The 53,049-nt window shown below is 63.8% G+C and carries 72 protein-coding genes and 2 other RNA genes (2 of these 74 only partly in view); 64 read left to right on the top strand and 10 right to left on the bottom strand.

Going from position 1 to position 53,049, the window contains the following annotated elements:
* Positions 1–287, top strand: the end of a protein-coding gene (locus L6D89_RS12955) for an MATE family efflux transporter (RefSeq protein ID WP_236175408.1). The gene continues 1,117 nt to the left of window position 1, outside the view; the window shows 287 of its 1,404 coding nt (coding positions 1,118–1,404); the start codon falls outside the window, past its left edge; the stop codon is at positions 285–287.
* Positions 288–470: 183 nt separating this feature from the next.
* Here the strand turns inward: L6D89_RS12955 and rhtA are convergent, their stop codons facing one another.
* Entirely contained in the window at positions 471–1,346 is an 876-nt protein-coding gene (gene rhtA, locus L6D89_RS12950) for a threonine/homoserine exporter RhtA (RefSeq protein ID WP_236199962.1), read from the bottom strand.
* Positions 1,347–1,398: 52 nt separating this feature from the next.
* On the opposite strand from rhtA, the gene L6D89_RS12945 reads away from it, so the two are divergent.
* The gene (locus L6D89_RS12945; RefSeq protein WP_236199961.1) at positions 1,399–2,001 is read left to right on the top strand and encodes a helix-turn-helix domain-containing protein; all 603 of its coding nucleotides are present in this window, start codon (positions 1,399–1,401) and stop codon (positions 1,999–2,001) included.
* A gap of 362 nt (positions 2,002–2,363) precedes the next feature.
* Here the strand turns inward: L6D89_RS12945 and L6D89_RS12940 are convergent, their stop codons facing one another.
* The gene (locus tag L6D89_RS12940; protein ID WP_236199960.1) at positions 2,364–2,588 is read right to left on the bottom strand and encodes a hypothetical protein; all 225 of its coding nucleotides are present in this window, start codon (positions 2,586–2,588) and stop codon (positions 2,364–2,366) included.
* Positions 2,589–2,599: 11 nt separating this feature from the next.
* The gene (locus L6D89_RS12935) at positions 2,600–3,412 is read right to left on the bottom strand and encodes an XRE family transcriptional regulator (RefSeq protein WP_236199959.1); all 813 of its coding nucleotides are present in this window, start codon (positions 3,410–3,412) and stop codon (positions 2,600–2,602) included.
* Positions 3,413–3,496: 84 nt separating this feature from the next.
* Between L6D89_RS12935 and L6D89_RS12930 the strand changes: the two genes are divergently transcribed.
* The 15 genes from L6D89_RS12930 to L6D89_RS12860 all read left to right on the top strand — a co-directional run bounded on the left by L6D89_RS12930 (position 3,497) and on the right by L6D89_RS12860 (position 11,042).
* A complete protein-coding gene (locus L6D89_RS12930; RefSeq protein ID WP_236199958.1) occupies positions 3,497–3,835 on the top strand; it encodes a helix-turn-helix domain-containing protein in 339 nt (112 codons plus the stop codon).
* A 2-nt stretch (positions 3,836–3,837) separates the two neighbouring features.
* A complete protein-coding gene (locus L6D89_RS12925) occupies positions 3,838–4,281 on the top strand; it encodes a hypothetical protein (RefSeq protein WP_236199957.1) in 444 nt (147 codons plus the stop codon).
* Positions 4,278–6,338, top strand: coding sequence for a Mu transposase C-terminal domain-containing protein (locus tag L6D89_RS12920; protein ID WP_236199956.1), 2,061 nt, complete (start codon positions 4,278–4,280; stop codon positions 6,336–6,338). The genes L6D89_RS12925 and L6D89_RS12920 overlap by 4 nt, the downstream gene beginning before the upstream one ends.
* A gap of 17 nt (positions 6,339–6,355) precedes the next feature.
* Positions 6,356–7,075, top strand: coding sequence for an AAA family ATPase (locus L6D89_RS12915; protein ID WP_236199955.1), 720 nt, complete (start codon positions 6,356–6,358; stop codon positions 7,073–7,075).
* A 174-nt stretch (positions 7,076–7,249) separates the two neighbouring features.
* Entirely contained in the window at positions 7,250–7,999 is a 750-nt protein-coding gene (locus L6D89_RS12910; RefSeq protein WP_236199954.1) for a MarR family transcriptional regulator, read from the top strand.
* Entirely contained in the window at positions 7,996–8,382 is a 387-nt protein-coding gene (locus tag L6D89_RS12905; protein ID WP_236199953.1) for a helix-turn-helix domain-containing protein, read from the top strand. The genes L6D89_RS12910 and L6D89_RS12905 overlap by 4 nt, the downstream gene beginning before the upstream one ends.
* The gene (locus tag L6D89_RS12900) at positions 8,366–8,692 is read left to right on the top strand and encodes a hypothetical protein (protein WP_236199952.1); all 327 of its coding nucleotides are present in this window, start codon (positions 8,366–8,368) and stop codon (positions 8,690–8,692) included. Before L6D89_RS12905 ends, L6D89_RS12900 begins: the two co-directional genes overlap by 17 nt.
* A gap of 17 nt (positions 8,693–8,709) precedes the next feature.
* Entirely contained in the window at positions 8,710–9,327 is a 618-nt protein-coding gene (locus L6D89_RS12895) for a DUF3164 family protein (protein WP_054906990.1), read from the top strand.
* A gap of 2 nt (positions 9,328–9,329) precedes the next feature.
* Positions 9,330–9,635, top strand: a complete 306-nt coding sequence (locus L6D89_RS12890; RefSeq protein WP_236199951.1) for a hypothetical protein — start codon at positions 9,330–9,332, stop codon at positions 9,633–9,635.
* 2 nt (positions 9,636–9,637) lie between these two features.
* Positions 9,638–9,910: a hypothetical protein gene (locus L6D89_RS12885; RefSeq protein ID WP_236199950.1), complete on the top strand. Its 273-nt coding sequence runs from the start codon at positions 9,638–9,640 to the stop codon at positions 9,908–9,910.
* A 1-nt stretch (position 9,911) separates the two neighbouring features.
* Entirely contained in the window at positions 9,912–10,130 is a 219-nt protein-coding gene (locus tag L6D89_RS12880) for a hypothetical protein (RefSeq protein ID WP_236199949.1), read from the top strand.
* Entirely contained in the window at positions 10,127–10,345 is a 219-nt protein-coding gene (locus tag L6D89_RS12875) for a hypothetical protein (RefSeq protein ID WP_064979741.1), read from the top strand. Before L6D89_RS12880 ends, L6D89_RS12875 begins: the two co-directional genes overlap by 4 nt.
* Before the next feature lies 1 nt (position 10,346).
* Positions 10,347–10,712 carry a hypothetical protein gene (locus L6D89_RS12870; protein ID WP_236199948.1) on the top strand — a complete coding sequence of 122 codons (366 nt, stop codon included), beginning with the start codon at positions 10,347–10,349 and terminating at the stop codon, positions 10,710–10,712.
* A gap of 8 nt (positions 10,713–10,720) precedes the next feature.
* Entirely contained in the window at positions 10,721–10,972 is a 252-nt protein-coding gene (locus tag L6D89_RS12865) for a hypothetical protein (RefSeq protein WP_236199947.1), read from the top strand.
* An RNA gene (locus L6D89_RS12860) (hammerhead ribozyme type II) lies at positions 10,971–11,042 on the top strand. Before L6D89_RS12865 ends, L6D89_RS12860 begins: the two co-directional genes overlap by 2 nt.
* Positions 11,043–11,150: 108 nt before the next feature.
* Here the strand turns inward: L6D89_RS12860 and L6D89_RS12855 are convergent.
* A complete protein-coding gene (locus L6D89_RS12855; RefSeq protein WP_236199946.1) occupies positions 11,151–11,510 on the bottom strand; it encodes a hypothetical protein in 360 nt (119 codons plus the stop codon).
* Between the two features lie 63 nt (positions 11,511–11,573).
* Here L6D89_RS12855 and L6D89_RS12850 point away from each other — a divergent pair.
* The 38 genes from L6D89_RS12850 (at position 11,574) to L6D89_RS12665 (ending at position 37,722) form a co-directional block, all read left to right on the top strand.
* Positions 11,574–11,645, top strand: an RNA gene (locus L6D89_RS12850) — hammerhead ribozyme type II.
* Between the two features lie 5 nt (positions 11,646–11,650).
* Entirely contained in the window at positions 11,651–11,929 is a 279-nt protein-coding gene (locus tag L6D89_RS12845; protein WP_236199945.1) for a hypothetical protein, read from the top strand.
* A complete protein-coding gene (locus L6D89_RS12840) occupies positions 11,926–12,333 on the top strand; it encodes a gp16 family protein (RefSeq protein ID WP_236199944.1) in 408 nt (135 codons plus the stop codon). Before L6D89_RS12845 ends, L6D89_RS12840 begins: the two co-directional genes overlap by 4 nt.
* Entirely contained in the window at positions 12,330–12,770 is a 441-nt protein-coding gene (locus tag L6D89_RS12835; RefSeq protein ID WP_236199943.1) for a Mor transcription activator family protein, read from the top strand. Before L6D89_RS12840 ends, L6D89_RS12835 begins: the two co-directional genes overlap by 4 nt.
* A complete protein-coding gene (locus L6D89_RS12830; protein WP_236199942.1) occupies positions 12,767–13,138 on the top strand; it encodes a hypothetical protein in 372 nt (123 codons plus the stop codon). The genes L6D89_RS12835 and L6D89_RS12830 overlap by 4 nt, the downstream gene beginning before the upstream one ends.
* A 288-nt stretch (positions 13,139–13,426) precedes the next feature.
* Positions 13,427–13,690, top strand: a complete 264-nt coding sequence (locus tag L6D89_RS12825) for a hypothetical protein (RefSeq protein WP_236199941.1) — start codon at positions 13,427–13,429, stop codon at positions 13,688–13,690.
* Entirely contained in the window at positions 13,680–14,183 is a 504-nt protein-coding gene (locus tag L6D89_RS12820; RefSeq protein WP_236199940.1) for a lysozyme, read from the top strand. Before L6D89_RS12825 ends, L6D89_RS12820 begins: the two co-directional genes overlap by 11 nt.
* A complete protein-coding gene (locus L6D89_RS12815) occupies positions 14,183–14,449 on the top strand; it encodes a hypothetical protein (protein WP_236199939.1) in 267 nt (88 codons plus the stop codon). The genes L6D89_RS12820 and L6D89_RS12815 overlap by 1 nt, the downstream gene beginning before the upstream one ends.
* On the top strand, positions 14,446–15,069 hold the full coding sequence (locus L6D89_RS12810) for a hypothetical protein (protein WP_236199938.1): 624 nt from the start codon (positions 14,446–14,448) through the stop codon (positions 15,067–15,069). The genes L6D89_RS12815 and L6D89_RS12810 overlap by 4 nt, the downstream gene beginning before the upstream one ends.
* Positions 15,069–15,446, top strand: coding sequence for a hypothetical protein (locus tag L6D89_RS12805; protein ID WP_236199937.1), 378 nt, complete (start codon positions 15,069–15,071; stop codon positions 15,444–15,446). The genes L6D89_RS12810 and L6D89_RS12805 overlap by 1 nt, the downstream gene beginning before the upstream one ends.
* Entirely contained in the window at positions 15,443–15,763 is a 321-nt protein-coding gene (locus L6D89_RS12800; RefSeq protein WP_170858554.1) for a hypothetical protein, read from the top strand. Before L6D89_RS12805 ends, L6D89_RS12800 begins: the two co-directional genes overlap by 4 nt.
* A 1-nt stretch (position 15,764) precedes the next feature.
* Complete coding sequence (locus L6D89_RS12795; protein ID WP_236199936.1) at positions 15,765–16,283, top strand: DUF3486 family protein; 519 nt, start codon at positions 15,765–15,767, stop codon at positions 16,281–16,283.
* Positions 16,284–16,285: 2 nt separating this feature from the next.
* Positions 16,286–17,980, top strand: a complete 1,695-nt coding sequence (locus L6D89_RS12790) for a hypothetical protein (RefSeq protein WP_236199935.1) — start codon at positions 16,286–16,288, stop codon at positions 17,978–17,980.
* The gene (locus tag L6D89_RS12785; RefSeq protein ID WP_236199934.1) at positions 17,980–19,536 is read left to right on the top strand and encodes a DUF935 domain-containing protein; all 1,557 of its coding nucleotides are present in this window, start codon (positions 17,980–17,982) and stop codon (positions 19,534–19,536) included. Before L6D89_RS12790 ends, L6D89_RS12785 begins: the two co-directional genes overlap by 1 nt.
* Positions 19,536–19,889 (top strand): hypothetical protein, encoded by a 354-nt coding sequence (locus L6D89_RS12780; RefSeq protein ID WP_236199933.1) that lies wholly within the window; start codon positions 19,536–19,538, stop codon positions 19,887–19,889. The genes L6D89_RS12785 and L6D89_RS12780 overlap by 1 nt, the downstream gene beginning before the upstream one ends.
* Positions 19,889–21,166, top strand: a complete 1,278-nt coding sequence (locus L6D89_RS12775) for a PBECR2 nuclease fold domain-containing protein (RefSeq protein WP_236199932.1) — start codon at positions 19,889–19,891, stop codon at positions 21,164–21,166. The genes L6D89_RS12780 and L6D89_RS12775 overlap by 1 nt, the downstream gene beginning before the upstream one ends.
* A gap of 20 nt (positions 21,167–21,186) precedes the next feature.
* Positions 21,187–21,726, top strand: a complete 540-nt coding sequence (locus L6D89_RS12770; protein WP_236199931.1) for a phage virion morphogenesis protein — start codon at positions 21,187–21,189, stop codon at positions 21,724–21,726.
* 247 nt (positions 21,727–21,973) lie between these two features.
* Positions 21,974–22,954 (top strand): phage protease, encoded by a 981-nt coding sequence (locus L6D89_RS12765; RefSeq protein ID WP_236199930.1) that lies wholly within the window; start codon positions 21,974–21,976, stop codon positions 22,952–22,954.
* Positions 22,955–22,957: 3 nt separating this feature from the next.
* On the top strand, positions 22,958–23,353 hold the full coding sequence (locus L6D89_RS12760; RefSeq protein WP_236199929.1) for a hypothetical protein: 396 nt from the start codon (positions 22,958–22,960) through the stop codon (positions 23,351–23,353).
* A gap of 24 nt (positions 23,354–23,377) precedes the next feature.
* A complete protein-coding gene (locus L6D89_RS12755; protein ID WP_236199928.1) occupies positions 23,378–24,286 on the top strand; it encodes a Mu-like prophage major head subunit gpT family protein in 909 nt (302 codons plus the stop codon).
* An 11-nt stretch (positions 24,287–24,297) separates the two neighbouring features.
* Positions 24,298–24,708: an HI1506-related protein gene (locus tag L6D89_RS12750; RefSeq protein WP_236199927.1), complete on the top strand. Its 411-nt coding sequence runs from the start codon at positions 24,298–24,300 to the stop codon at positions 24,706–24,708.
* 4 nt (positions 24,709–24,712) lie between these two features.
* Positions 24,713–24,874 carry a hypothetical protein gene (locus L6D89_RS12745; protein WP_236199926.1) on the top strand — a complete coding sequence of 54 codons (162 nt, stop codon included), beginning with the start codon at positions 24,713–24,715 and terminating at the stop codon, positions 24,872–24,874.
* Positions 24,871–25,362 (top strand): phage protein Gp36 family protein, encoded by a 492-nt coding sequence (locus tag L6D89_RS12740; protein WP_236199925.1) that lies wholly within the window; start codon positions 24,871–24,873, stop codon positions 25,360–25,362. Before L6D89_RS12745 ends, L6D89_RS12740 begins: the two co-directional genes overlap by 4 nt.
* The gene (locus L6D89_RS12735) at positions 25,362–25,934 is read left to right on the top strand and encodes a phage protein Gp37 (protein WP_236199924.1); all 573 of its coding nucleotides are present in this window, start codon (positions 25,362–25,364) and stop codon (positions 25,932–25,934) included. Before L6D89_RS12740 ends, L6D89_RS12735 begins: the two co-directional genes overlap by 1 nt.
* Positions 25,934–26,185, top strand: a complete 252-nt coding sequence (locus L6D89_RS12730; protein ID WP_236199923.1) for a DUF2635 domain-containing protein — start codon at positions 25,934–25,936, stop codon at positions 26,183–26,185. The genes L6D89_RS12735 and L6D89_RS12730 overlap by 1 nt, the downstream gene beginning before the upstream one ends.
* An 11-nt stretch (positions 26,186–26,196) precedes the next feature.
* Positions 26,197–27,294: a phage tail sheath C-terminal domain-containing protein gene (locus tag L6D89_RS12725; protein ID WP_236199922.1), complete on the top strand. Its 1,098-nt coding sequence runs from the start codon at positions 26,197–26,199 to the stop codon at positions 27,292–27,294.
* A gap of 18 nt (positions 27,295–27,312) precedes the next feature.
* Entirely contained in the window at positions 27,313–27,684 is a 372-nt protein-coding gene (locus L6D89_RS12720) for a phage tail protein (protein WP_236199921.1), read from the top strand.
* 6 nt (positions 27,685–27,690) lie between these two features.
* Positions 27,691–28,092, top strand: coding sequence for a phage tail assembly protein (locus tag L6D89_RS12715; RefSeq protein ID WP_236199920.1), 402 nt, complete (start codon positions 27,691–27,693; stop codon positions 28,090–28,092).
* A gap of 145 nt (positions 28,093–28,237) precedes the next feature.
* On the top strand, positions 28,238–28,594 hold the full coding sequence (locus L6D89_RS12710; protein WP_236199919.1) for a helix-turn-helix domain-containing protein: 357 nt from the start codon (positions 28,238–28,240) through the stop codon (positions 28,592–28,594).
* Positions 28,595–28,683: 89 nt separating this feature from the next.
* Positions 28,684–30,939: a phage tail tape measure protein gene (locus L6D89_RS12705; protein ID WP_236199918.1), complete on the top strand. Its 2,256-nt coding sequence runs from the start codon at positions 28,684–28,686 to the stop codon at positions 30,937–30,939.
* Positions 30,936–32,261, top strand: a complete 1,326-nt coding sequence (locus L6D89_RS12700) for a DNA circularization protein (protein WP_236199917.1) — start codon at positions 30,936–30,938, stop codon at positions 32,259–32,261. The genes L6D89_RS12705 and L6D89_RS12700 overlap by 4 nt, the downstream gene beginning before the upstream one ends.
* Positions 32,245–33,363 (top strand): phage baseplate assembly protein, encoded by a 1,119-nt coding sequence (locus L6D89_RS12695; protein ID WP_031655530.1) that lies wholly within the window; start codon positions 32,245–32,247, stop codon positions 33,361–33,363. Before L6D89_RS12700 ends, L6D89_RS12695 begins: the two co-directional genes overlap by 17 nt.
* Before the next feature lie 17 nt (positions 33,364–33,380).
* The gene (locus L6D89_RS12690; protein WP_003117257.1) at positions 33,381–33,905 is read left to right on the top strand and encodes a phage baseplate assembly protein domain-containing protein; all 525 of its coding nucleotides are present in this window, start codon (positions 33,381–33,383) and stop codon (positions 33,903–33,905) included.
* 66 nt (positions 33,906–33,971) lie between these two features.
* Entirely contained in the window at positions 33,972–34,322 is a 351-nt protein-coding gene (locus L6D89_RS12685) for a phage GP46 family protein (protein ID WP_003117258.1), read from the top strand.
* A 13-nt stretch (positions 34,323–34,335) separates the two neighbouring features.
* The gene (locus L6D89_RS12680; RefSeq protein ID WP_236199916.1) at positions 34,336–35,394 is read left to right on the top strand and encodes a baseplate J/gp47 family protein; all 1,059 of its coding nucleotides are present in this window, start codon (positions 34,336–34,338) and stop codon (positions 35,392–35,394) included.
* A 5-nt stretch (positions 35,395–35,399) separates the two neighbouring features.
* Complete coding sequence (locus L6D89_RS12675) at positions 35,400–35,966, top strand: YmfQ family protein (RefSeq protein WP_232850339.1); 567 nt, start codon at positions 35,400–35,402, stop codon at positions 35,964–35,966.
* On the top strand, positions 35,966–37,177 hold the full coding sequence (locus L6D89_RS12670) for a hypothetical protein (protein ID WP_236199915.1): 1,212 nt from the start codon (positions 35,966–35,968) through the stop codon (positions 37,175–37,177). The genes L6D89_RS12675 and L6D89_RS12670 overlap by 1 nt, the downstream gene beginning before the upstream one ends.
* 8 nt (positions 37,178–37,185) lie before the next feature.
* The gene (locus L6D89_RS12665; RefSeq protein ID WP_003117262.1) at positions 37,186–37,722 is read left to right on the top strand and encodes a tail fiber assembly protein; all 537 of its coding nucleotides are present in this window, start codon (positions 37,186–37,188) and stop codon (positions 37,720–37,722) included.
* Positions 37,723–38,196: 474 nt separating this feature from the next.
* On the opposite strand, the gene phnX is transcribed toward L6D89_RS12665, so the two are convergent.
* Together phnX and L6D89_RS12655 are read right to left on the bottom strand one after the other, a co-directional pair.
* Positions 38,197–39,024, bottom strand: a complete 828-nt coding sequence (gene phnX / locus L6D89_RS12660; RefSeq protein WP_236199914.1) for a phosphonoacetaldehyde hydrolase — start codon at positions 39,022–39,024, stop codon at positions 38,197–38,199.
* Positions 39,025–39,056: 32 nt separating this feature from the next.
* Entirely contained in the window at positions 39,057–40,172 is a 1,116-nt protein-coding gene (locus L6D89_RS12655) for a 2-aminoethylphosphonate--pyruvate transaminase (protein ID WP_236175404.1), read from the bottom strand.
* 148 nt (positions 40,173–40,320) lie between these two features.
* On the opposite strand from L6D89_RS12655, the gene L6D89_RS12650 reads away from it, so the two are divergent.
* Positions 40,321–41,181 (top strand): LysR substrate-binding domain-containing protein, encoded by an 861-nt coding sequence (locus L6D89_RS12650; protein WP_236199913.1) that lies wholly within the window; start codon positions 40,321–40,323, stop codon positions 41,179–41,181.
* Between the two features lie 113 nt (positions 41,182–41,294).
* Here the strand turns inward: L6D89_RS12650 and L6D89_RS12645 are convergent, their stop codons facing one another.
* The gene (locus tag L6D89_RS12645; RefSeq protein WP_236199912.1) at positions 41,295–42,173 is read right to left on the bottom strand and encodes a LysR substrate-binding domain-containing protein; all 879 of its coding nucleotides are present in this window, start codon (positions 42,171–42,173) and stop codon (positions 41,295–41,297) included.
* Between the two features lie 325 nt (positions 42,174–42,498).
* On the opposite strand from L6D89_RS12645, the gene L6D89_RS12640 reads away from it, so the two are divergent.
* The 7 genes from L6D89_RS12640 to L6D89_RS12610 all read left to right on the top strand — a co-directional run bounded on the left by L6D89_RS12640 (position 42,499) and on the right by L6D89_RS12610 (position 49,968).
* On the top strand, positions 42,499–43,857 hold the full coding sequence (locus L6D89_RS12640) for an MFS transporter (protein ID WP_236199911.1): 1,359 nt from the start codon (positions 42,499–42,501) through the stop codon (positions 43,855–43,857).
* A gap of 168 nt (positions 43,858–44,025) precedes the next feature.
* Positions 44,026–44,547 carry an RNA polymerase sigma factor gene (locus L6D89_RS12635; protein ID WP_236175400.1) on the top strand — a complete coding sequence of 174 codons (522 nt, stop codon included), beginning with the start codon at positions 44,026–44,028 and terminating at the stop codon, positions 44,545–44,547.
* Positions 44,548–44,654: 107 nt separating this feature from the next.
* A complete protein-coding gene (locus L6D89_RS12630; RefSeq protein WP_236200008.1) occupies positions 44,655–45,578 on the top strand; it encodes a FecR family protein in 924 nt (307 codons plus the stop codon).
* Between the two features lie 122 nt (positions 45,579–45,700).
* Positions 45,701–48,298 carry a TonB-dependent receptor gene (locus L6D89_RS12625; RefSeq protein ID WP_236199910.1) on the top strand — a complete coding sequence of 866 codons (2,598 nt, stop codon included), beginning with the start codon at positions 45,701–45,703 and terminating at the stop codon, positions 48,296–48,298.
* Positions 48,299–48,511: 213 nt separating this feature from the next.
* Positions 48,512–49,111 carry a biliverdin-producing heme oxygenase gene (locus L6D89_RS12620; RefSeq protein ID WP_236175398.1) on the top strand — a complete coding sequence of 200 codons (600 nt, stop codon included), beginning with the start codon at positions 48,512–48,514 and terminating at the stop codon, positions 49,109–49,111.
* A 4-nt stretch (positions 49,112–49,115) separates the two neighbouring features.
* Positions 49,116–49,541 (top strand): YbaN family protein, encoded by a 426-nt coding sequence (locus L6D89_RS12615; RefSeq protein ID WP_236200007.1) that lies wholly within the window; start codon positions 49,116–49,118, stop codon positions 49,539–49,541.
* Between the two features lie 58 nt (positions 49,542–49,599).
* Complete coding sequence (locus L6D89_RS12610; protein WP_236199909.1) at positions 49,600–49,968, top strand: YajD family HNH nuclease; 369 nt, start codon at positions 49,600–49,602, stop codon at positions 49,966–49,968.
* Positions 49,969–50,195: 227 nt separating this feature from the next.
* Here L6D89_RS12610 and L6D89_RS12605 read toward each other — a convergent pair whose 3' ends face one another.
* From L6D89_RS12605 to L6D89_RS12595, 3 genes are all read right to left on the bottom strand, one after another.
* Positions 50,196–51,191 carry an LLM class flavin-dependent oxidoreductase gene (locus L6D89_RS12605; protein ID WP_236199908.1) on the bottom strand — a complete coding sequence of 332 codons (996 nt, stop codon included), beginning with the start codon at positions 51,189–51,191 and terminating at the stop codon, positions 50,196–50,198.
* A 344-nt stretch (positions 51,192–51,535) separates the two neighbouring features.
* On the bottom strand, positions 51,536–51,949 hold the full coding sequence (locus L6D89_RS12600) for an arsenate reductase ArsC (protein WP_236199907.1): 414 nt from the start codon (positions 51,947–51,949) through the stop codon (positions 51,536–51,538).
* An 80-nt stretch (positions 51,950–52,029) separates the two neighbouring features.
* Positions 52,030–52,521 (bottom strand): DUF1543 domain-containing protein, encoded by a 492-nt coding sequence (locus tag L6D89_RS12595; RefSeq protein WP_236199906.1) that lies wholly within the window; start codon positions 52,519–52,521, stop codon positions 52,030–52,032.
* A 164-nt stretch (positions 52,522–52,685) separates the two neighbouring features.
* Between L6D89_RS12595 and L6D89_RS12590 the strand changes: the two genes are divergently transcribed.
* A protein-coding gene (locus L6D89_RS12590) for a TetR/AcrR family transcriptional regulator (RefSeq protein ID WP_236199905.1) crosses the window boundary here: on the top strand, positions 52,686–53,049 show its 5' portion. It continues 317 nt past the right edge of the window; only the first 364 of its 681 coding nucleotides appear in the window; the start codon lies at positions 52,686–52,688; its stop codon lies beyond the right edge, outside the window.

Here is a 53,049-nt window from a genome sequence, read left to right as displayed (position 1 = left end):
TGTTCCAGTTCTCCGACGCCGTTCAGGTTACCGCCGCCGGGGCACTGCGCGGCTACCAGGACACCCGCGCGACCATGATCATGACCCTGTTCGCCTACTGGGGCATCGGCCTGCCGGTGGGCTACAGCCTCGGCCTGACCCATTGGCTGCAGGAACCCACCGGCCCGCGCGGCCTGTGGGAAGGCCTGATCGTCGGCCTGACCTGCGCGGCGGTGATGCTGTGCATTCGCCTGTCGCGCAGCGCCAGGCGGCAGATCGTGCTGAACGAGAGGCGCGTGGCGGGGTAGCGCCGGAGACGCAAAAAAGCCGCCCTTGGGCGGCTTTTTCGTTTGGGAGTCCTGCAGGAAAAACACTGCGCAGGATGGCGTGGAGCGCAGCGATACCCATCAATCCCGTGCACGGACAGCATGGGTATCGCTGCGCTCCACCCATCCTACCAACAGGCTCGCCGGATACCTTCTGAGGAGCCGTCAGTCAGCGACCAGCGCCGGCTTCGGCCGGCTGCTCAGCGTCGTGCCAACGGAGGCCACGATGATCGCGCCAATGGCGATCCACTGGTGCGAAGTCAGTTGCTCGCCGAGGAATACCAGGCCGGACAACGCACCAAACGCCGGTTCGATGCTCATCAGGGTGCCGAAGGTACGCGCCGGCAGACGGGTCAGCGCGACCATTTCCAGGGTATAGGGCAAGGCACTGGAGAGGATCGCCACGCCCAGCAGCGCTGGGAACAGGCTGACATCGAACAGCGCCATGCCACTGTGCGCGAGGCCGATCGGCGCCACGCAGATCGCCGCAATAGTGATGCCCAGCGCCGCGCCCTGGGCACCCAGGTCATTGCCGGCACGCTGGCCGAAGATGATGTACAGCCCCCAGCAGACCCCCGCTCCCAGCGCCAGCGCGGCGCCCTTGGGGTCGATGCCGTTGCCGAAGTCGGCGATCGGCAGCAGCAGACCGAGGCCGACCACGGCAATGGCGATCCACAGGAAGTCGATGGGTTTGCGCGAGTAGAACAGCGCCACCGCCAGCGGCCCGGTGAACTCCAACGCCACGGCGACGCCCAGCGGGATGGTCTGCAGCGCCATGTAGAACGTCAGGTTCATCAGGCCCAGCGTCACGCCGTAGATGAACAGCGGCTTGAGCGGCTTGCCGCGCAGGGAGGTGCGCCACGGCCGCAGGATCGCCAGCAGGAGAATGGCGGCGAAAACCAGGCGCATGGAAGTCACGCCTTCGGCGCCGAGCACCGGGAACAGGCTCTTGGCGACCGAAGCGCCGGTCTGGATCGAGGCCATGGACACGATCAGGATGAGAATGGGAAAGGCAGTGGAAAGAAAGCGAGAGCGAGGCATGATGCGGACCTGAACAGGCGTTGCAACGGTTGGGATTTCTTGGTTGACTGTTATGCGCAACATAATGCGCAAAAAGGCCAGAATGAGCAATATACTGCCCACTCCTTCCGAACGCCCCAGCGTGCTGGTGCACGTCGCCGATAACGTGAAGACCCACCGCCGCAGCGCCGGTCTCAGCCAGGACGCGCTGGCCAAGGCTTCGGGCGTCAGCCGGCGGATGCTGGTCGGTATCGAGAGCGGCGACACCAACGTCAGCCTCGCCACCCTCGACCGCATAGCCGCCGCCCTGAAAGTCACCTTCGCCGACCTGGTTCGCCCGCCGTCCACCGGCGGCCTGTCCCGCGTCGACGCCGTCGCCTGGGGCGGCCAGCAGGCCGACAGCCGCGGCACCCTCCTCGCCAGCACCCCCGCCACGCGCCAGGCCGAACTCTGGCACTGGGCATTGGCGCCGGGCGACCGCTACAACGCCGAGCCCGATGCCGAAGGCTGGTACGACATGGCCTATGTCATCGAGGGCCGGCTGACCATCGTGCTGGCCGAGGAGACGCTGGAGGTCGAGGCCGGCGGATTCCATGTGTTCAAGAGCAATCAGCCGTTTTCCTATCAGAACCATGGGGATGTGCTGGTACGGTTTGTGCGCAACGTCGTGAATTGAATCCTTTACAGCTGCGCCTCCCAGGGCTCATCGCAGGCATAGGCTGCTCCTGCAGGTCGACTCCAGCGTTTGCGGCGGCGCGTAGGAGCGGACTTTGTCCGCGATAGATTCACCGCCGCGCCCAGCCGAACAGGGAGCTGGGCGTAATCATCGCGGACAGAGTCCGCTCCTACGAAAGCGAGCACCCCGGCACCACGACCGTGTGAGCTAGTGGGAGTATTGGCACTGGGCCGGAGAAAGCCGGAAGAAACCGGAAGAAGCCGGAGAGCCCCGGACGGCGGTGCCCTCAACGAGCGAAGCAGAAAAGTAGTGCCAAAACTGCTGAACGGCCTGGACGGAAAATTTAGCGGGGGTAATTGGCACTACTGCTTGAGCCGCAGAATATGGCCCTGTTTCACCTCGTCAGCCAGGGCCTCAAGCTGATCGGCCTCCGCGTAGACGTTAGCGAGAAGGCCAAGCAGCTTCATCCCTTCAGCGTCTGGCAGGTCCTTCGCTATGAAAGTGATGGTACCTGCGAGCGACTCTAAGCGGCGCGACAGGTCGAGTAGCTCGCGCCGCAAGTTCTGCGTGGGCCGGTTCAGTCCCATGCTTCAGCCCTCTAGATCAGCCAGCCACCTGCCCAGACCGCGCGACCCACGACCTGGAGCTGATCAGCTCCAGACTTCGGAACGGTCATCATCGGATAGGCTTTATTCTCGCTGATGATATGAATTGCCCCGTCGAACTGCCGTTGCAGCCGCTTAGCGAACAAATGGTCATCCAGCAGAATCACATAGACACCTTCACCCTCAAGGCTGTCGCGGCTCAGATCAACCATCACTGTGTCGTCATCATCAATCAGCCCCAGCATCGAGTCGCCATCGTTCCTTAAGCACGCCAGGTTGTCAGGGCTGAGTCCCTTCTTCCGAAGCGAATAGCGCGTGAATGCCAAGTGCGTGAGGACGCGAGCACGCTCATTCCAAGCACCGTGCCCGGAGCTGCAGCGCGCATCGTAGAGCGGGATATAGGCATAGATATCCTCATCGTCAGACTGCGTTGCCAAGCGATGGGGGAGCTTCTCGCCCTCTCCCGTCATGAGCCAAGGCAAGCTAACACCAGTGCACTTCGCCAGGCTTATAAGCACGGGCCGTGTTGGCTCTCCACCTTTTAGATAGCGCTGAAGGCCCCCTTGGGAAATGCCCGCAGCTTTCGCTAAAGCACTCGCACTGCCCGCTATAGAGGCAAGCTCGCGAAGCCTTTCGATGAATGCCTTGTCACTTTCAGGTTCGCCCCCTGAACCTGAAAGCTGCTCAGTCTCTGGACTTTCAAGTTTCAACTTTCGCAACCCTTTGAATTTAAAAGATTTAACTCTATAGAGGCTCAGCCTTGACGCTTTAGAACTTGAAAATGCGCTATAGCGCTTGTCTTTCAACTTCTATAGCGATATGTTTATGCCGTAGGACACGTTAAACATCACCTAAAGACCGCCCCGCTAGGCGGCCTATGGATCTACGACATGAACACAGCGGAAATCCCATCTGACCCAGGTCTGCGCTGGGAGTGGATCAAGTTCCAGCTACGGGCCAAGGGCACGTCGCTGGCAAAGCTCGCACGCGATCTGCACGTCTCCGGCCCTGCCGTGAAGAACGTGAAACGTACTGCCTACCCGCGCATGGAGCGGGCTATCGCCAAGGCACTGAGCCTTGACGTCCAGGACATCTGGCCGGAGCGCTGGGATGCCAACGGCAACCCCAATCGCATGCGCCCCAAACGCTCAGAAGTTATGCCAGAGCGTACTCAAAAGAATAACCCAGCTTATGTCCTTGGGCACCGTAAAACAGGCACGGAGGCATAAACATGCGTCACGGAAAAGACGACCGCACCATAAACATCGACTTCGATGTTCCGCAGCCCCAGCTGGTTAGCGCCTGTGACTTCCGTGTCCAGGTAAGTGAAATCGTCAGCGAAATGCTGAGCGGTGCAAAGGGCACCGGTCTTGAACGCATTGACGTTGCAGCGCAAATGTCTCGCCTGTCAGGCGAAGACATCAGTAAGGCAATGCTGGATGCCTGGTCCTCGACAGCCCGCATCGATCACAACCTGCCTTTCTACCGCGCGGCCCTTCTGGAGCAAGTCTGCGGCAGCCATCAATTGACTGACCTGATCGTCACTGTTCGTGGTGGTCGAGTTAGCTGGGGGCGTGATGCGTTGTTGGCCGAGCTGGGCCGTGTGGAGAGCATTAAAGAAGAGGCAACTCGCCAGGCACGCGAACTGCGCCGTCGCATTGGGGGCGCCCAATGAGTAAGTGGTTTTCCGCACAGGAACTCGCTGGTCTGCCAGGTCTGCCCGGAACAGTCCAGGGCATCAACCATCGCGCCCGACGCGAAGGCTGGGAGGCACAGCTACGGCTTGCTCTCGGCGGCGGCCGTGAGTACTCCTTCGACGTCCTGCCAGTAGAGGCCCAGACGGCGCTGTTAGCCCGCCTGGTTCAAAAGGACGAGCCGGAGGCCGCGCCGCAACCATCCGCCACGCACACGCTGATCACGCCGAAGCGTGACGGTATTTCCACGTCACGCTTGAACGATGATCAGCGCGAAGTGATGACCGCGCGCGTGTCCCTGATCCGTGAAGTCGAACGGATGAGCCAGTTTGTCAGCCAGCAGCGCGCCATCCTCACCCTGGTCGGCCTGGCGCGAGATGGCGAGCTCACCCCCTATCTGGCCGAGCGAGTCGAGCGCGCCAACGACCGCAAGACCGCAGACCGCACGCTGAGCGAGCGCACGCTCAAACGCTGGCTGGCCGATTATCGCAAGCATGGCGAAATCGCCCTGGCTCCGGCTCGCCGCAAGCCCGACATGAGCGTGCCGGTGTGGGCGCCCGTGTTCCTCAAGCATTACCAGAAGCCGCAGAAGCCGAGCGTCGAGGCGGCGTATGAGCGCTTCAAGAGTGAGTACCAGGGTTGCCCGAGCATCCATGCCGTGCGTCGGTTCCTGGCCAAGCTCAGCCCGGAAGCCCGTGAGCACGGACGCATGGGCGCCCACGAAATCAAAACGGTCAAGGCGTTCAACCGCCGCAAAGCAGACATGCTCTGGCCTAACGATGTGTGGGTAGCGGATGGCCACACCTTCGATGCCGAGGTCATGAACCCGCTGACCGGCCAGATTTTCAAGCCGGAAATCACCACGGTCATCGACTGGGGCACCCGCCGCATCGTCGGCTTCTCGGTCAACCTGGCCGAGTCGACCATTGCCACCATCGACACCCTGCGCGACGGTGTGACTCGTGCGGGCATGTTCAAGATTTTCTATGTGGACAACGGCAGCGGCTTCGACAACGACACCGTGCGGGAGGTGGTGGATCGCCTGGGCGGCGAGATGACTCACTCGCTGCCGTACAACTCCCAGGCACGCGGCATCATCGAGCGTCCTCACAAATCCATCCTGGTGGCGCTGGCCAAGACCTACGACAGCTACATCGGCAAGGACATGGACAAAGAAGCCGCTACCCGCGTGCATCGCCTGTCCCGCAAGCAACTCGCCGAGGGCGTCCAGCCCACTCAGATTCCCAGCTTCGACACCTTCTTCCGCGACCTGCAGGACGCCCTGGACGCGTACAACCACAAGCCGCAGCGCGGCCTCCCGAAAATCCGCGACCTGGAAACCGGGCGGATGCGCCACCAGAACCCGATGGAGTCCTGGAAGTCAGCACAGGCCGAGGGCTGGGAGCCGCTGCTGGCCCCTGCGGACGTCGTGGCCAGCTTGACCCGTCCCCAGGTCGTTCGCACCACCAACCGCGCCGAGGTGAGATTTGGCGGTGGCATCTACTTCGCCCGCGAGCTGGAAGCGCTGCACGGTCAGGAAGTACGCGTCGCCTATGACTTCCGCGATGCCAGCCGCGTGTGGGTCCACAACCTAGAGGGCGAGCTGATCTGTGAGGCCCTGGTGGATGGCAACGCCTCGCCAGCCATGCCGCGCTCCCTGCTAGATAAGGCGGGCGACCGCCGAGAGAAAGGCCAGCTCGCCCGCGCCGTCACCAAGGTCAAGACACTCACCGGCCAGGACGTCGAGCTGCGCGTTGTGCCAAAAGCGGCGCCAACCGCAGACCTGTCCGCCGAGCAGATCGGTGAGGCCCGCCGCTACGCCGCAGCGCTGGCCGCGCCCTCTACCACCACCTTTGAAATCCCGGCCGACTCCATGGCGCGTTACCGCCTGTGGAAGCGCGTCGACCGCCGCATCACCGCTGGCGAGCAGATGGAGCCCGAGGCCCATCGCTGGCACGGCGATTACCCCCGCACCGAAGAATTCAAGTCCACCCAGGACATGTACGACTTTGCCGAGGCCGGCATGGCCCGCGCTTGACCACAGGAGTAACAACGATGAATGCCAAGAAAATCGTCCCGCTGACCAACGTCGGTCTTCTCGCCAACGCTATCGACCGCACCATGCGCCGCCCTGTCGGCCTGCCGGGTCTGGTGGTTGCCTACGGCAAGACTGGCTACGGGAAGTCCTTCGCGGCGGCGTTCGCCGCCACCAAGCACCGCGCCTACTACGTAGAGTGCCGTGAAACCTGGACTCGGAAAGCCTTCCTGCAGGCAGTCCTGCGCGACATGGGCATCACTCCGGCCAGCACCTTGTCCGAGATGGTCGACCAGATCGCCGAGCAACTCAGCCGCAGCAATCGCCCGCTGCTGGTCGACGACGCCCAGTACCTGCTGGACAAGTCCGCCGCGAACGTCATCACCGACATTCTCAATGCCAGCCAGGGAACCGTCGTGCTGATTGGGGAAGATCGTGTGCCGACCAGCCTTGCCAAGCTGGAGCGCCTGCACAACCGCGTCCTGGAGTGGGTCCCGGCACAGCCGGCCACCGCCGACGATCTGCGCGACCTGGTAGACGCCACCTACCCCCACCTCACCATCGCTGACGAACTGCTGGACGACCTGTGCGCGAAGACCCAGGGCTGCCTGCGTCGTGTGGCCGTGAACCTGTACCGCGTCCACACCGAGGCCCAGGCCATGGGCAAGGACACGATTGACCTGGCCACCTGGGGGAATCGCGGCTGGTTCACTGGCGAAGCCCCGGCGCGGAGGGCTTGAGCATGGAAAACCGTGAGCCTCTACCGCGTGGCGCCGATGACATGAGCCTGCCCGAAGGGAAAACCTGCGGCGACTGCGTTCACTGCCGCCGCTGCACAACCATGTTCGGCCATATCCCGGCTGACGAGTCGTGCGACTGGTCGCCCTCTCGCTTCCATGAGGTGGAGGTGCGCAATGCGTAAGCCCATCCACCTCACCATGAGTGGTGGCAAGAGCCCACGCCAGCATATGTGGGAAGCCATCCGCTCACTGTCCCGCGACCCGAAGGGCCTGACCACCTACAACGTGTCGCGCCTGTCCAGCCAGGAAGACCAGGCCGTGAGCAGCTACCTGCGCGATCTGCAGAAGGCCGGCATCGTTGAGCGTGTTGAGGTCCTGGTCCAGCGTGATGCCCGCTGGAAGCTGCTGGCGGATGAAGGCGCCGAGGCTCCGCGCGTGAACAAACGCGGCGAGCGCGTGCCGCCGTCTGCAGTCGAGAACATCTGGCGCACCCTGCGCATCCTGGGCGAGATGAGCGCGGCCGAGGCCGCAGAGCACGCCAGCGTCAACGGCGTAACGATGACCGAGCAGGCTGCCCGCACCTACCTGCAGGGGCTGACACTCGCCGGCTACGTCACCCGCACCGATGGCACCCCAGGCAAGCCCGCCCGTTACCACCTGGTGCGCCAGCGCTACACCGGCCCGCAGCACCCGGTCTATCAGCGCAGCACTTTCGAACAGGTCTACGACCCGAACCTGGACCAGGTGGTGTGGAGCAAGGACATGCCGGAAAGCCCTGAGCTGGCTGGGCTGCGCATCGAGAGCCAGCGGATGCGCGCACTCCTGGAAGAGCTGAAAAACGCTCGCCCACTGATGCTGTACGGAGATGCATGGATCACGCGCATCAGCGAGGTCCTCGGCGAATCCCAAGGGGACCAAGCATGAACGCCCGAGTCGATCTGTCCGCTTGGGGCGAGCAGCCCCCGCAGTGGGTCTGCCTGCTGGCCGCCGAGGTCGAGCAGACCAACCGCACACGTGCCGGTGAGCGCATCGGCATGAGCCGCTCTGCCGTCAGCCTGGTGCTCTCCAACCGCTACCCGTCGCCGAGCACCTCGGCCGTGGAACGTCGTGTGGTGGCCGCCCTGGGCGGACTGGACTGTCCCGCCCAGGGCGAGCCCATCAGCCTGATCGAGTGCCAAAGCTACCGCGAAAAGAAGGCTCCGACCCACAACCCGCAGGCCATGCAGCAGTGGAAGGCCTGCCAGCACTGCACCCACAACCCCAACTGCGCGAATGCCCTGGAGGCGAGCCATGCAAGCCAGCACTAACGCTGTCCTGAAAGTCCTGACCCCGCGCCTGGCTGATCGGCTGCGGACCTTCAACAGCGCGGCGCGTGATCTGCAGCGCATGGGTATCCGCCTACACCGCATCGAGCCTGAGGCATACCGCCTTGTCATCAGCCCCGAGGACGGCCGCCGCCTGGTCGGCCTGAAGCTGGTCTGCGGCTACCAGCGCCAGGGCTCGGCAGGCAGCACCCGTTACAGCGCGCAGTTCCAGGGCGTGGAAGTCACCTGGTCCGAGCCGATCAGTTACCGCGACTTCGCCAGCCTGTCCCCCATCGACCTCACTTCCCACTGATCAACAGGAGCCATCCCATGAACCAAATCGCAATCCCCGAAGGCTTCCGCCTGGACGCGCAGAAGCGCCTGGTACACGAAAGCCTGATCAAGCCCATCGACCAAGCACGCGACCAGTTGGTGCTGGAGCTTGTGGAGAAGGCCAAGCAACTGCACAGCCTGATCGCCGAGTTCAAGGTATCGGCGTTCGGTGACGTCGCCGCTTTCGTAGAGCTGTCCGCCGATCAGTACGGCGTCAAGCTGGGCGGCAAGAAAGGCAACGTCAGCCTGGTGTCGTTCGATGGACGCTTCAAGATCACCAAGGCCGTACAGCAGTCCATCCAGTTCGATGAGCGCCTGCAGGCGGCCCGAGCCCTGATTGACCAGTGCTTGCTGGAATGGACCGAGGGCGCCCGCCCGGAGGTCGTCACCCTGGTCAATGACGCTTTCCGCACCGACACCAAAGGCGAGGTACGTACCGCCAACGTCCTTGCGCTTCGCCGCTTGGAAATCACTGACGAGCGCTGGCAACGCGCAATGAAGGCCATCGCTGAGGCCTGCCAGGTCGTCGGGTCCAAGGACTACATCCGCGTCCATGAGCGTGTTGGCGACTCTGACCAGTGGCGGGCGATCCCGCTCGACATCGCGGGGGTGTGACCATGGCCGCACGCAATAGTAAGCAGCAGCTCTGCATCGTCACCTTCAATTACGAGCGCTACCTGCTGCCCCAGGCAGACGCACTCAAGGTCATCGACATCATGAGCCGCGCGGCCAGGGTGGAAATGGACTACTCGGGCGACGACATCAAATACATCGTCGGAGAAAACCCGAATGCCGAGCTGTCAATGGTGCGCCCTGGTCAGTTGGTCATGCCGAGAGCGGCGTCGGAGCCGGCTGCTCCGAGAAGTCGCAGGAGGGCACCCGGCCAGCTCCCGCATCAGACCCTCCTCCTGGAGGGCAACTGATCATGGTCAAGACCTATGCCGTGTGCCGCATAGACGGCCTGATCGAGCTGCACGACGAGCACCCTGGTGACGGCTATTTCGCCCTCGCCGTGGGTGACTCGGTCGAGCTGCGCCGAGTGATTGACCTCAGTGCCGACCCCGTTGCGGGCCTGGCCTGGCGCGTCCCTGGCGTCCGTGCTGGTGCGGAACCGCGCGCCAATCTCGGCGCCATCGCCCGCTACATACGCGATCTGTCCACTCACGATGCGCCCGGTGTCCGGGCGTTGGGGGTGTGACATGGGGCAAGCACCTCTGCTCGATGACATGAACCTGGACAAAAGCGTCCGCCAGATGATCGACGAGGCCGAGCAGCTCGCTGCCGACGCCTTCGACGTCATGCACCTGACGTTGGACAACGGCAACGAGCTGGTAGTGGTTGCCATCACTGGCGAGTACCTGGACCCCGTGGCAAAGGTCCTAGAAGCCCTCCGGGAAATGCGGGAGGCCAAGGCATGAGCAACTCCGTCGAGTTCAACATGCGCCGCGCTGGCGACGGCTACACCGCTACCAGCAAGGGCAAGTCGGCCAGTTGCAGTTGGAGCCGCGAGCAATGCGCCAAACGCCTGGGCCACAAGCTTTTCCCTGATGCCGCCCTGCGAGTCGAGTGCATCGAAGACGTGCGCGAAGGCAGCCGCGACAGCCGCTGGCGGATCACTGCGGAGGGGCACTGACATGCACCAGCGTGCTGCACAGCTGATCTACCGGACGCTCTGCCGCGTCGAGGCACGCCTGGCGCGTCAGGCCCTGGGCATGGACCAGGTGCCGCCAATGCCAGCGCTCCAGGTCGAGGAAGTCGCTGCAGTCGAGCCGGCCGAGCTGGAGGAAGTACTCCCGCCGGAGGTCGCGCCTGTCGACGCCTTCGACGATGAGCCAGCACCGTCGCCCAGCCCGCTCTTGCCGCCGATGGCCGCACGGATCGAGGCGATGGCCAAGCGCGGATGGACGCCGCAGATGGCGGCCCATGACTTGCGCCTTCATCCCAAGCGGGTGCGCCAGATCGCCCGCGACTATCACATCACCTTTCACTGCCTGCGCTAGGGGGATTCATGAGCAAGTTCACCATCACCATCACCGAGGAAAGCGACGGCCTGAGCATCATGCTGGATGGCACGGGCAGAAAGGACGGCCCGGCCGCGATCACCGCGTTGGCTCTTCTGCACGTCGCCAAAGACATCGTGCCGAAGGCCACCAAGAGCGCGGCAGAGAAAGGGACTTGCCAGTGCGACAAGTGCAAGGCCGCCCGTGCGGAGGCTCAGGAGCCGGCGCCATCTACCGAGGGGAAACCCACCATCCACTAAGCGAAACCGCCCCGGCCTGGCCGGAGCGGTCTGCCCAGCGTGGTGGCTGGGTACTGATGAGCAGCCGAGGAACTTATGCAGGTACAGGACATGAACGCACGCACCGAAGACCACAACACAGCCTTCAATACGGCCAAAACCCTGCCTCTTTCACCGTTGAAAGGTATGGCTGCGGTGATTACTGAGGAAGCATCTGCGGGAACGGCCAACGGTGCTCAAGCATATAGCGCAACAACGGGGAGCCAAGAGCAGTCTCGGAAGTACCAGACAGAAAGTCAGCCTCAAAGGTCAGGTGCTTAAACATCGTCAGGAACATGACGTATTGGGTCAGCAGCTCAGAGAGAACGCGCTTTCTCGCCGGAGGCAACTTGATTGCTTCCTTGATCGTCAGGGGAGACTCAGACAAGCGCTCGAACAGCCAGAGTTCCTCTTTTGCTGAGAAGGCTATTCGCTTTAGAGCATCTGTTTCGGGGCCGTATGCCATCTGTAAGAACTTAAAAACTGGCTCCAAAACAGCCTGGGCACTGAGCGATGTCATGCAACAAGTCCTTTTTCATGAGGTGACCGCGAATCCTAGTTGATCAGATATCACCTTTCTACAGAGCGAAACCGCCCCGGCTTCATCGGGGTGGTCTATCCAGCGTGGTAGCTGGGTACTGATGAGCAGCCGGGGGAGAAATGGCCAAGCCACGTACAGACAAGATTCGCAAACAAGACACCATCCGCCAGCGTCGACTGCGCGCCAATCGCAAGGCCCGCAAGGCCGCCCTGGGCGCCGAGAAGATCAAGCTTGAGGCCTACGCAGGCACTCGGGCCGACATCGAGGCGGTTCGCCTGGTGGGTGGCTTCGAAGATGAGGCCGAGGCCATCACCCTGGGGCTGCGCCTCCTGGGCAACATGGCCCGCCGCAGCCCCGCGAAGTTCCGCCACGCCATCGAGCCGAGGAACCTGGTATGAGCAGCAAAGGCCGCCAACTGATCCAGATCGCCCGCCGCCAGCTGGGCATGGAAGACGACACCTACCGCGCGCTCCTGGAGCGCGTGGCCGGTGTGTCCTCGTCGACCAAGCTGACCCCGCGCCAGATCGGCCGCGTGCTGGCCGAGCTGGAGCGCCTGGGGTGGCAGTGCACCGGCAAGCCGGCAGACCGCCCAGCTCCGCAGGTATCCGATGATCGCCAGCGCCTGGTCGACAAGATCGAAGCGTTCCTGGCCGAGGCCAAGCGCCCCTGGAGCTACGCCGAGGCGATGGGCAAACGCATCTGCAAGGTGGATCAGATCGAATGGATGGACTGCAAACAGCTCGGCAAGCTGGTTGCAGCTCTGGCCTATGACGCCAAGCGCCACGGGAGGCCTGTCGAATGAACGACAAACTCTTCGAAGATGACGCCAGCCAACTCGATCCGGACAAGGTACTGGATCACATGGCAGACCCTGCGGTCCTAAAGCGTTGGGAAGGTTCCCTAATGGAAATGGTCGAACTGGCTGAGCACGCTCTCCGTGAAGCCCTTGGGGATCAAGATAACGTGCCGTCATTGGCTCGCCAGGTTGTACTGCGTATCTGTGAAACCATGGGCGGCGAGATGATCTACGTGCCACGCGGAGAGCGGCTGCGTGTGGCCATCCGGGATGCAGCACTCTTCCGAGATTGGCGCGGCGGAAAGACCTCGATCCCCGAGTTGGTGCGTAAGTACCGGCTGGCAACCCCTACGGTTTATGACATCATCGCGCGTCAGCGGGCACTGCATCGTCGCAGCGAGCCCGACCTGTTTGGATTCGGTGAAGAAGGGAGTTCTATATGAAGCATTGGATACTGGCGTTTGTGTTGGCCTCGCTCTGCTCACAAGTGGGCGCAGCTGAGTATTCAATGGATTTCATCGCGCAACATCTCGCCAAGCGCGATCAAGAAAAAGGCCTGCCCAACGACCAGCATCGTGTGGATGAGATTAAATACATGCTGGGCGAAACCGCTGATCAGTGCCAGCGCACTAGCGGTAATGAACCTGCCTATATGGGCATCGCAGATAAAATCATGATGTCGCGCAACTTGTTGGGGGAAAAAGGCATCGAAGTCAGCATGTATGACTTACTTGATGTGCTGAAGAGTACTCTCGGTGACGGGGGGGGAAGGTTGGGACTGTGCAGCTGTGCTGTCTGCCTATGTATCTAGCAGGCAGTCTGACAGCACCATTACTCATCTTGGAGCATACAAAGTCGTTCAGTCATTCCGAGATGCTGGGATACTGCACGCGAAGCAATAGCCAGATACTCCTTTATCAAAAGCCCCGCCTTGAGCGGGGCTTTTTCCTTAGCGCTCCTGAATCCTTCCCCCTAAATCGTTCGGCGATCCTAGCTGCGTACCGCGTAGCTGTAGGGAACTGCCGTGCGACATCCTGTATCCGGTCTACCTCTTACTTCTCCGAGGGCATTCGCCCTCGCTATCGCCTCTGAGTCCTCCGTGGCGCGCCAGCGCCAGTTCTTCGAGGCCTGCCCATTTGAGTGGCGCGCCCAGGTGCGCGAGCACGTCAAGACTGCCCAGGCTCGCATCGAGCAGGTCCGTGCGCACAAGCACCTGGTCGCCGAGGCAGCTCGCAAAGACCCGCTCCCGGCCGCGCCAGACAACAGCTTTCGCATCAGCGACTACAAGAAATCCGCCCCTGAGGTCGGCAAGCGCGAGCTGGCCAAACTCAAGGCCCTGGTAGGAGTCGCCCATGGGCATTAAGGCGCGAGTCCTGGGGGTGGCGCTGCTGATCGCTACGCCCGTAGTCGGCCATTTTGAAGGTCGCGAGCTGATCGCGTACCTGGATGCCGTGGACAAACCGACCATCTGCGACGGCTGGACCCGAGGTGTGAAGCTCGGCGACCGGGCCACTCCGGAGCAGTGCGACGCGCTGACCCGCAAGGGCCTGGAGGAAGCGGCCCAGGTTTTTGAAGCCTGGGTGCCGCAGAGCGTTATCGACCGCCTGCCGGCCAAGACCATCGCGGCCTTCTTGTCCTTCATCTACAACGTCGGTCCTGGCAAGCCTGGAGTGAAGGACGGATTCGTCTGGCTGAAGAATGGCAATCACTCGACCATGCTGCGCGAGCTGCAGGGCGGGCGGATCGCCCAGGCCTGTGCGCAGCTCCCCTACTGGGCCAGCGCTGGTGGCGTGCAACTTCGTGGCCTGGCGCGTCGACGTGCTGCCGAGCTGCAGCTTTGCCGGGAGGAACTGTGATGCTTGGTTACATCCCGGTGCTGCTCGGCTACACCACGGCTCGCGAGGCGAAGTCTCTCGGCTGCACCCACCACGGCAGCTACTACGGCATCCCGATCTGGATGGGTGATGTCGACAGCGAAGCACCGCTGGCTTTCGCCAAGTGGGCGCCCCTGGACCTGCTTATCCCTGTCGCTGCCTGCATTGAAGGCCTGCTGTTCCCCCTGGTGCACGGGGCAGACGCCGAGCCGGCATTCATGTTCAAGCTGAAAGAGCCCATCGAATGAACTGGTTGAACGTCCTGCGCTCCTGCCTGCCCGTCGCCTTCGTTGCGGCGCTGGGCCTCTACATGAACCACCTGGAGAACGCGGCCTATGACGACGGCTATGCCGTCGCCAAGGCCGAGGGCAAAACCGCCCTCGAGCAGCTGCAGCGCGAGTACTCCGAAGCTGACGCGAAACGAGCCCGCCAGGCTGAGGCAGATGCCAAAGCCAGTGCGAAACGTGAGGCCGAACAAGCCACCCGCGCGGACCGTCTTGCCACCGACCTGGCCGAGCAGAAGCGCCAATTCCGCAACACCACCGACCGACTCTTCGGGGAGATAGCCCGTGTCAACGACCTCTATCGGGAGGCGCTCGATGCGCCGCCTAAGCCTGTACCTGCTTGCCTGCTCACTCGTGGCTGGGTGCGAATCTACGACGAAGCAACCGGAGCCCGAGCCCGGCTGCCGGCCGCCGTCGATCCCTCGGGAACTGCTGCGCCGACCGGAGCCAGCGACCCCGCTGACCAGCTCCCCTCAGGCGTCGACCAACGCGCCGTCCTGGCCCACCACGTCCGCTATGCCGAGCAGTGCCAGGGCACGGCCGCTCAGCTGGACGCTTTGATCAACGTGCTGGAGAGCCATTGATGGCATCTGAAGTAATCGGCTGGGCAGTCACGCTGCTGGGCACTTTCGCCGGGATCGTGGTTGCCCTGGTCAAGCTGCTGCTGTGGCAGTTCGAGAAGCGCCTTTCCGAGAAATTTGCCGCCCAGGACGAAGCGCGGCGTGAGGCCAGCAAGCACTGGGAAGAGAACTTCGCCAAGGTCCTGGAGCGCCAGGACCAGGGTGCGCAGGCCCTCCTGCAGCTGGAGCGAGACTTCTTGAACTTCAAGGCTGATCTGCCCCTGGAGTACGTCCGCCGCGAAGACTGGGCGCGTGGTCACTCGATCATCGAAGCCAAGCTGGATGGTTTGGCGCTCAGGTACGAAAACATCCTGCTCACTGCTCAAAGGAGCGCGCAATGATTGATCCCGCCAAAGCACGCCGGGAATCCCTCCGCTGGTTCATCCTGCTGACGCTGAACACGTCTCGGCCCGTGGACCCTCACGAAACCTTGGTGCTGTCGACCATCCAGGGCATCTATCCGGACGCCACTGCGCTGGAGCTGCGCCGCGAGCTGGACTACCTGGCCGACCGTAGCCTGGTCACTCTGGACAAGAAGCCTTCCGGCCACTGGGTTTGCGGCCTGACGCACTACGGCGTGGACATCGCCGAGTACACCATCGAATGCCACCCCGGTATCGCCCGCCCGGCGAAGTACTGGGGCGACGGGAGCGCCTGACATGCCGCCCCGTTCCAAGGTCCTGCAGCTCCCGGCCAATGTGAAGGCATGGCTCGACAAGTACCTGGTGGACACCAACTTCTCTGGCTACGAGGCGCTCTCGGCCGAGTTGGAGGCGCGTGGCTTCAGCATCGGCAAGTCAGCCCTGCACACCTATGGCCAGAACTTCGAAGAGCGCCTGGCGGCTCTCAAGATGGCGCGCGACCAGGCGCAGGCTGTGGTTGCTGCTGCGCCCGATGATGACGGCGCCGTCAACGAAGCCTTGGTGCGCCTGACTCAGGAAAAGCTGTTCAGCCTCCTGCTGTCCTCCGAGGGCAAGCTCGATATCAGCAAGGTCGGCAAGACCGTGGCTGAACTGGTCAAGGCCTCTGTGGTGCAAAAGAAGTACGCAGCGGAAGCGGAGGTACGCCGTGCCGCGCTCCAGGAAGCGGCCGAACGAATCGACACCGCTGCCCAGGCCAGGGGCCTGAACGCCGAGGAAGCCAGCTTCTGGCGTGAGCAAGTACTCAAGGGGATGTGACGATGGCTGTTCCTGCAGCGCTGCCGGATACCGAGCGGCTTGTCGATTGGGACGAGCTTCCCGCGAGCGTTCGTGCGCTCCCTGCTGACTTCGACCCAAGGGCCTTGGGCGTGCTGATGGCACACCAGGCCGAGTGGATCAGCATGCAGGCTGACCTGGATATCGCCGTCTGTGAGAAGGGACGACGGACCGGCATCACCTTTGCTCAGGCCCTGACTGACACAATCACCGCCGCTACTGCCAAGGAAGCTGGCGGCGCCAATATCTGGTACATGGCCGACACCAAGGAAAAAGGCCTTGAGTTCATCGGTTACGTCGGCAAGTTCGCGCAGATCGTGGCGCGCGGTCAGTGCACGATGGTTGAGCAGCATATCTTCGTAGATCAAACGGCCGACGGCAGTACCCGCGAAATTCAGGCATTTCGGGTGCGCTTCGCCAGTGGCTTCCGGGTCACAGCCCTGTCGTCCAGGCCGGAGAACATCCACGGTCTCCAGGGGCTTGTGGACATCGACGAAGCCGCGCTGCACAAGAACGTCGCCCACGTCCTGGAATCGGCCACCGCGCTGCTGATCTGGGGCGGCCGCATCCGTGTCTGGTCATCCCATCGCGGGAAGAAGAACCCATTCAACCAATTGGTCCAGGACGTCAATGCGGGGCGCTACGGCAAGCGCGCCAAGGTCATCCGCATTTCCTTCGACGATGCGGTCGCCAATGGCCTGTATGAGCGCGCCTGCTTCACGCGGGGCGCAAAACCTACCGAAGAAGGCAAACGGGATTGGTATACGGCCATCCGCTCGGCCTATGGCCCGCGCAAGGCCGCCATGCGTGAAGAGCTGGACGTGATCCCCAGGGACGGCGACGGCTCGGCTATTCCGGGCGTCTGGATCGAGAACGCCATGCCCGAGGTCCGGCCGATCCTGCGCATCGTCTTCGACGACGACTTCCCGAAGCGGCCGGAGTCCGAGCGCGAAGTCTGGTGCGCGACCTGGTGCGCGCTAAACCTGATCCCTGCGCTGAAGCAAGCGGCCGAAGGCTTCGACGGGCGCTGGGCCGTAGGCATGGACTTCGCGCGGCACCGGCACTTCTCGGTCATCAAACCCGCCCGGATCACCCAGGACCTGCGCCGCGATCTGCCCTTCGTGATCGAGCTGGCCAACGCGCCCACCCGCCAACAAGAGCAAATCCTCTGGGCAATGCTCGACTGGCTGAAGGACAAACAGAAGGCCTGGACCTTCGCCGGGGATGCCACCGGCCCAGGCCAGACGCTCATGGAATACACCGGGGACCGCTATGGCCGGGCTGTCTACGACGAGAAGCACAGCACCTGGGGCGGCGGGCCTGTTCACGAGGTCACGCTGTCGCGCGCCTGGTATGGCGAGTGGATGCCCAAGTACATCGACTTGTTCCAGGACGGCTATATCACCCTGCCTCGGGACGCCTCCCTGGAAGACGACCACCGGGCTGTCGAGTTCATCGACGGTATCCCGATGGTGCCAAGAATCGAGCGAAAGGACCTGAAGGACGCCGAGCTGGTGCGCCACGGGGACGGCGCCATTGCTGGCGCCCTCATGAACTACGCCGCCCTCAACCACGTCGGTGGGCAGGTCTACGAATATCACCGCGTTCGGCCGGGCGCCCAAGCTGATCGTCAAGTTCAGATCGGCGCCGGCTGGCGGAACAAGAAAGGTATCTGGTAATGGCTCAGTCCCGCATCGTCGACCAGTACGGCCGGCCCATCGAGTACGACAAGCTCAGTGCAGAACTGGCAGCGCCACAACTGACCGGTGTGCGCCAGGTTTGGCACAGCTCCGTCGCGGGAGGCCTCACGCCTCACCGCCTGGCCAACATCCTGCAGGCTGCCGCCGAAGGCAACGCCCACGACTATCTGACTCTGGCGGAAGAGATGGAGGAACGGGACCTGCACTACGCCTCGGTCCTGAGTACCCGCAAGCTTGCCCTGGCCGGGCTCAACATCCGGATCGAGGCCGCCAGCGATGATGCCGAGGACGTTCGCCGCGCGGACATGCTGCGTGAGATTGTGGCCTCGGCTGAGTTCGGCGAACTCCAATCGGACCTTACCGACGCCCTGGGCAAGGGCTATGCCGTTTCCGAGATCATCTGGGACCGCAGCGGCAAGACCTGGATGCCCAATCGCTTTGAGCCACGGGACCAGCGCTTCTTCCAATTCGACCGGGAAACCGGCCGAGAGCTACGCCTGCTGGACACGGACGATTCGTTCAATGGCATCCCACTGGCTCCGTACAAGTTCATTACCCATCTGCCGCGCATTCGTAGCGGCCTGCCGATCCGAGGAGGCCTGGCGCGCCTGGCGGCCGTCGCGGTCATGTGTAAGGCCTGGACCTGGAAGGACTGGATGGGCTTCGCTGACATCTTCGGGATTCCCATGCGTGTGGGGCGCTACAGCCCCGGCGCTTCTGCGGATGACATCGCCGTGCTCATGGCTGCCGTGGCCAACCTAGGCAGCGATGCTGCGGCAGTGATCCCGGAGTCCATGCGCATTGAATTCACCCATGCAGCGAACGTCGCGGGGGCTGGCGACTTCTTCCGTGGCCTGGCCGAGTGGTGGGACAAGCAGGTCAGCAAGGGCGTGATTGGGCAAACCATGAGCACCGACGACGGATCGAGCATGGCTCAGGCCAAGGTGCACGATGAAGTGCGCCTGGACCTGCTGCAGGCCGACGCGAAGTCGGAGTCCAACACCCTTAATCGATTCTTCGTGCGCCCTTACTGCGACCTGAACTTCGCACCAGGTCGTGGTTATCCGCGGCTGATCGTCGAGGTCCCGCAGCCAGAAGACACCAAGCTGTTGGTCGGCGCGCTCAAGGACCTGGTGCCGCTGGGCCTGGAGGTGGAGCAGTCCGTGATCCGCGACAAGCTCAACCTGCCCGAGCCAGCCAAGGGCGCCAAGCTGCTGCGGCCTGCAGCAGAGGCCCCGGTGCAACCTGGTGCAGCCCAAGCGATGAACCGCGAGCAGCCGGCCAGGCCTGTCGACGTGCCCGACATCGTGGACAACCAGGTGAAGACGCTGGAGACCGCAACGGCCGCGCCACTGGATGACATGGTGGACCAACTGCGCGAGCTGCTCGACCAGGTGTCGAGCTTGGAAGAGTTCCGAGACCGCCTGATCGAAGTCTATCCGGACATGAGCGTCAGCCAGCTCGCGGACGCCATGGCAGACGGCATGTCTGCGGCGAACCTGGCCGGACGCTACGACATTCTGAGGGGGCTGTGATGCGCGAGTCAGTTGAGGTTGCGGTGAAGTTGCTGGACTCCGCCCTGGAAGGTTTTAGGGCTCCTGGTGGCGGCTCCTTTGTCGGGATTAGGCAGGCAAGCGAACTGCTGCATGCAGCCTTGGAACGCTCTAAACCAGCCGGGCTAGTACAGCTGGACCAGCGCCAGGGAATTGTGGTCAACCTCCAGGGCATCAGTTCAATGGCGTTCGCCGATTCCAACGGTAACCGTTGCCTGGACATCTATATGAGCAATGGCGAACAGTATCGGGTCCAGCATTGGCCAGGCTTGGATGGTACGGACATCTACCGTCTTCACCGACAAATCACCGACGCGCTGGGAATGATTAGCTGATGGCCGTTTCCCATGGCTCTCTGCCGTTCCAGGAACAGATCGAGTACTTCAAGGGCAAGGTCGACCAGCCGACGCGTTCCTGGGCGGATGTCTATGGCGCCGAGCACAACTGGGCATTCGTCGTGGCTGGGGCCTCGAAGCGGGCCTTGCTCGCTGACATGCGCGGCGCCGTGCAAAAGGTCATCGATTCAGGCGGCACCCTGGAGCAGTTCCGCAAAGACTTCGACAGGGTGGTGACCACGCACGGCTGGCAGTACCAGGGCGAACGCGGCTGGCGCACCAGGACTATCTACGACACCAACTTGCGGCAGAGCTACAACGCTGGCCGCGAAGAGCAGATGGCCGATCCGGAACTGCGCAAGCGCCGGCCCTATGGCGTCTACCGCCACGGCGATAGCGCTCACCCGCGCCCCCAGCACCTGGCCTGGAACGGCATAGCGCTCCCCCTGGATGATCCGTGGTGGGAAAGCCACACGCCGTCAAATGGCTGGGGCTGCAAGTGCAAGAAATACATGGCCAACCAGCGCGACCTGGACCGCATGAAGCTCACGGTCGGGCCAGCGCCCAAGGTCGAGTACGAAGAGCGCGTCATTGGGCAGAACAGCCCCAACGGCCCCCGCACGGTGCGGGTGCCGGTGGGCATCGATCCAGGATTCGAGCATGCACCTGGTCGATCCCGGCAGGCCTCGGCGGTGCCGCAGCAGCGCGCCCATGACCCACTGCCGCAGCCTGGCCCTGGTGCCAAATCCAGCGCAACCGCGCTCGGCCTGCCCAATCGCCGCGCACCTGGTGCACTGCCTGCCCCCCGCTCAACACCTGCAGGGCGCGTGCTGGCCGCTGGCCAGACTGATCAGCAATACCTGTCGCGCTTCCTTAGTGAGTTCGGGGCCTCGGAGACCTCGCCCGCCGTGTTCAAGGATGCGGTCGGCGACGCGGTGGTCGTCGGTCGGGACATGTTCAGCAACACCCCAGGCGGACCGCTGAATATCGTGCGCTCGGGGCTCTCGCGTGAGCTGCTATTGCTGGCCGATACCCTGAAAGCCCCGGATGAGGTGTGGGTACGTCTGGAGTGGCTGGACGAGCAATCGAAGGCCGTAGTGCGCCGCCGCTACCTGCGCCGCTTCCAGGTCGACGGCCAGGCCAGTCCGGCCCTGGCGGTCTTCGAGGTGGGCGAGGATGGCTGGGCGGGGGTCAGCAGCTTCTCCCAGGACGCCAATGATCCGGCCTACCTGGACCAGCTGCGGCTGGGCACCCGACTCTATCGGCGTGGCGAGTGAGGTAGCCGATGGCGGGCGCAATGCTCGAGGTCACCCTCAGTGATAGCCAGATCGGCCAGGCGCTGGCCGAGCTGGAGCAGCGTCTCGGCTCTCTGCGTACCCCGCTGGCCGACATTGGCGAGTATCTGCAGCAGTCCACGGACGAACGATTCCGCAGCCAGGTCGGTCCAGATGGCTCGCCCTGGGCGCCGCTCGCGCCGTCCACGCTGGCGCGCAAGCGCACCAACCGTATCCTGCGTGAGTCGGGAGACCTGCAGGACACCCTGCGTTACCAGGTCAGCGACAACGAGCTGGACTTCGGCACGGATCGCCCCTACGGCGCCATCCATCAGTTTGGCGGTAAGATCGAGCACGCTGCTCGATCCCAGCAGGTACATTTCAGCGGCAAGCGCTTCGCGACCAAAAGTAAGTCCGATGCATCCAAGTGGGTGACCCGTGGCGCCAGCGTGACCTCGATGCCTGCGCGCCCCTACCTGGGGCTGTCCGCCGAGGACGAAACAGAGGTGCTGGCGATCATCGCGGATTACCTACTGGACGGCCTCGAAGGTGATGCGTCCTAAAATCGCGCAGGATGCGCGAAGTGGTATTGAGCGATACCACGGCGCCGGATGATGCCCTAAGGGGCGTTAGAGATGCGTTAGATTCGCTTGGCGGGTGATTCCCGTCACTCGCGCGAGACAGTTCCCCCATTCTCTACGTATAGAATGGGCTTCGCGTGTACCCCCTCTCCCCGTAGTTCCAAGCCGGCGAAAATCCTTAACCGGCCTGAATCACACCTCATGACTTCGACCGCCGAGACTGGCGGTCATGAAGACACTTCTCGCCCTCAATACCGACCTCACCAGCGCGCTGTCTGCCGACGGCAAGGCGCCGGAGTGGGTCGAGTTGATTCCCGCCGGCCCGTTGGTTGTGGGTCGTGATGGCCGCTCCTGGTTGTTCGATGACGCCGCACAGCAGCTGGTGCTGTCCAGCTTCACGGAGCGCGGCATTGACCTGGTGATCGACTGGGAGCATGCCACCCAGCGCCTTGCCGCCGATGGCAAGGAAGCGCCTGCCGCCGCCTGGATCGACACCCTGGACATCCGCGACGGCGCCCTCTGGGGCCACGTCACCTGGACCCCGCGCGGCGCCCAGCAGGTAGAGAACAAGGAATACCGCTTCCTTTCTCCCGTCTTCGACTTCATCCCCGACAACGGACGCATCGTCCTGTTCGTCAGCGCTGGCTTGACCAACAAGCCCAACTTCCACCTGACCGCCCTCAACCAAGAAGCCCCCTCGGAGAACCCGACAGTGAAGATTTCCGCTGCACTGCTGGCGTTGCTCGGCCTGCCCGAGACCGCCACCGAAGAAGAGGCCCTTGCGGCCGCCAATCAACTCAAGACCGCCCAGGCGACCAACAGCGAGCATCAGAACATCGAGCGCTTCGTCCCCCGCGCGGACTACGACACGGCCCTGTCCCGCGCCACCAACGCCGAGCAGCAGCTCCAGACCATCAAGACGGAGCAACACGCGAAAGCTGTGGACGCCGCGATCCAGGAAGCAAGCGAGGCCGGGAAGATCACTCCGGCAACCGCCGAATACCACCGTGCGTCCTGCCATGACCAAGCCGGCTTGGATCGCTTCAAGGCGTTCGTGGCCGCCGCCCCGGTCGTCGGCGATCCGTCCAACCTGGGCGAGCGCAAGCCGAACGGCACCACCACCGCGCTCAACGCCGAGGAACAGTCGGTCTGCCAGCAGTTCGGCATTGACCCGGTGGAGTACGCGAAAACCAAACAGAGCGAGGGCTAAGCCATGCCGCTGACCCAAGACCGCAATACCGAAATGAAGGCGACCGAGGTCCTGGTCGTCCCGGTGGCCGCCGCCAAGCGCATCTTCGCGGGCGCCCTGGTGATGGCCAACGCCACGGGCTTCGCCACGCCGGGCGCCGCCGCCACCGGCCAGAACTACCTGGGCCGCGCGGAAGAGTACGTCGACAACCGCGACGGCGCCGACGGTGCCGCCACCGTCGAGATTCGCCGTGGCAAGGCTTTCAAGTGGGCCAACGACGGCAGCATCACTCAAGCCCATTTCATGAAGACCGCCTATATCGTCGACGACCAGACCGTCGCCGCGACTGATGGCACCAGTACCCGTTCGGCAGCCGGCCGCATCGTCGGCATCGATGCCGACGGCGTCTGGGTCGAGTAACCCCAGCAAAGGAGCGCAGCGCGCATGCTCGTTAATAAAGAGTCGATCCGGGCGGCATTCGTCGCCTTGAAAACCCTGTTCAACAACGCTTTCCAGGCCGCCCCCAGCAGCTGGGAAAAGATCGCCATGAAGGTGCCGTCCAGCACGGGCAGCAATCTCTACGCTTGGCTGTCCGCCTTCCCGCGTATGCGTCGCTGGGTGGGTGAAAAGCACGTCAAGAACCTCAAGGCCTTCACCTACCAGGTCGAGAACGAAGACTGGGAAGCCACCGTCGAGGTTGACCGCAACCACATCAAGGATGACCAGCTCGGCATCTACGCCCCCCAGGCGCAAATGGCCGGCTTCTCCGCCAAGCAGCTGCCGGACGAGATCGTGTACGAGCTGGTCAACGGCGCGTTCGACAACAAGTGCTATGACGGCCAGTACTTCTTCGACACCGATCACCCGGTGGCGGGCGAGAGCGTAAGCAACCGCAGTACCGCGCCGTTGTCCGTCGCCTCCCAGGCCGCCGCTAAGGCCGGCTATGGCGCCGCGCGGACCGCGATGAAGAAGTTCAAGGACGAAGATGGTCGTCCGCTGGGTATCAACCCCAACGTGCTCCTGGTCGGTCCCGGCCTGGAAGACACCGCCAGGGCGCTGCTCACCAACGACCGCCTGGAAGACGGCAAGGCCAACCCCTACAAGGGCACCGCCGAGCTGGTCGTCGATGCTCGCATCGAATCCGACACTGCCTGGCAGTTGCTGGATACCAAGTGGCCGGTCAAGCCCTACATGTACCAGGAACGTGAGGCCCCGAACTTCGTCCAGCAGACCGACCCGGAAGCGGACGACGTGTTCAACCGCAAGAAATTCAAGTTCGGTGCGGAAGCGCGCGCCGCTGGTGGCTACGGCTTCTGGCAGCTGGCGTTCGGCTCCACCGGCACTGGCGCATAAGGAGGTCCGTCATGGGTGTTCGTATCACTGCACGCACCGACGGGTTCCGCCGCTGCGGCGTCGCTCACTTGGCCAAGGGTAAGACCTTCCGCGACGGCTACTTCACCGAGGAACAGCTCGAAGCCCTGCGCTCCGAGCCTCAACTGGTGGTGGTCGACGTGGACGATGAACAGGGCGACGACGATGAAATCAACGGCAAGAACCTGGCCGCTCCCGGCAGCACTGAAGCGCCGACGGGCTCGGAGAAGGCTCCGGCAGTACCTGCGAAGTCTCGTTCTGCGGCCACTCCTGTGAAGAAAGGCCCAGCCAAGGTCCCTGCGAAGGGCAAGGGCAAGCCCGCTACCGATGACAAGAGTGGCAAGGACGAGGCTTCTGCAAGCGACTCCGAAAGCCCGGCGCCTGGCGCCGAGCAACAGGCCTGATGTGATGGAACACGCCATCGCCGCCTTGACCATCGCAGCCGAGAACGCCGCGCACAACGCGCCAATCCACCAGGCCGAGGGCGACGTCGCCCAGGCCGACCTGGAGCGGCAAGTGGCGAAGGATTGCCGCGCGGCCGTTGAACACCTGGAGAACCTGGAGCAATGAACCTCTCGCTTCCGAGCGCTGTTGCGCTCCTGACCCGCTACGGTGCGCAGGAGATCGCGCACCAGGCTGTCGCGGACACCGATGCCCCCATCGATCCGGCGCTGCTGCTGGCTGCTGCCAGTGGCGAGCCGCTGGATGATTGGTCGCCGGATGACGTGGCCACCGCGACCCGAGCCCTCGCGCGGATCGCCGACGCCGCCACCCGCGCGCGCTCGGAAGCGACGTTCTACCTGCGGTTCCGCTCCCCGGATCAGGCGGCCCCGGATTGGGTCGCTGATGATCTGCAGGAGCTGGCCCGCTACCACCTCTATGACGCCTCTGGCGTGAAGGACTCGGCAGTACGGCTGCGCTACCAGGACGTCATCAAGCGCCTGGAAGCGCTGGCCGCAGAGGATCAAGCACGCGGCGCCTCGGAGGCCGGCACGTCCGGGCTACAGGTGCGCAGCCAACCACGTCTGTTCAGCCGCGACACCTTGAGGCGGCTGTGATGCTGGGCGAACTGGAAGACGCCATCCTGGCCAGGCTCGGTGAGCTGCAGGAACAGCCGTCGCTCAAACGCCTACGCCTGGACTCTTACGGCGGCGAGCTGGGTGACCCGGACCTGTTGCCCAGCCTGATCGGCAACGGTCCTTCGATTCTGATCACTACCCCCAAGGTGGTTTTTCGCCCCCGCAGCCATCGCCGTTTTGAGGCAGCCGTGGTGTTCCGCCTGGTCATCAGTTGCCGTAACGCCCGCAACGAACGGGACACTCGACGCGGCGGCTGGATCGGTGAGCCTGGCAGCTACTGGCTATGGGAAGCCTGCCTGCGGCAGCTCACTGGCTGGCAGCACAAGGAAAACGGCGCCCGCGTGAAACCCACGGAGTTCGCCAACCTGGTCAACGGCAAGTTCCAGGGCAACCACCTCTCCGTATTGGGCCAGAGCTTCGCCATAGAGCTGGACTGGGACATTCCGGAAGAGCCGATGCCGGACCTGGAAGGCATCGACATGGCGTACCACGTACCGGCGAGCAACCCGGTGCCGGGCGCCCACGACTCAATCGAACTGAGGGACCTGTAATGCGCGTGATCGCTGCACCTGGTCTGCGGGTGCCCCACGAGGGCAAGGCGCGGACCTTCATTGAAGCGGCACCGGCCAAGTCGGTCGACGTGCCCGATACCACCTATTACCGCCGTCGGGTGGCGGCTGGCGAGCTGCTGCTGGCCGAAGAATCCGACAGCTCGTCGGCGGCCGAGGCGGAGCCCAGCGCCGAGGTAGATGAGAGCACCGCTCAGCCGAGTGCCAAACGTCGCGCGAAAGCGTCCAGCTAAAGGAGTCTTTCATGACCATTTCCTTCGATACCATCCCGGCCTCGATCCGCAAGCCGGGCGCTTACATCGAGTTCAATACCAGCCTGGCGGTGCGCACCCTGCCGACCAACGCGCAGAGCATTTGCTTCATCGTCCCGCTGGGCGATGGCGCAACGGCCACTCCGCTGGTGCCTGCCCAGGTCTACAGCGCTGCAGAAGCCAAGGCCCAATTCGGCACTGTCGCTGAAGAGATGGTGGCTGCTGCAATCGCTGCCTACCGCTACGCCGCCATCTCCTGCGTCGGGGTGACCGTAGAGGGCGATGTCGAGCCGGACATCGCCGCCGCGCTCGATGCCACCGCCCTGGGCGGATTCACCATCCTGGTTCCGGCCTGGTTCAGCAACACGGCTATGACCGCGCTGCGCACCCACATCAACACCTACACCGACTCCATCGAGCAGCAGAGCATCTTGGGCGTCGGTGCCGTGACCACCACCCTTTCAGCAGCAACCACGCTGGCCGACGCGCTGAACTCCGGGGCTATCAGCCTGGCGCTGTTCCCCGGCACTACGTCCAGCGCTCGCCAGGTCGCGGCGGGATATGCGGCGGTGATCGCTTCCGAAGAAGACCCGGCTCGCCCTCTCAACACCCTGGTAATCACTGGCATCAAGGTTCCGCCCATCGCCAGCCGCTTGGGCCGCGTCGAGCAGGAAACCTGTCTGGCCAACGGCGTCACCCCGCTGGAGGTTGGTGCGGGTGATGTGGTGCAGATCGTCCGTGCCATCAGCACCTACACCAAGTCGGCGGCCGGCGCGGATGACGTGTCGCTGCTCGATCTGACCACCATTCGCACCCTGTACTACGTGCGTAAGGCTTGCCGCGACCGCATTCGCCTGCGTTTCCCGCGCGCCAAGCTGTCGTCCAGGACGCCGCCCGCCGTGCGTGGTGAGCTGCTCGACGTGCTGAAGAAGTGCGAAGAGCTGGAGATTCTCGAAGAGGTCGACGCCAACGCCGACGGCCTGGTCGTGGAGCGCTCGCTCCAGGACGTCAATCGACTCAACGCCTCGATCCCCGCCGATGTCGTCAACGGCCTGCACGTCTTTGCCGGTCGCATCGACCTGCTGCTGTAACAACAGGAGAACTTAGCAATGTCGGATAACTACGTCGGGCAGATTGTCCTCTCGATCAACGGGACGGACTACGAAATCAAGAGCCTGGAGCACACCCTCAAGACCGGTCGCAGTGTGGTCAAGACCATGAACCGCCTGGGCCGCCCCTTGGGCACCGCCAAAGGCATCACTGATCACGACCTGCGGATTTCGGTACCCATCCCGAAGAGCGGCGAACCGGACTGGAACGCCATGATGGACGCCAAAATCACCATCGAGCCCCTGGATGGTGGCGGCAAGCGCGAGACCTGGACCGGTGTCGCGCTGATCGAGATGGGCAGCAAGTACCAGCTCGAAGGCGAAGCCACCCGTGACCTGACCGTCTCGGCCCTCAACTACTACCAGGAGTGATGACCAATGGTCGCTGATAGCCCGAACTACTCGATCCCGCCTCGTCGTGAAGGCGATGTCCCGTGCGTCAACAAACGCTGGGAAGGTCTGACTATCACCCGTGAGCTGGCGGTCGGCGTCTACTACGCCGGCACCCGCCACAAGTCTTTCACCCTGCGCGTCCCCATGGCCGGGGATCTGATCGCCGCCCAGGAAGCGCATCCCAACGGCCCTCTGCAACTGGTGACCCTGGAGGTCTACCGCCAGCAGTTGATCGGCCTGGGGGACATCCCGCCCGAAGCGATCACCACCGAGCTGCTGCGCGCCGAGCTGGCCGAGACTGACCTCGCCCTCATCAGTCGGGCGGACGAGGAGCTGGAAAAAAAGCTCACGCCGCCGAGCGCAAGCTCCACGACTGGCGGCGAATAGAGCACGCCCTAGTCCGCCACGGTTACCGGCTGGAGGAAATCCGCCGGATGACCCAGCCGGAGATCGATGCCCGCGTCGACATCCTGGTCGGCCGGAAGAAGAACACCACGCGGTATGTCAGCACTCGCAGGAAGGGGAAGAAGCCGTGAAACCACTTACCGAGACCCAGGCCCTGGTGCTGGATGCCTTGCGCGCACACTGCAAGGCCAATGTGGTGCGCTACCGGGAAAGCTGCCCGCATCTCTACCAGGACAACCTGGAGCGAATCAGCAAGGGCGATAAAGGAAGCGTGTGGGGCCTTGGCAGTCTCACCTGGCAGTTGGGCAAGAAGCATGGGATGGCGGCAGAGAAGGTGCTACGGACATTCAAGACCCTGGAGAGCCGGGGCCTGGTGATCCGCGAGGAACGCGGCACCTATCAGCGCCCCCTGTACTGGTGGCCGGTGGGGCTGGCCGGCGAGCTTGTTGCGGAGTTAACGCCCCAGGCAGGCCATGCCTCCTGAAGTACTGCTGCCACTCCTGCAGTGGCTCGGCATCACATCTGTATTGAGCGCAATCGTGCTCGGCATCTCCGACGGTATCAGGCATCCCGATGAGTTCTGATCTTCGCGTAGCACTTCGAATCCAGGCCGAGGCCGGCAATAGCCGTCGCGAGGTCAATTCCCTGGAGCGGGACCTTCGTCAGGCCGGAAAGCAAGGGGCGAAAGCCCTTGCCGACGAGTCCAACAAGGCAGGCGCAGCACTCAACCGCACCGCCCAGGCCGGGACCGCCAGCTACAAGATCATTCGCCAGGTGATGCGTGAGAGCGCCACCCAGGGCTCAGCAGTCTTCCGCCAGGACCTGCAGCTGATCCAGGCCGAGTTCAAGAAGCTGGGCGAGTCCGGCCGCCAGGCTGCGCGCGACACCAAGTCGGAGCTGTCGAAGACGGACCGCGATGGCGTCCAGGCGTTGACTCGCAGCGTCGACAAGGCCGAAACCAGTTTTCGGCGCCTGGCGCAGAACGGCGGGAGCCGCCTGCGGACCCTCAAGACGCTCGCCGCCGGAGTGCGCTCGGAGTTTGATCGGCTCAAGAACTTCGGGGGAACTCTACAGGGGAAACTTGCCGGTATAGGGCTGGGGGCAGGCGTTGTGTCGGGTCTGACCGGGAGTGCTCAGTTGGACAGGCAGCTCATCCGAACCCAGCAGACCGCAGGTATGTCGGTGGCGGAGCGCGATGAGTGGAGGCAAGAGCAATGGCGCTTGGCAAAAACCTACGGAGTCGAGCGCGACCAGGTACAGACTGGATTCGACACCCTTATCGCCAGCGGCCTCTCGTATGACAAGGCCAAGAAAAGCGCCGGGGCCATTGCGCAGGCCACAGCAGTAACAGGAGCAGACTCTGGCACGCTCGCGAAAGCACTTGTAACGGGGTCGAGTGCGTTCGATATCGATCTTGCCCAGCCTGAAGCGGCACTTGACCTCCTGCAGAAAATGATAGTCGCTGGCCGCCTTGGTAATGCTGAACTGGAGAACTTGGCCAGCATCTTCCCGAAGGTTGGACAAGACGCAAAGAAGGCCGGGATGAGCATGGCTCAATCGCTTTCGTTTGTTGAAACACTCTCTCTAATTGAACTGGAACCTGATCGACTTGGTACGTTGGCACAATCAACCCTCAGGGCTTTCACCAACGACAGTTATCGGAAAGAAGTGACCAGAACTACTGGTGTCGACTTCTTCAACAAGGACAACAGTGTCCGAAATACTCAAGACGTCTTTGTCGATCTACAACGGAAATACAAGTCGCTGAAGTCGGACAGGGACCGCGCTCGGTTCATGGGCGTTGTCTTTGGAAAGATGGACCAGGACACACAGAAGGGCGTTAACGCTTTCCTTACAGGGAATCGTTTAGAGCAGTTCGCATCGAGCACAGGCGATATCAATAACGCGAAAGGCGTTATCGAGAAGGACCTTGCTGATAACCTGAGCAGCTCAACTGCGGTTGGCTCCAGGGTTAAGGCAAGTCTCGGCCAGGCAATTGATCGAATGTCGCAACCGATCAATAAAGGGTTCGCCGATCTAGGCAGTTACTTGCTTGATGACCTCAATCTGTCCGGCGAGCAACTTCTTGCCGGTGGTATGGCTACGGCTGTCGGCGGCTATTACGCCGGACGCGGTGCCAAAGCTGGCGCCGGAGCGCTGCTCAACAAGTTCCTCGGCGGTCCCGAAACTCTCAAGAATGTCGCGGTGGGCAAGGCCCTGGAAGAAGCGACCGGCGTCACCTCGGTATTCGTGACCAACTGGCCGGCCAACCTCGGCGGCGCCGGACTTCCGGACCTGCCAGGCGGTAAGAAGCCATCGGGACCTGGTGGCGTGGTTGCCCCCTGGCTTGCGCCCGTCGCTTTGGGGCTGGCTGCGACTCAGCTTGGCGGCGACTCCGACATGACCGATGAGGGGCAGCTGCGCAACCTCTCCAGGAACAAGCTCCTGTCCGATCCACAGCGCCGATATCTGACCGCCTTCTATCAGAGCCGTATGGGCTTGGCTGGCCAGGTCCCTGAAGGGCTCTCCTATGGTGAGCGCGAGAACTGGCTCAGCAGCAACGCCACCCGGCTGGCTCAACAGGAAACAGGCCTAACCTACAGCGGCGGATCGGTCTCGGGCGGCAATGCTTGGGCGGCGGGTGTCGCGAATCGTTTGACTGCGGCGGCACTCACGCCACCTGGCCAATCCGCTGCACCTGGAGCGGCAGAGGCACGGCTCGCGCAGCTACTCGGCAAGCCCCTGGTGGTCGAGATCAGGACGGACAGCCAGATGATCACCGCTGAGGTCGAGCGGCGCACTGACATTCTGATGAGGCGTGGGCAATGAGCTGGTCTGAAACGCTCCTGGACGCCTCATTCCGAGGCGTGCCGCTGAATGTGGTCGATGAGAGCCTGCAGGCTCAGCGGGCGCTGAGCGAGCACGGCACGCCGTATCGCGATGGCGACACCGTTGAGGACTTGGGGCGAGGTGCACGTCGTTTTCCCATGCGCGTGGTGCTCTTTGGGGTCAACTACGAGATCGAGCTGCAGAACCTGCTCAAGGCCCTGGACACGCTCGGTGATGGTGAGCTGATCCATCCTATCTATGGCTCGCTCACTGTCGTCGCCGCAACCTGGGAGGTGAGCCATGCTGCAGAGCGCCCCGACAGTGCCCAGGTAAGCATCCAGTTCGTTGAGAGCCTGCCGGACCAGCCGTTCTTTGCTCGCGAAATAGAGTTCGTCGACGTCGGCCTAGCCGAACTGGATGACGGCCCCACCTGGCAAGACGGTATCTTCGATCTGTTCGGCCGGGTCGACTCGCTGGTCGGGGAGATTCAGACCTGGATCGGCGGTGGCTGGGTCGGCCTGCTGGAGCGTGCACTCGGCCTTCCTGGTATTGGCCTGCGCCTGCAGCAGTTGCGCTCGCAAATCCTAGGGGTAGTATCCAGCGTGGGCGAGCTGGGCAACGGCACATCGAGCGCCTTCGATCCGCTGACCGACCTCGCCCGCACTCCGATGGAGATTCGCGGAGCCATTCAGAACAACACGCCGAGTGACTCAGCCTCGCTGCTGACCCGCTCCGGCGTGCCCGCCACAATGCCGGGCGCCTCGTCGCTGCCCGCCGATGCAACCCGAGCCGCTGCGACGCTGCTGGCCAGCGCCCGGCAAGGGATCGCGCCAGACGAAACCCTGCTACCGAGCAGCATGCCCAGCGATCCGGTCGCGGCGAATGCCTTCGCCCTGGTGGTCCTGGTCATCACCGAATTGGCGGTATCGCACGCCCAGGCCGTCGCGGTCATCATCGAGGGCGAAGCCGAGACGCCGACCCTGAGCCCTATCGACTTGGAGAGCCTGGCGAACCTCGCGCGCTCTTTGGCACAAGCGGCCATCCTGTTGCACCGCCGCTTGTACGGTGTAGAGGAAGCGCGGCCGATCATCGAAGGGCTGCGCAATACCTCCGCGCTGCTTCAAGCCCGAGCGCGCCGGGTGATCCTGATGGCGCCGCCGCTGATAGAGCGGACGGTCGAGACCCCCGCCTCACTGCGCCTGCTGGCGTATCGGTGGTATGGCGACCATACCCGCGCCTCGGAGCTGCTCCGTCTGAATCCAGGCTTGCGCACGCCGTACAACATCGAGGCCGGCGAGGTGCTGCGTGCCTACGTCGACTGAATCCATCCGTCTGTCCATTGGTGGGCAGAGCCACGACATGTGGGACGGCTGGTCGGTTGAATCCGATCTGCTGACCCCTGCCGATGCCTTCGAGCTGGAGCTATACGCCAAGAAGTCCGAGGCACTCCCCTCTGTCCTGGTTGAGGGAGCGCCGTGCGTGCTGACGCTGGGCGGTGACCGGGTGCTGACCGGACAGATCGACGAGATCGAGCACGACATTTCCCGTGGCGGTGTCTTCATCCGGATCAATGGGCGAGACGGTGCGGCCGCGCTGGTTGATTGCTCGACTCCGTTCGTGTCGATGCGTGAAGCGGACCTGGCGGAGGTGATCAGCCAGGTCGTAAAGCCGCTCGGTATCAGCAAGGTGAAAATCCAAGCGGCCAACGCCAAGAGCCGCCGCCGTATCCAGATCGAGCCGGGCCAGTCTGCGTGGGAGGCGCTGCTCCAGGTAGCCGAAGCGAACGGGCTTTGGCCCTGGATGGAGCCGGACGGCACCCTGGTGGTGGGCGGCCCTGACTACACGGCCGCTCCGGTCGCCACGCTGATCCTCCGCCGAGACGGCAATGGCAATAACGTCCAGCGCCTGTCTGTCCGCCGCTCCATCGCGAACCGCTACAGCCAGGTCACCGTGCTCGGGCAGCATGGCCAGTACAGCAACGATGGCTATGACACCAGCCGGTCGCACCTGCGCTCCCAGATCAAGGATGACACCCTGGCGCAGCGCGGCATCTTCCGCCCCAAAGTGATCATCGACAGCTCCAGCGAAAGCCAGGACATGGCCACCACCCGTGCGCGCAAGGTGCTGGCTGATAGTCGGCTGGAAGGCTTCGAGATTCGCGCCATCGTGGCTGGCCACCGCGCAGGCAATGGCCAGGTCTGGACGCCAGGCCAGCGCATCATGGTCAAGAGTGAGCCTCACGGGCTGGACGGCACCTTCTTCCTGATGTCCAGGACGCTCCGGCTGTCGCGCGGCGAAGGCGCCATCACCGAGCTGCGCCTACGCGAAGACAAAATGTGGGTCCTGGACGGAAACCCACCGAAGAAGCACAAGGGCAAGTCCAACCCGGACTCGGCCTTCATTGAGCAGCTGAGGAACCTATGACCCGAGGTATGGCCCGAATGATGCGCGAAGCCGCTGCAGCTGAGCGCCGCAACTTCCGTCAGGCGTTCCGGGCCGTCGCGGCACGGAACACCCATGGCACGCTGATCGGTGTCGACATGCAGGGCCTGGCCGGGGAGTCTGTGACCGGCGAGCTGTTCCAGCACTATGGCTTCACCTCGGCGCCGCTGGCCGGGGCCGAGTTCATCGCCATCCCGGTGGGCGGCAACAGCAAGCACACCGTGGTAGTTGCCAGCGAGGATGGCCGATATCGGCTCCAGGTCAAAGACGGCGAGGTCGCCCTCTACACGGACGAAGGCGACTACGTGCACATGAAGCGCGGTCGAGTCGTCGAGGTGGTGACCGAGACACTCTTGGTCACGGCCGGCACCAAGGTGCGCTTCGAAACCCCGTTAATCGAGGCGACGGGCAACATCAAGGCAGACGGCGACGTGTCCGACCATACCCGCTCGATGCAAGTCGACCGCGACCTCTACAACGTGCACAAGCACGGCAGCGGTCCAATCCCTAGTCCGCAGCAGTGAGCCTGGACCAAAAATCCTAAGTGATCCGTAATCACAGCTTCGCGCGCGCGAAGCCACGATGCCCGCATGGACGCAGGCATTGACCCCACAACAGGCGATTTGAGCGGCAAGCGCATTAGCACGCTGGCCAACGCCGTATACATCCGCCTCATCACCCCGCTCGGGAGCTGGTGGGCGGATACCTCGCTGGGGTCGCGTCTGCACGAACTCCAACGATCCAAGGACCTCAGTCGAGTCGGCGCACTGGCCAAACAGTACGCCGAGGATGCGCTCAAGCCGCTGCTCGATGACGGTCGCGCCAAGGCAATCGCGGTAACTGTCGAACAGCCTCACAACGGCCGACTGGAGCTGCTTGTTGAGGTAACCGATGTCACCGGAGACCGCCAGGTCTTCCGTCATCTGGTAAGGGTCATCTGACATGGCGTATTCAGTGGAAACCTACGACTCCATCCTGGCCGGCATCCTCCGCGATATCCGTAGCCTGCTGCCCGAGGCCGACATCGGCACGGACAGTGACCATTACGTCCGTTCCGCCGCAGTGGCTGCGGCTATTGAGGGCATTTATCAGCGGCTCGCGTGGCTCTACCGCCAAATCTTTCCGGATACAGCGGACGCAGCTGAACTGCTGCGGCATGCGGCAAACCGTGGACTGACGCAAAAGGCGGCAGTCTCCAGCACATCCACCATTGCCGTAAGCGGGGCGCCAGGCACCGAGCTTCCAGAAGGCTCCGCAATCCGGCACATAACGTCCGGCCAGCTGTTCCTGGTGCTCACCAGCGCCACCCTCGGTGTGGACGGGAGGGCGACCGCTCCTGTTGCTGCCCAGTCGGCCGGCGCAGCGCAGAACGGGCTCACTGGCAGTCTCAGCCTGGTCAGTCCACCGCTGGGAATGGACGCCACCGCATCCTTCACCGCCCCAACAGCAGGGGGCGAAGACCAAGAGTCTGTTCAATCGCTCTTGGCTCGCCTTCTGGAAATCATGCGGAAACCACCTGCAGGCGGTGCCAGCTACGACTACGAGCGCTGGGCAAAGGAAGTCGAGGGGGTCGCAGACGCTCTCATCCTCCCAGGCCGACGTGGTGGCGGCACTGTCGATGTCGTCATCACCGGCACCACTGGCATCCCCTCTGCAGAGGTAATTGCGGATTGCTTGTCGCACATCCAGGACGTGTGCTCGGTCATTGCCGACGTATGGGTATACGCGCCAACCATTCGCGTCGTTAATGCGTTGGTCCAGGTCGACCTGGCTTCTGGCTATACGTTGGCAGAGGTTCAGCAGGCCGCCAGCGATGCCTATGCATCCCTTCTAGGCACGCTCAAGCCAACCGATCAATTGAAACGCTCTCAGCTTGAGGCGATGGTCAGCAATCTGCCGGGGGTTGCAGATCGCGTACTGGTGACACCGGCATCGAATGTCGATGCGTCGACCGACCCCACCCAGGTGGGCTGGATTCGCCCCGGCGCTATTACAGTCGAGGCAATGCCGTGACCTCGTTGGCCGACCAACTGAGGCAGTTGCTGCCTCCTGTGTCTTACGACGGTTCCGCTCGCATCCTTTCCGCGATCATTGAGGCGGAAGCGGGGTCACTGACAGCCTCTGAGAGCAACTCCACGGGCGTCTATCGGGCCATGTTCCCTGATACCGGGGAGGCCCTCTCTGACTGGGAGCGGGTGCTTGGGCTTCCTGATCCTTGCCTGCTGGGGCACCCCCAAACCGTTGCGCAACGCATACAGGCAGTTCTTAGCAAGCTCCAGTCCAGGGGCGGGCAAAGTCGCTCTTTCTTCATCCAGTTGGCGAAGAGCCTGGGTTACGACGTAACCATCACAACCTTCCGGCCTGCCCGCGCGGGCATCGCTCGGGCTGGTGATCCTATCTACGGAGGGGACTGGAACTTTGCCTGGAGGGTGAATGCTCCCGCCGTCACGGTCACGCATGCCATTGCCGGAGGAACCGTTGCTGGTGAGCCCCTGGCGGCTTGGGGCAACCGCCAGCTCGAATGCCGACTCAATCAACTTAAGCCTGCCGAATCTATTTTGCTGTTCGGCTATGGAGCGCAGTAATGCAGAAGATCAGTGATAGTACTAACACGGCAAATGGGTCCGGCGAGTTCACTGAGGGGAATCCGTCTGGTGGTGTCGACGCCACGTTGATTACGGCCGCGTGGCTGAACGCGCTTCAGCGTGAGGTCATCAACGTCCTTGCTGCTGCAGGCTTATCGCCAGTCCCTGCCAGTGATGACCAGCTGCGCCAGGCGATTTCCGCGCTGGTCGCCAACATGGCCAATGGCAAGGTGAATAAGACCGGCGACACCGTGAGTGGGACGCTGACGCTTTACAACGGGACGACTGATGCACCGGACCTGCGTTGGAACAACACGATGTGGAATGCCTACATCGACCTGTTTCAAAACCAGTTGCGCCTGATCGCTGACCAGTCCGGCCCTGTTATTTATCCGCTTGTCTTCGATTTGGTAGCCAAGACCGCGAGCATGTTCGGCTATACCGTCTGGAACAGCGGCAACTTCGATCCCGCCACCAAAGCCGGCAAGGCCACCACATTGGGCGGGTACGGCATTACCGATGCCTACACCAAGACCGAGGTGACCAGCTCTCTGTCCAGCAAGGCTGACAAGACCACCACTCTGGGCGGGTATGGCATCACCGACGCCTACACCAAGGGCGAGGCCAACACGCTGTACAACGGCAAGCTGTCGCTCACTGGCGGCGCGCTTTCGGGCGACCTGACGCTGACTAACGGGACCGTCACTTCGCCCAAGATTCGCTTCAACAACACCAGCTGGAACGCTTACCTCGACCTGTTCGGCAGCCAGTTGCGGCTGTATGCAGATCAGAGCGGCTCCACCAGCTACCCCTTGGTCTGGGGCCTCGGCGACCAGACCATGTACGCCTGGGGCAACCTGGTATGGACCAACGCCAACCGGCCGAAGAACACCGCATCGCTGGGGGCCAACGGCTGGTGGAAAGACTCTGATACGGGTCGCCAAGAGGTTTGGGGCCAGGCCACGCTGACGGTGGCGAACGCTGTCGGCAGCGTCGCCGACCTGGCTATCTCCTTTCCGGCGTCCTTCCCCGTCGAGGTCCACAGCGTGTCGTTTGCGGCCGTAGCCGGCAACGCTACCGAGGTGGTCGAGAACATCATCGGTTTCTACAACCTCACCACCAGCGGAATGGTCATCTCCGCGAAGCGCGTCTCCGGCACCCAGACCGGCGCCGAAACCATCGTTGTGCATTACCGCGCCACCGGGCGCTGAGGATCACCATGCAGACCATCATGTTCCTGCACGCCACGTCCCTGGCGTTCTACTCCACCGCCACCCACGGTCCGCGCACCTTGCTGGTGCCCGACCCTGACTGGAAGCCGGAGCCCGACGCCGAGCCAGCCGAAGCGCCCCTGATCGAGGTGCAGAACCCTGACTGCCAGTTGCCGCCGGCCGCCGAGCTGATCGAGCTGAGCGCGAGCCAGTACGAGCAGTTGGTCAATGCGCCGAGCCTGGGCAAGGTACTAGCGGTGAAGAACGGCAAGCCGGTCCTGGTTGATCCGCCCGCCCCGTCAGCTGACCGACTCGCCGAAACTGAACGCACCTGGCGGGATTACGTCCTGGTCGAAACCGATCCGCTGATAGCACGCCACCGCGACGAGCTGGAACTCGACGCCACCAGCACCACGCTGAGCCCTACCCAGTACCGTGAGCTTTTGGTCTATCGAGAGGCCCTGCGCGAATGGCCAGAATCGTCGAGTTTCCCGAAGAGCGATGCTCGACCGGGTGAGCCTGTATGGCTCTCTCAGTATCTGTAAGGCTCTAGTGCCAAATCCGCCGAGAAAATAGACGGGAGCAGAGGTGAGGTCGCCATGCCAAATACCTCGCCAAGCGATGCCAAATCCGCCGCGCGCTTACAGACCGTGGCTTTGGTTTTGGCTTTGAAGACTTCCAGCGAAATGTCCGAGCATGCCGAATGCCCCGTTCAGGAGGCCTCGTTAGAGCGGAGTTTCAGGGGTTGAGCGACATGGATGTCGCGAGAGCTGCGATGGGCCAGGGACGGCCCTTCGCAGCGTGCCCCTGAAACTTCGTTGCAACGAGGGATTTTTTCGCCTAAGCGAAAAACCGGATGTCCGGGGCAAGCCTTCTTGGTTACTTCTTTGGCGTTTGAAAGAAGTGACTCGCCCGAGGGGGCGAAACCCAATACATCCGAACACGCAAATGCGGCGCAGAAACACCCAACTCCAAAAAAAGGCCCGCAACAAGCGGGCCTTCCTCGCTCAAACCAAGCGTCAGCTGCTTTGAGGCATCTCACCCCGCGCCAACCGCGCATTGATATCGGCGATCACCGCCGGCAGTTCGGCGATGGTGTCGATCAGGTAGTGCGGCCGCGAGCCCTCGAACATCTGGCCGATGCGGCGGCGTTCCTGCTCCAGCTTTTCCGCCGGCAGCGCCTTGTACTGCTCGTAGGTCAGGCCCAGGGCGTTGCCCGAGCAGGTCAGCGCCACGGTCCACATGCCGGCGCTGCGGCCTTCGAGGATGCCCGGCCAGGTGTCGTCGACCTTCACGCAGGCGGCGACATCGTTGATGCCCAGGGCGATCACGTTGGCCAGCGCCTGTGCCGGGTGCGGGCGGCCGTTGGGCACTTCGTCGGTGGCGACCACGTGGTCGGCGACGTAGCCGTTGGTCTTGGCCAGGGCGACGACCTTTTCCATCACCACCGCCGGGTAGCCGGAGCAGGAGCCGATCTTCAGCCCACCCTTGCGCAGGGTGGCAATGGCTTCCAGCGCGCCGGGGATCAACGCCGAATGCTCGGCGATCTTCTCGATCTGCAGCGGCATGAAGCGTTCGTAGATGGCGGTGACGTCATCGTCGCTCGGCACACGGCCGAACTTGGACTTGTAGCGCTCGGCGATGGCCGGGATGTCGCACAGGGTGCGGATGTGGTCCCACTTGCCCATGCCCATGGGGCCGCGGGCTTCTTCCAGGCTGACCTGGACGCCGAACTCGGCGAAGGCTTCGACGAAAATCTGGGTCGGCGCGAAGGAGCCGAAATCGACCACGGTGCCGGCCCAGTCGAGGACGACGGCTTGCAGTTGCTTGGGTTGTTCATAGTTCATGGTATTCAATCCTGTGGGAATTCGGGCGGGCGTCAGATTTCGAAGACTTCCATTTCCTTCAGCGTCTCGGCGATGGCCGCGACGGCGGCGCGCATGCCGCTGGCGTCGACCTGGCCTATGCAACCGACGCGGAAGGTTTCCACCTGGGTCAGCTTGCCCGGGTAGAGGATGAAGCCCTTCTCGCGCACCCGGTTGTAGAACTCGGTGAAGTTGTAGCGAGCGTCACTCGGGGCATGGAAGGTGACGATGATCGGCGCCTGGATTTCCGCAGGCAGGAAGCTGCGGAAACCGAGTTCGGCCATCTCCGCCAGCAGAGTCTGGCAATTGTTTGCGTAACGCTGATGACGGGCCGCGAGGCCGCCCTCCTCTTCGTACTGGCTCAGCGCTTCGTGCAGCGCGGCCACCACGTGGGTCGGCGGGGTGAAGCGCCACTGGCCGGTCTTGGCCATGTAGGCATGCTGGTCCTGCAGGTCCATGGACAGCGAGTGGCAGTTGCCGGCGCTGGCGTTCAGGGCAGTGCTGCGGGCGAAGACGAAGCCCATGCCCGGCACGCCTTCCAGGCACTTGCCGGAAGCGGCGATCAGCGCGTCGAAGGGAATCTGGCGGGCATCGATATCCAGCGCGCCGAAGGAGCTCATGGCATCGATGATCAGGCGCTTGCCGTGGGACTCGATGACCTTGGCGATGTCCTGCAGCGGGTTGAGGATACCGGTGCTGGTCTCGCAATGGATCAGCGCAACGTGGGTAACGCTGGGGTCTTCAGTGAGCAGGCGATCGACGTCGGCGGCGGTGGTCGGTACGTCTTCTTCGGTTTCGAAGGTGCTGAACTCACGGCCGATCACCTGGCAGATCTTCGCCAGGCGCTTGCCGTAGGCGCCGTTGATCAGCACCAGCACCTTGCCGTCACGCGGCACCAGGGTACCCACCGCGGCCTCGACGGAGAAGGTGCCGCTGCCCTGCAGGGGCACGCAGGTGTGGGTCTGCTCGCCGTGGATGATCGCCAGCAGGCGCTTGCACACATCGGCGGTCAGGTCGTTGAAGTCGCGGTCCCACGACCCCCAGTCGACCATCATGGCGCGACGGGTGCGGGGGGACGTGGTCAGCGGACCGGGAGTCAGCAGGATGGGGGCTCGCTCGGCAGTGCTCATGCTCGATTCCTCTTTCGTGGGAACGTCGTCAGGGCTGAATTCGGTTGGGCCGGGCGGGTTCGCTGCGGCCTGGGCATAACTTGCCGGCCGGGCAGATATCGTTCAAATTGTTTATCACGATGCACTGCATAAGCCGGACATATACCTGATGAATCTTTTCCAGCTCCGCGCCTTCGACGCCGTCGCCCGCGAACGCAGTTTCACCCGCGCCGCCGAGCGGCTGTTCATCAGCCAGCCGGCAGTGACCGGGCATGTGAAGGCGCTGGAGGAGCACTACCAGGTCAATCTGTTCCGCCGCACCGCGCGAGGCGTGGAGCTCACCGAGGAAGGCGTGCGCCTGTCGGCCATCAGCCGCACGCTGTTCGCCCTGGAGGAGGAAGCCGAGGCCATGCTCGACGCCAGCCGCGAACTGGTGACCGGGCGTATCGAAGTGGCCGCCGACGGCCCGCACCTGGTGATGCCGATGCTCGCCCGGCTGCGCGCGCGCTATCCCGGCATCACCGTCAACCTGCGCCTGGGCAACGCGCAGGAGACCCTCGCCGCGCTGATGGACGAACACGTCGATATCGCCGTGCTGACCGAGGTGGAGCCGCGTACCGGGCTGTTCCTGCGCGAGCTGGTGGAGTCGCGCATCTGCGCCCTGGTGCCGGCCAGCCATGCCTGGAGCGAACACACCGGCGAGCTGCCGCTGGGCGAGTTGGACCAGCAGATCATGGTGCTGCGCGAACCCGACTCCATCACCCGGCGAACCTTCGATGCGGCCTGTTCGGCGTCCTCGGTGGAGCCGCGCGTGCTGCTGGAACTGGACAGCCGCGAGGCAGTGACTGAAGCGGTAGCGGCGGAGCTGGGAATCGGCATCGTGTCGTCGCTGGAAGTCAGCCCGGACCCGCGAGTGAAGGCGATCCCGCTAAGCGGCGACGGGCTGTTGAACCGTCATGCCATTGGCTGCCTGGAACGGCGCCGGGGGTTGCGAGTGGTGAGTGCGTTTCTGGAGTTGGCGGAAGCCTGACCTCAGGTCCTGAGGGATGCGGTTCGCGAGCAAGCTCGCCCCTACAAGGGAAACTTCGGCGTATGCCCAATCTGTAGGAGCGAGCTTGCTCGCGAATCACCGACAGCCATGCCCTACTCCGCCGGCAGATCTTCCTTCACCAGATCGAGAAAGGTCGCCACGATCCTCCGGCTGCTCTGCTCACGCAGGCACACCAGGGTCTCGCTCATGCGCCAGTGGCAGTCGAGGATCGGCAGCGCAAGCACGCGCGCATCCGCCCCCAGTTCGGCGGCCGAAACCACGCCCACGCCAATGCCCACCGCCACCGCCTCCAGCGACGCCTCGCGGCCTTCCACCTCGATGGCCGGGCGGATGCGCAGGCCAGCCCGGGCCATTTCCGCTTCGAGCATCTGCCGGGTCACCGAACCTTGCTCACGCAGCACCAGCGGTGCGTTGTCGAGGTCGGCCAGTTCGATGGACTGGCGCCCGGCCCAGGGGTGGCTGCGGCCAACGAAGGCGACGATGGGATCACTGCGCAGGGTGAAGGTCAGCAGGCGTTCGTCCTGCACCTCGCGTCCCAGCAGCGCGAGATCGGCCTGATAGTCGAACAGGCGCTGCAGGGACTCGTCGGTGTTACCCGTCTCCAGCTTCACGCGGATGCCCGGATGGCGCTGGCAGAAGCGTGCGATCTGCGGCAGCACGTGCACCGGGGCGTCCACCGCCAGGGTCAGGCTGCCAGTCTGCAGCGCGCTGGATTCCTGCAGCAGCTCCTGTGCCTCGGCCTCGATCACGAACAGGCGCTGGGTCACGGCCAGCAGGCGCTCGCCCAGCTCGGTCAGGCGCACCGAGCGCTTGTTGCGGTGGAACAACAGCACGCCGTAACGCTCCTCCAGCTTGCGCACCTGGTCGGACACCGCCGGCTGGGTGAGGAACAGTCGCTCGGCGGCGCGGGTGAAGCTGCCGTGCACGGCGACGGCATGGAAGGCCTTGAGCTGAGCGTGGGAAACGGACATGGGCGAGCCTCTGGCAGATGGTTCTGACCACCTTCGCGCTATCGGACGGAAAGCGACTACAAGGTCATTCGCGCAAAACACTAGCGTCATGGCGCCTTGTCATACAAGCCCAGCTTATTTTTGAAATCTGATAAATCGATTTCAGTTATTTATTCGAAATTGTTTCCATCCCTCCACTGCCGCGGCACTCCCGCGGCGGTACAGAACAGCTGCAGCGCTTCTGACCCGCACCGCGAAGACGGTGCGACGTGCTCCCAGAACAACAACAAAAAACAGGCGTTACCCACTGACTGCCGGCACAGCACAACAACAAAGAGGTCAGATCATGCTCAACCCTCACGGCACCGCTTCGCCGCGTTCCTCCCTGGCACGCTGGAGATGGCAGATCTTCGCCATCACCTGGCTGGCCTACGCGGCCTTCTACTTCACCCGCAAGGCCTTCTCGGTGGCCAAGCTTGGCATCGCCGAAGACCCCAGCTTCCATCTCGACAAGATCGCGATGGCCAACCTCGACGCCATCTACCTCGCCGCCTATGCGGTGGGCCAGTTCACCTGGGGCGTCTTCGCCGACCGCTACGGCCCCCGCGTGGTGGTGTTCGGCGGCCTGCTCATCTCCGCCGCCGCCGCGCTGGTGATGGGCAGCTTCGCCACCCTGCCGATCTTCGCCACGTGCATGGTGGTGCAAGGCCTGGCGCAGTCCACCGGCTGGTCGGGGCTGTGCAAGAACATCGGCAGCTTCTTCGCGACCCATGAGCGCGGCCGCGTGCTCGGGCTGTGGAGTACCTGCTACGCCTTTGGTGGGCTGGTCGCCTCGCCCTTCGCCGGCTGGTGGGCCTATGAGGTGTTCGGCACCTGGCATGCGGCGTTCTACTCCACCGCCGCCGTGGTCGGTGCGGTCGCCATCCTGTTCCTGCTGCTGCAACGCAACCGCCCGCAAGATGTCGGCCTGCCGCCGGTGGAAGCCGATGTGCAGCAACCCGAAGCGGTGAACTACGCCGGCTTCAAGCACGAGGGCGAGAACGGCAAGTCGCTGCGCATCCTCGGCAAGGTGCTGCGCAACCGCACCGTGCTGACCCTGGGCCTTGCCTATTTCCTGCTCAAGCCGGCGCGCTACGCGATCCTGCTGTGGGGCCCGGTGATCGTCTACGAACGCATGCCCGGGCTGGGCAAGGTCGGCGCGGCGATCCTGCCGTCGGCCTTCGAAGTCGCCGGGCTGCTCGGGCCGATCCTGATCGGCTATGCCTCGGACCGCATCTTCGGCGCACGGCGCATGCCGGCCTGCGTGATCAGCCTGCTCGGTCTCACGGTGTGCCTGGCGCTGTTCGTCCCGGCCATGCAGACCGGCAGCAGCCTGCTGGTGCTGGGCCTGCTGTTCATGATGGGCCTGACCCTGTACGGACCGGATTCGATGATCAGCGGCGCGGCCGCCGTGGACTTCGGCACTGGTGAAGCGGCCGGCACCGCGGCGGGCTTCGTCAACGGTTGCGGTTCCATCGGCGCAATCCTCGGCGGCCTGCTGCCGGGTTACTTCGACACCTACAGCGTGTTCATCGGCTTCACGGTCACCGCGCTGATCGCCGCCGGCATCCTCATTCCGCACTGGAACAGCCGCCCGGAAACATCCGGCCAGGCGACACCCGCAAGCGGCGAACCGCGCCTGAACGCACGCCCCGTACGCTCCTGAGTCCCGCTTCCCCCTCACCAGCCGGCTGAGGGAATGGGCGAGGCGCCCCGCGCCTCGCCCTTTTTTCGTTTGCCTGCACGCCTGCGGAACCAAGGATGGGCTTGTGCCATTCGCTCCCGCTGAATAACATTGATTATCATTTGAAAATTATTCCTGCTGGACGCCCTTGTGAGCACTTCCAACCTCGACGCGGTCTTCCTGGCCCAGCGCCTGCCTTTGCTGCGCACGCTCGTACGGATGGTGAAGAACCCGAGCATCGCCGAAGACCTGGTGCAGGAAACCTACCTGCGCGTCGCCCGCACCCTGCTCGAACGCCGCATCGATCACCTGGAACCCTTCCTCTTCCAGACCGGCCGCAACCTCGCCCTGGACCACCTGCGTCACTTGCGCATGCAGTCGCGGACCATGCTCGAGGATGTGCCTTTCGACGTGGTGCAGGCCGTACCGGCGCCGGGCTCCAGCGCCGAGGACCAGTTGCACGCGGAGAAGCTGCTGGAACGCCTGGGCGCAACCCTCGCGCAGCTCAGCGAGCGCCAGCAGCGCATTTTCATCCTCAGTCGCCTGCACGGCTGCGGCTACGCGGAGATCGCCGAGCAGCTCGGCGTCTCGCCCAGCACGGTGCAGAAGGAACTGAAACTGATCATGGCGATCTGCATCGGACTGGTCAGCCGTCTCGAGGAAACGGTATGACGGACTACCGTTCGCCGGCCGATTCGACAACAATGCGCGGCTCACCGCCCCAGGACAGCCCCGAGGATCGCCCCTTGCCCAACTCCGCGCCGCCCGACGATCAGCAGATGGCCGAAGCCCTCGACTGGCTGATCCTCGAGGACGACATGGACGCCGCTACCCGCGCGCGCTTCGATGCCTGGCTGGCCGCCAGCGCAGGCAACGCGCAGGCCTACCAGCGCGTGCGCGATGCCTGGCAGTCGCCGTTGCTGCCGGTCGCCGCGGCGCGCCTGGAGCACAAGCTGATGCAGGCAAAGGTCCGTCCGCTGCCTCGCCAGCGCCGCTTCTGGAAACCTGTCGCCACGGCAGCCGCGCTGGTTCTGGCGATCGGCGTGGTGGTCCAGGGCGACCTGCTCACGCGCCTGCGCGCAGACCACCTCACCGCCGTCGGCGAACGCCAGAAAGTCCAGTTGGCCGATGGTTCCAACGTGTTGCTGAACACCGACACCGCGCTCTCCAGCCGAGTCGATGACCAGCAGCGTGTCGCCCGTCTGTACCGCGGCGAAGCCTTCTTCGACGTTGCCCACGACCGCAGCCGCCCCTTCGAGGTGGAAGCCGGGCCGGTACAGGTCACGGTGCGCGGCACGGCGTTCGCCGTGCGTTACCTGGGCAACGAGGCGGAAGTCAGCGTGCAGCGCGGCGAAGTGGACCTGCGCACCCGCCTGGACGACGCCCGCGTCAGCCTCGGCGCCGGCGACAGCATTCGCGTCGGCCCGCAGGGCTTCGGTGAGCGCCAGCACGGCGCCGAGGCCGAATCCCAGCTGGCCTGGGTGAAGGGCCGCATGGTGTTCGAGAACTGCCCGCTCAGCCAGGTGCTGGCCGAATTGCGCCGTTACTATCCGGGCTGGATCGTGAATACCAACGAGCGCCTGGAGAATGTCAGCGTCACCGGCAACTGGCGCCTGGACGACCCCCTGGGCGTGGCCCGTTCGCTGGCGCAGATCACCTCCGCCGAACTGCACGAATACCCGAAACTGCTGATCCTCAACTGATCACCGCTCCTGAACGGAAAGTATTTTTACGCGATTCGAAAGGCTCGTTCGTTTAGTCAGAAGCCAATGCAATAGATTCGCATTTACGAATGCGAACAAAGACTGACTAAGAGAGCCCTTCGATGACCATTGCTTCTTCGCGTGCCCCTCTGCGCCGGCTGTCCGCGCCGGCCAGCATCTCGCTGCTTGCCCTGTCCATCGGCCTCGCCAACCTGCCGGCCACCTCCGCCCTCGCCGCCGAAGCCAGCCAGACCCAGGCTGGCTACAGCTTCGACATCGGCCGCCAACCGTTGCCCCAGGCACTCAACGCATTCAGCGCGGTGACCGGCTGGCAGGTAGGCGTGGCCGGCGACCTGGCGGATGGCGTGGAGTCCCCGGGCGTCAGCGGCCGCCTGCCGGCGGAGCGCGCGCTGAAGACCCTGCTCGGCGGCACCGGCCTCACCGTGCGCCAGCTCGGCCCGCGCAATGTGATCCTCGAACGCAACCTGTCCTCGGTGTCCGAGATGCAACCGCTGACCGTCACCGCCACCCGCCAGGCGCAGAGCGTCACCTCGGTACCGTCCACGGTGAACGTGGTGGGCCGCGACGAGCTGGACCGCAAGAACGTCAACACCATCAAGGAGCTGGTGCGCGACATGCCCGGCGTCTCTGTCGGCGGCACCGGCAACCGTGCCGGCATCACCGGCTACAACATCCGCGGCATCGACGGCGACCGCGTGCTGACGCAGATCGATGGCGTCGAGATTCCCAACAGCTTCTTCAACGGCCCCTACGCGCAGACCGAACGCAACTACGTCGACCCGGAAATCGTCAAGCGCGTCGAAGTGCTGCGCGGTCCGGCCTCGGCCCTGTACGGCAGCAACGCCATCGGCGGCGCGGTGAGCTACTTCACCCTCGACCCGGACGACATCATCAAGGATGGCCAGGACGTCGGCGCGCGCCTGAAGACCGGCTACAGCTCCGCCGATGACAGCTGGCTGACCTCCGCCACCGTCGCCGGCCGCCTCGACACCTTCGACGGCCTGCTGCACCTGAGCCAGCGCAACGGCCACGAGACCGAGTCCTACGGCAGCACCGGCGGCACCGGCCTGTCGCGCACCGAGGCCAACCCGGAAGACGTGCGCACCACCAACGTGCTGGCCAAGCTGGGCTGGAACTACGCCGAAGGCAGCCGCTTCGGCCTGGTCTACGAGAAGTACAAGGACGACGTCGACACCGACCAGAAGAGCGCCTATGGCGGCCCCTACAACAATGGCGGCCCGGCGCTGCCGCCCAGCGTGCTGCCCGGCGGCATGTACCAGTGGCGTACCGGCAACGACACCATCACCCGCGAGCGCTACGGCCTGGAACACCAGATGCTGCTGGACAGCGCGGTAGCCGATCACCTGAAGTGGACCTTCAACTACCAGGTGGCGAAGACCGACCAGAGCACCGATGAGTTCTACTACCCGATGACCCGCAAGGTGCTGCGGACCCGCGATACCCTGTACAAGGAACGCCAGTGGGTGTTCGACCTGCAGATGGACAAGGCCTTCGCCCTGGGCGACACCGACCACCTGCTGACCTACGGCACCACCCTCAAGCGCCAGAAGGTCACCGGCTACCGCGAAGGCACCGGCACCTGCCTCGCCGTCGGCCGCGGCTGCACCGCCATCGGTGCGCCCAGCGCCACCGATACCCTGGCCCGCAGCAGCGACTTTCCCGACCCGACCATCGACACCTATGCGCTCTTTGCCCAGGACGAGATCCGCTGGAACGACTGGACCTTCCTGCCCGGCCTGCGCTATGACCACACCCGCCTGAAGCCCCACGTCACCGACGAGTTCCTCAAGACCGTCGACCAGAGCGGCGAAGGCGACGTCAGCAGCGAAGACAAGAGCTGGCACCAGCTCTCGCCCAAGCTCGGCGTGACCTACGCGTTCAACGACAACTACCTGTGGTACGGGCAATACGCCCAGGGCTTCCGCACCCCGACCGCGAAGGCGCTCTACGGCCGCTTCGACAACCCCGGCGCGGGCTACCGTGTGGAGCCGAACCCGGACCTGGACCCCGAACGCAGCCAGAGCTACGAGACCGGTCTGCGCGGCAACTTCGAGGAAGGCTCGTTCGACGTGGCGGTCTTCTATAACAAGTACCGCGACTTCATCAACGAAGATGCCATCACCCCCGGCTACGACGAGCCGACCTTCACCAGCAACAACATCAAGCACGCCATCATCAAGGGCGTGGAGCTGAAAGGCCGCCTGGAACTGGGCGCCTTCGGTGCGCCGCAGGGCCTCTACACCAAGGGCTCGGTGGCTTACGCCTACGGCCGCAACAAGGACACCGGCGAACCGATCAACAGTGTCAACCCGCTCACCGGCGTGTTCGGCCTGAGCTACGACGAACAGGCCGGCCGCTATGGCGCCCTGCTCGACTGGACGCTGGTCAAGCGCAAGAACCGCGTGGACGACACCCAGTTCAACGCCCCCGACGGCACCAGCAGCCAGTTCAAGACCCCGGGCTTCGGCATCCTCGACCTGACCGGTTACTACAAGCTGACCGACGACCTGACGCTGAACGCCGGCCTGTACAACCTCACCGACAAGAAGTACTGGCTGTGGGATGACGTGCGCGGCTACGACGGCGTCGGCGAAGCAGCGGTACTGGCTCCGGCCAACCTCGACCGCCTGACTCAGCCGGGGCGTAACTTCGCGATCAACCTGGTGTGGGATATCTGATGCACAGATTGGCACGGGATTCCTGGTGAACCTCGTGCCAGCTCTGTTCGCGAGCAAGCTCGCTCCTGCAAGCAACACCAGGCCCTGTAGGAGCGAGCTTGCTCGCGAACCAGCCTCGCTCCGGCATCCCCCATTGAACACCCGACAATCTTTACGCTTTCCCCGAACTCGTTCGTCTCGTCTGTAAAGACCTGTAATTTCAAGGAATTGGACATGACCACCCTGGAACTCCCCGCCCTGCGCTCGCAGCGCCTGAATGCGCTGACCCACGCCCCCCACGAGCGTCTCGACCACGCCGTGAAGGCCCGCGAGCCCTTCTCCAGCCGCGAACGCTTTGCCCGCTTCGTGGTCGCCCAGTACCTGTTCCAGTCCGAGCTTCAAGCCCTGTACCAGGATGCTGAACTGGGCAAGATCTTCCCCGACCTGCCGCAGCGCTGCCGCGCGGAACAGGCCCGCCTGGACCTGGCCGACCTGGACACCGAAGTCCCCGCTCCGGTTGCCGGCGCCGTCGACAAGCCGAGTCTGGCCCACGCTCTGGGCTGGCTGTTCGTCTCCGAAGGTTCCAAGCTGGGCGCTGCGTTTCTGATCAAGCGCGTCGCCGCCATGGGTCTGGACGAAAACACCGGCGCGCGCCACCTGGGCGAACCCGAGGGTGGTCGCGCCGAAGGCTGGAAACGCTTCACCCGCACCCTCGACGCCCTGGAGCTCAGCGAAGCCGAAGAGCGTGAAGCCGAAGCCGGTGCCATCGCCGCCTTCGAACGCTTCGCCCATCTGCTGCAGCACAGCTACGACAGTGCACCCGCCGCCGTCTGAGGCCATCGAGCGCGCGCCCGTCGCCGGAGCGCGCGCCACGCCGTTCGGCCCGGCACGCTCGCGCCTGGCGCGGCTCGCCTTCGCGTTGCTCGCCTACACCAGCCTCGGCGTCGGCATGGTGGGGCTGGTGGTGCCGGGGCTACCGACCACCGAGTTCGTGCTGTTGGCTGCGTGGGCTGCCTCGAAGAGTTCGCCGCGGTTGTCCGCCTGGCTGGAGAACCACCGGCTGTTCGGCCCGATCCTGCACAACTGGCGCAATGGCCGCGCCGTTGCCCGCCGCGCCAAGATCAGTGCCAGCCTGGCGATGCTCGCCGCCCTGGCGATCATGCTGATCACCCTGCCCCACGGCATCTGGCTGTACGCCGTGATCCTCGGTATGGCGGTTGGCAATCTGTGGATCTGGTCGCGCCCGGATACGCCCCGGCCGTAGCCAGCGCGCGGGCACGGACCTATGCTGGAGGTCCGTTTCCTTCCTGCCTCAACGAGCCATGAACCAGCCCACCAGTAAAGTCGACGCCGTCCTCGCCGAAGCCCAACGCCGCCGCGAAACCAGCTACCGCGAAAAGGCCCTGAAGATGTACCCCTGGATCTGCGGTCGCTGCGGCCGCGAGTTCAGCGGCGTGCGCCTGCGCGAACTGACCGTCCACCACCGCGACCACAACCACGACAACAATCCCGAAGACGGCTCCAACTGGGAGCTGCTGTGCCTCTATTGCCACGACAACGAGCACCAGCGGCAGGTGGACCTGCATTACCAGAACGGCAACGACGCCGGGAACAAGGGGCCGAAGGTCACCCACAAGGGACTGGCCGGGCTGGCCGACCTGCTGAAGAAGCAGGACGACGGGCAGGCCTGAAGCCCACGCCGCCGCTGTAGGAGCGGACTCTGTCCGCGATGTCTTTCCCCGCTCCCTGGTCGATTGGAACGATGGTGACGCGATCGCGGACGAAGTCCGCTCCTACCCCACCGGCCACAATCTGGCATGCACCTGTAGGAGCGAGCTTGCTCGCGAACCGGCCCCCGCTGAGAGGGTTGTTCGCGAGCAAGCTCGCTCCTACAGAACCTATCCGCTCGAGGGAGCGATCAGCGCAGGCCGGCGACGATCTCCAGCGAACGCAGGCGCAGCTCGTGGTCGTAGATATCGCTGGTGAAGATGATCTCGTCCACACCAGTCTGCTCCAGCAGGATTTCCAGGCGGCTGCGCACCTTCTCCGGGCCACCGATCACCGCCAGGCCGAAGAAGTTGCCCACCGCCTCCTGCTCATGGGGCAGCCACAGGCCGGCCATGCTCTTGACCGGCGGTTTCTGCTTCAGGCTGTCGCCACGGATCAGCGACAGCACGCGCTGGAACGCGGTGGTCGCCAGGTATTCGGCTTCCTCGTCGGTCGGGGCCGCCACCAGCGGTACGCCGATCATGGCGTACGGCTTGTCGAGCACTGCCGAGGGCTGGAAGTTCTCGCGGTAGATGCGCAGCGCGTCGTGCAGATAGCGCGGTGCGAAGTGCGAGGCGAAGGCGTAGGGCAAGCCCTTTTGCGCCGCCAGATGTGCGCTGAACAGGCTGGAGCCGAGCAGCCAGATCGGCACGTTGGTGCCCTCCCCCGGAATGGCCAGCAGCGATTGCTGCGAACGGCGCGGGCCGAGGAGCATTTCCAGCTCGGCAACCTGCTCGGGGAAGTCCGCGCCGTCGCCTAGGCGGTCACGGCGCAGCGCACGCATGGTCGCCTGATCGGCACCGGGCGCCCGGCCAAGGCCGAGGTCGATACGACCCGGATACAGCGTTTCCAGAGTGCCAAAGTTTTCCGCCACCACCAGCGGCGGATGGTTGGGCAGCATCACCCCGCCGGAGCCGACGCGAATGCGCTCGGTCTTGCCGGCAATATGGCCGATCAACACGGCGGTGGCCGAGCTGGCGATACCGTCCATGTTGTGGTGCTCCGCCAGCCAGTAGCGGGAAAAGCCCAGGCGCTCGACGTGCCGGGCAACCTCGACGGCGTTGTTCAACGCCTCGGCAGCGGTGCCCTGGTCACGTACGGGCACCAGGTCGAGCATGGAGAAAGCAACATCTGACAGGGACTTCATAAGCACTCCGATTCGGGTCGCGCAGGCGCCAAGGATGCAACGCCGCGGACATGACTTTGACGGTGACTCTATCGACGCACTCCCCGCCTGACCACTTGTCGGGATCGATAGTGCTCATGCCGCCGAGTGATACAGGACCGAAAGCACACTGCCATCACCTGTTCACCGGACAGTCACCACCCTGTCACGCAATTCCAACAGAATGCCCTGGCGCTGAAGGACCAGCGCCCCATCTACACGGACATCCGCCGCCAATCCTCCCCAGGCAACGGCGAATCCTGTGGCCTACGAAGCAGAAAGCCCGCATCCGTGCGGGCTTTCTGCTTTTTGCATCGCCAGAAACGTCAGTCGCGGTTCTTCACCATTTCGAAGAGTTTCAGGCGATCGCTGATTTCCTGCAGGGTGTGGCGGAACGGGTCGTGCTGCTCGCTGTGGGCCGGGTCGACGAAGTTCCACACGAGCACCTGGCTGGAAGCCGGCAGCTCGTCGCCCTCGTCGCTGGACTTGTCGCACAGGTCGATCAGGTAATCGAAATGCTGGCCGCGGAATTCGTCGATGGACTTGCTGCGCAGGCCTTCGCTGGAAATCCCGGCGTGCTCCAGCACTTCACGGGCGCGCGGGTCGATGGCGGTCGGGTGGACACCCGCGCTGAAGGCTTCGAAGTGTTCGCCGTCGGTGTGCCGCAGCAGTGCTTCTGCCATCGGCGAGCGGGCGTCGTTGGCGACGCAGACGAACAGGACTCGGCGTTTCTCGGTCATTGCTACCTCGGCACGGGGGTCGGCTGTGCGCCCCTTATACGTCAGGTTTTATGACAGGGCCGTGTCAGTACCATGAAGGCTCACAACACGATGTAGTCGCTGCGCTGCACGATGCCGCGGCTCTCGCCCTCCACCAGGTGCACATAGCGCCCGCCAACCTGGTCGACGGCAATGCAGTCGTCGACGTCGATCACCGCGTCGGTGTGCGCCTTGTCCCAGCTGCGCGGCATGCGGCGCTTGGCGCGTGCCTTGGCGTCGGCGGCATCGCGAGCGGCCACCAGTACGTACTGATGCGCCTCACCGAAGCTGCCCAGCTCGTAGCCCCCCAGGTTGACGAAGAACAGCCGCTGCTCGCCCGGTGCCGGCAGCGCATCACTGAATTCGACGCGATAAGCCTCCACGCCATCCACCTCCAGCCAGGAGTCGATGTGCAGGCCGTCCGGGCTGCCAAACCAGGCTTCGCGCAATTGCGCATAGGTGGATTTCAGGTTGTCGCCGATGACGAAGGCCACATCGTGAACCTCGATCCGCGCGCGCGGATGGCGTCCGCCCAGCATGACTACGAACAGCATCTCAGACCCTTCCTAGGTTTCAGACTGGCTCTGACAGATTCGTCACACATCGGGTTCAATCTAATGGCGGATAAATGGCCATCCGCCAGTGAGACCGGCGGCTGGGCAGCGCTATATAGAAAGTTATATTCTGATACCTCGTTTCCCTGCCCCGATGCTTTCCCATGCCCCAGACCGCGCCCACCTCGACGCGCCGCCGCCAGCGCCCCGCCCTCAGCATCCGTGACCGCAATCGCCAGCGCATCCTGCTGGCGGCCGGCGAAGAGTTCGCCGAGAAGGGCTTCGCCGCCGCCAAGACCCAGGACATCGCCAGCCGCGCCGACCTGCCCAAGTCCAACGTCTACTACTACTTCCAGAGCAAGGAGAACCTCTACCTGCGCCTGCTGGAGAATGTCGTGGACGCCGTAATGGAGGCTTCGGCCCTGTTGCGCGAATGCGACGATCCGGCCTGGGCGCTGCCCGCGCACATCCGCGCGCGCCTGCATATCGCCCGGCAGTGGCCGTATGCCTACAAGGTGTTCGCCAGCG

The sequence above is a fragment of the Pseudomonas pseudonitroreducens genome (genome assembly GCF_021603645.1).
GTDB classification, from domain to species: Bacteria; Pseudomonadota; Gammaproteobacteria; order Pseudomonadales; family Pseudomonadaceae; genus Pseudomonas; species Pseudomonas pseudonitroreducens.
The sequence above is the reverse complement of the archived record's forward strand: the minus strand, read 5'-3'. Positions and strand labels throughout refer to the sequence as shown.

Coding starts and splice junctions, on each gene's coding strand:
- L6D89_RS12815 (WP_236199939.1), top strand. CDS start 14,183: ATGCTTGGTTACATCCCGGTGCTGCTCGGCTACACCACGGCTCGCGAG.
- L6D89_RS12765 (WP_236199930.1), top strand. CDS start 21,974: ATGAAGACACTTCTCGCCCTCAATACCGACCTCACCAGCGCGCTGTCT.
- L6D89_RS12835 (WP_236199943.1), top strand. CDS start 12,330: ATGAACGACAAACTCTTCGAAGATGACGCCAGCCAACTCGATCCGGAC.
- L6D89_RS12755 (WP_236199928.1), top strand. CDS start 23,378: ATGCTCGTTAATAAAGAGTCGATCCGGGCGGCATTCGTCGCCTTGAAA.
- L6D89_RS12875 (WP_064979741.1), top strand. CDS start 10,127: ATGAGCAACTCCGTCGAGTTCAACATGCGCCGCGCTGGCGACGGCTAC.
- L6D89_RS12915 (WP_236199955.1), top strand. CDS start 6,356: ATGAATGCCAAGAAAATCGTCCCGCTGACCAACGTCGGTCTTCTCGCC.
- L6D89_RS12840 (WP_236199944.1), top strand. CDS start 11,926: ATGAGCAGCAAAGGCCGCCAACTGATCCAGATCGCCCGCCGCCAGCTG.
- L6D89_RS12665 (WP_003117262.1), top strand. CDS start 37,186: ATGCAGACCATCATGTTCCTGCACGCCACGTCCCTGGCGTTCTACTCC.
- L6D89_RS12735 (WP_236199924.1), top strand. CDS start 25,362: ATGCTGGGCGAACTGGAAGACGCCATCCTGGCCAGGCTCGGTGAGCTG.
- L6D89_RS12685 (WP_003117258.1), top strand. CDS start 33,972: ATGGACGCAGGCATTGACCCCACAACAGGCGATTTGAGCGGCAAGCGC.
- L6D89_RS12940 (WP_236199960.1), bottom strand. CDS start 2,588: ATGGGACTGAACCGGCCCACGCAGAACTTGCGGCGCGAGCTACTCGAC.
- L6D89_RS12930 (WP_236199958.1), top strand. CDS start 3,497: ATGAACACAGCGGAAATCCCATCTGACCCAGGTCTGCGCTGGGAGTGG.
- L6D89_RS12655 (WP_236175404.1), bottom strand. CDS start 40,172: ATGAGCACTGCCGAGCGAGCCCCCATCCTGCTGACTCCCGGTCCGCTG.
- L6D89_RS12925 (WP_236199957.1), top strand. CDS start 3,838: ATGCGTCACGGAAAAGACGACCGCACCATAAACATCGACTTCGATGTT.
- L6D89_RS12900 (WP_236199952.1), top strand. CDS start 8,366: ATGCAAGCCAGCACTAACGCTGTCCTGAAAGTCCTGACCCCGCGCCTG.
- L6D89_RS12715 (WP_236199920.1), top strand. CDS start 27,691: ATGGTCGCTGATAGCCCGAACTACTCGATCCCGCCTCGTCGTGAAGGC.
- L6D89_RS12885 (WP_236199950.1), top strand. CDS start 9,638: ATGGTCAAGACCTATGCCGTGTGCCGCATAGACGGCCTGATCGAGCTG.
- L6D89_RS12845 (WP_236199945.1), top strand. CDS start 11,651: ATGGCCAAGCCACGTACAGACAAGATTCGCAAACAAGACACCATCCGC.
- L6D89_RS12785 (WP_236199934.1), top strand. CDS start 17,980: ATGGCTCAGTCCCGCATCGTCGACCAGTACGGCCGGCCCATCGAGTAC.
- L6D89_RS12610 (WP_236199909.1), top strand. CDS start 49,600: ATGAACCAGCCCACCAGTAAAGTCGACGCCGTCCTCGCCGAAGCCCAA.
- L6D89_RS12720 (WP_236199921.1), top strand. CDS start 27,313: ATGTCGGATAACTACGTCGGGCAGATTGTCCTCTCGATCAACGGGACG.
- L6D89_RS12750 (WP_236199927.1), top strand. CDS start 24,298: ATGGGTGTTCGTATCACTGCACGCACCGACGGGTTCCGCCGCTGCGGC.
- L6D89_RS12700 (WP_236199917.1), top strand. CDS start 30,936: ATGAGCTGGTCTGAAACGCTCCTGGACGCCTCATTCCGAGGCGTGCCG.
- L6D89_RS12905 (WP_236199953.1), top strand. CDS start 7,996: ATGAACGCCCGAGTCGATCTGTCCGCTTGGGGCGAGCAGCCCCCGCAG.
- L6D89_RS12945 (WP_236199961.1), top strand. CDS start 1,399: ATGCGCAACATAATGCGCAAAAAGGCCAGAATGAGCAATATACTGCCC.
- L6D89_RS12650 (WP_236199913.1), top strand. CDS start 40,321: ATGAATCTTTTCCAGCTCCGCGCCTTCGACGCCGTCGCCCGCGAACGC.
- L6D89_RS12895 (WP_054906990.1), top strand. CDS start 8,710: ATGAACCAAATCGCAATCCCCGAAGGCTTCCGCCTGGACGCGCAGAAG.
- L6D89_RS12725 (WP_236199922.1), top strand. CDS start 26,197: ATGACCATTTCCTTCGATACCATCCCGGCCTCGATCCGCAAGCCGGGC.
- L6D89_RS12620 (WP_236175398.1), top strand. CDS start 48,512: ATGACCACCCTGGAACTCCCCGCCCTGCGCTCGCAGCGCCTGAATGCG.
- L6D89_RS12730 (WP_236199923.1), top strand. CDS start 25,934: ATGCGCGTGATCGCTGCACCTGGTCTGCGGGTGCCCCACGAGGGCAAG.
- L6D89_RS12880 (WP_236199949.1), top strand. CDS start 9,912: ATGGGGCAAGCACCTCTGCTCGATGACATGAACCTGGACAAAAGCGTC.
- L6D89_RS12865 (WP_236199947.1), top strand. CDS start 10,721: ATGAGCAAGTTCACCATCACCATCACCGAGGAAAGCGACGGCCTGAGC.
- L6D89_RS12625 (WP_236199910.1), top strand. CDS start 45,701: ATGACCATTGCTTCTTCGCGTGCCCCTCTGCGCCGGCTGTCCGCGCCG.
- L6D89_RS12810 (WP_236199938.1), top strand. CDS start 14,446: ATGAACTGGTTGAACGTCCTGCGCTCCTGCCTGCCCGTCGCCTTCGTT.
- L6D89_RS12870 (WP_236199948.1), top strand. CDS start 10,347: ATGCACCAGCGTGCTGCACAGCTGATCTACCGGACGCTCTGCCGCGTC.
- L6D89_RS12795 (WP_236199936.1), top strand. CDS start 15,765: ATGCCGCCCCGTTCCAAGGTCCTGCAGCTCCCGGCCAATGTGAAGGCA.
- L6D89_RS12770 (WP_236199931.1), top strand. CDS start 21,187: ATGCTCGAGGTCACCCTCAGTGATAGCCAGATCGGCCAGGCGCTGGCC.
- L6D89_RS12705 (WP_236199918.1), top strand. CDS start 28,684: ATGAGTTCTGATCTTCGCGTAGCACTTCGAATCCAGGCCGAGGCCGGC.
- L6D89_RS12820 (WP_236199940.1), top strand. CDS start 13,680: ATGGGCATTAAGGCGCGAGTCCTGGGGGTGGCGCTGCTGATCGCTACG.
- L6D89_RS12830 (WP_236199942.1), top strand. CDS start 12,767: ATGAAGCATTGGATACTGGCGTTTGTGTTGGCCTCGCTCTGCTCACAA.
- L6D89_RS12790 (WP_236199935.1), top strand. CDS start 16,286: ATGGCTGTTCCTGCAGCGCTGCCGGATACCGAGCGGCTTGTCGATTGG.
- L6D89_RS12760 (WP_236199929.1), top strand. CDS start 22,958: ATGCCGCTGACCCAAGACCGCAATACCGAAATGAAGGCGACCGAGGTC.
- L6D89_RS12745 (WP_236199926.1), top strand. CDS start 24,713: ATGGAACACGCCATCGCCGCCTTGACCATCGCAGCCGAGAACGCCGCG.
- L6D89_RS12630 (WP_236200008.1), top strand. CDS start 44,655: ATGGCCGAAGCCCTCGACTGGCTGATCCTCGAGGACGACATGGACGCC.
- L6D89_RS12855 (WP_236199946.1), bottom strand. CDS start 11,510: ATGACATCGCTCAGTGCCCAGGCTGTTTTGGAGCCAGTTTTTAAGTTC.
- L6D89_RS12605 (WP_236199908.1), bottom strand. CDS start 51,191: ATGAAGTCCCTGTCAGATGTTGCTTTCTCCATGCTCGACCTGGTGCCC.
- L6D89_RS12775 (WP_236199932.1), top strand. CDS start 19,889: ATGGCCGTTTCCCATGGCTCTCTGCCGTTCCAGGAACAGATCGAGTAC.
- L6D89_RS12595 (WP_236199906.1), bottom strand. CDS start 52,521: ATGCTGTTCGTAGTCATGCTGGGCGGACGCCATCCGCGCGCGCGGATC.
- L6D89_RS12800 (WP_170858554.1), top strand. CDS start 15,443: ATGATTGATCCCGCCAAAGCACGCCGGGAATCCCTCCGCTGGTTCATC.
- L6D89_RS12600 (WP_236199907.1), bottom strand. CDS start 51,949: ATGACCGAGAAACGCCGAGTCCTGTTCGTCTGCGTCGCCAACGACGCC.
- L6D89_RS12890 (WP_236199951.1), top strand. CDS start 9,330: ATGGCCGCACGCAATAGTAAGCAGCAGCTCTGCATCGTCACCTTCAAT.
- L6D89_RS12805 (WP_236199937.1), top strand. CDS start 15,069: ATGGCATCTGAAGTAATCGGCTGGGCAGTCACGCTGCTGGGCACTTTC.
- L6D89_RS12780 (WP_236199933.1), top strand. CDS start 19,536: ATGCGCGAGTCAGTTGAGGTTGCGGTGAAGTTGCTGGACTCCGCCCTG.
- L6D89_RS12640 (WP_236199911.1), top strand. CDS start 42,499: ATGCTCAACCCTCACGGCACCGCTTCGCCGCGTTCCTCCCTGGCACGC.
- L6D89_RS12690 (WP_003117257.1), top strand. CDS start 33,381: ATGATGCGCGAAGCCGCTGCAGCTGAGCGCCGCAACTTCCGTCAGGCG.
- L6D89_RS12920 (WP_236199956.1), top strand. CDS start 4,278: ATGAGTAAGTGGTTTTCCGCACAGGAACTCGCTGGTCTGCCAGGTCTG.
- L6D89_RS12645 (WP_236199912.1), bottom strand. CDS start 42,173: ATGTCCGTTTCCCACGCTCAGCTCAAGGCCTTCCATGCCGTCGCCGTG.
- L6D89_RS12670 (WP_236199915.1), top strand. CDS start 35,966: ATGCAGAAGATCAGTGATAGTACTAACACGGCAAATGGGTCCGGCGAG.
- L6D89_RS12910 (WP_236199954.1), top strand. CDS start 7,250: ATGCGTAAGCCCATCCACCTCACCATGAGTGGTGGCAAGAGCCCACGC.
- rhtA (WP_236199962.1), bottom strand. CDS start 1,346: ATGCCTCGCTCTCGCTTTCTTTCCACTGCCTTTCCCATTCTCATCCTG.
- phnX (WP_236199914.1), bottom strand. CDS start 39,024: ATGAACTATGAACAACCCAAGCAACTGCAAGCCGTCGTCCTCGACTGG.
- L6D89_RS12740 (WP_236199925.1), top strand. CDS start 24,871: ATGAACCTCTCGCTTCCGAGCGCTGTTGCGCTCCTGACCCGCTACGGT.